Genomic DNA, 54,886 nt, shown 5'->3' with positions numbered 1-54,886 from the left:
CATCCTGGCTGTCTGTTGGGAGTACCGGCGGCGGATCGGCGCCGTCGTCGCGGGGCTGCCGACGAGCGTCGATGCCCGGCGGTTCGCGCTCAACGTCATCATCGCAACGGTTCCGGCCGTCGCGCTCGGCCTCATGTTCGAAGCACAGATCAAGGCCGTCCTGTTCGAGCCGATGCCCGTCGCACTGGCGCTCGTGGTGGGCGGTGCCGTGATTCTCTGGGTGCAAGCGCGCGAGCGCGGGAAGCGCGTCCACGGCACGGCCGCGCGTATCGGCTCGCTCGATCAGCTGAGCCCCTTCGACGCGCTCAAGGTCGGCCTGGCGCAGTGCTGCGCGTTGATTCCCGGCGTTTCCCGCTCCGGGTCGACGATCGTCGGGGCGATGCTGCTCGGTGTCGAACGGCGTGTCGCGACTGAGTTCTCGTTTTTTCTCGCCATCCCGGTGATCGTCGGCGCGTCGTGCTACGAGATCGTCAAGCATGGCCACGGCGCGATTGCGGGTGCAGCCGGCCTATTCAGCGTGGGGACCGCCGCCGCTTTCGTCAGCGCGTTCGCCTGCGTGCGCTGGCTGTTGCGGTATCTCGCCACTCACGATTTCACCGTCTTCGCCTGGTACCGGATCGCGTTCGGCATGCTCGTGCTCGTCGTCGGCTACGGCTACGACGTCCGGTGGGCGGGTTGACCTTTCAGGTTTCGCGCCGTTTGAAGACCAAGTCCCACACACCGTGGCCGAGGCGCAGGCCGCGCGATTCGAATTTCGTGACGGGCCGATAGGCGGGGCGCGGCGCGTAATCGCGGGCCGTGTTCTCGAGCATGGGCTCCGCGCTCAATACTTCCAGCATCTGCTCGGCGTAGTTCTGCCAGTCCGTGGCGCAGTGCAGATAGGCGCCCGGTTTCATCCGCGAGGCGAGCAAGGCGACGAACGGCGGCTGAATGAGCCGGCGTTTGTGATGGCGCGCCTTGTGCCAAGGATCGGGGAAAAAGACGTGCACGCCGTCGAGCGTTTGCGCGCCGATCATCCGCTCGACGACTTCCACCGCATCATGCTGGACGATGCGGATATTCGACAGGTCGCGCTCTCCGATGAGCTTGAGCAGGGCACCGACGCCGGGCTCATGCACTTCGACGCCGACGAAATCGTCATCCACGCGTTGCGCCGCGATGTCGGCCGTCGTCGCGCCCATGCCGAAGCCGATTTCAAGGATGCGCGGTGCGCGGCGTCCGAAGACCGCGTCCCAGTCCGTGGATCCGTCCGAGTACGGCACGACGAAGCGGGGGCCGAGCTCGTCGAGCGCTCGGCGCTGGCCCGTCGATACGCGGCCGGCGCGTGTGACGAAGCTGCGGATACGGCGAAGGTACGGTGTTTGCTCTGCTGAAGGCGCCGTCTCGTCCGAATGCGTGGCGGCTGCCGTTTCGGCTGGCGTCGCGGTGTCGGCGGCAGGGCGGGGCGTGCCGGACGGCTGGCCCGCTTCGTTGGGATCGTGAGTCATCGTAATAAGAGCTGATCGAGGTACGCCCGACTCGGGCGGTCCCGTTGCGCGACGTGCGCGAGATTTTAGACGAGAGCGGGTGGTTGCGGAACTCGCTTCGGCGAACTGCTCACCGGGCGATCAATCGGAGACGATCACATGGACGAAAGTCGGATATTCGAGATCGAATTCGTTCGTTCGACCGACCCGTACGTCCAGCAGCAATCGCTCGATCGTTTTGAGCATTCGCTCGTGTTGAGTGGCTTCGTGTGCGGATGATTCGCTAAGCAGTTCGGTCAGCGCACCGCGTGCGTCGACCAGCAGCGCTACCGCACTCCTGCGGGACATGAAATGGCGTTCCATTGCCAAGGAGAGAAAACGACCGAAACGCGGAAAGACGTGCAATTGTCGCGCGAATTGTGTGATCGCGCATGGACATGCGCACGAAAGCCGGTTCCAGCATGGCGGAAAGAGGCGGTGCAATGGCCGTAGCTCGAGCCGATCGATTCTTAATATCTGTCACACGCGAATAGCGCCCGTCGCTACTTGAGTTGTCAGGGGCCGGATGGGCGGTTGGGAGGCGAGCATGCGAACATGGCAGCACGAACCGCGTGCAGGCCTGCGCGGCTATGGATACTGGCTTCGGCAGACCTGTGCGTGGCTCATCATTGCGGGCGGCTGCGTATCGTGCGGCGGAGGGTCGGGGGGCGGCAGCAATGCCGCGGCGTCGAGTGGAGCCGGTGGTGCCGGTGGTGCCGGTGGTGCCGCCGGCGCGGCAGGATCGGGATCGACCGGGAGCGGCGGCGGTGCGTCGGCGATGGCGACGGACGTGCTCATGCATCACAACGACCTTGCCCGCACCGGGCAGATGCTGGCCGAAACGACGCTGACGCCGGCCAACGTTCGAGCGGCGACGTTTGGCAAGGTCGGCTTTTTGCCGGCCGACGGCAAAGTGGACGGGCAGCCGCTCTTCGTCACACAGCTCTCGATCGGCGGCTCATTGCATAACGTCGTCTACGTCGTAACCGAGCACGACAGCGTCTACGCTTACGACGCGAGTACGTTTGGTCTGCTCTGGCAGGATTCCCTCATCCGCGGCGGCGAGACCCCGAGCGACGACCATGGCTGCCAGGACTTCACGCCTGAGATCGGCATCACGTCCACGCCCGTCATCGAACGTAGCCGAGGTCCAAACGGCGTCATCTACGTGGTGGCGATGACGAAGGACGGCAGCGGCGGCTATCACCATCGCCTGCATGCGCTCGATCTTGCGACGGGAGCCGAGATGCTGGGCGGGCCTACTGAAATCACTGCGAGTGCTCCTGGCGGCGGGTCCGGCAGCGCGAACGGCGTCATCACGTTCGATCCCTCGCTGCAGACGGAGCGTGCGGCGCTGACGCTCGTTGGCGGCAATATCTATATGGGTTGGACATCGCATTGCATGTCGGGGAATTACCACGGCTGGATCATGGCCTATAACGCGGCCACGCTCGCGCAGACCGGCGCGATGCTCGTCACGCCGAACGGCAGCGGCGGGTCCGTGTGGATGGCTGGCTCGGGCATTGCCGCCGATGGCACGTCCATTTATGTGCCGGATGGGAATGGGACCTTCGATACGACGCTCAATGCGCAGGGGATGCCGGCCAGCGGAGATTTCGGCAACACACTCATGAAGCTGCCGATCGGTTCGTTGACCGTGACCGACTATTTCACGATGACGGATACCGTGACCGAATCGAACGCCGATAACGATTTCGGCTCGGGCGGCGCGATGGTGCTGCCGGATCAGACGGCGGCCGGGGGCGCCGTCAAGCACCTCGTTGTGGCGGCCGGGAAGAACAACAGCATTTACGTTATCGATCGCGATTCGATGGGCAAGTGGAATGCCGCTAGCGACAACATCTGGCAGGAGATTCCGCCGGGTACGCTTGGCGGTGGCATATGGGGCTCGCCGGCGTATTACAACGGCGTCGTGTATTACGGTGGCTTCAACGACAACTTGAAAGCGCTGCCGGTCACGAACGCGTTTCTCGCGACGACGCCGTCATCGAAGAGCCCCACGACTTTCCCTTACCCCGGCGCGACGCCGGCCATCTCGGCGAACGGTGCGACGAACGGCATTGTTTGGGCGGCCGAAAACGGGACGACGGGCGTGCTACACGCTTATGATGCGGCGAATCTCGGGAACGAGCTCTACAACAGCAACCAGGCCGGCGCGCGCGATCAGTGGGGCGCCGGGAACAAGTTCATCACGCCGATGATTGCGCTTGGACATGTGTACGTGGGCGCGACGAACGGCGTAGCGGTATTTGGGTTGTTGCAGTGAGCGCACGCGATGAAAGGCCCGTTGTCCGAGAGGCATAGTTGCGGACGCCGGACAGTCTGGTGACAATGGGCCCTCGAGAACAACATCAATCTAAAGAGGGCCTATGGAAACTGAAATCGCATTCCCGAGCTCGCTTGCTTTGGCACGACGGCACGCTGACCAAATACGGCGCATCGTCAGCGCGCACGAGTGCAGCGACCCGAAAGTCATAGACTACGACGATCCTGATTACGAACTCACGTTGCTCGTCACTGGGACGGAACGGACGTCCCTATTCCACTTGGGTGGAATTATGGTCGATATCGAAGAGCAACTGGGTATCCAGGCATTCATCGTCGAACTCGGTGGCTTCGAAGAGACGGTAGCGAGGACGGGTTATCGACACCGAGTGTTCGACCTATGAGTCGGTCCGGTACAGGTAGATGTGAGGATGTGAACAGCGGTTTTCGCGGCAACGCGCGCGAAAACCGCTTATCGGACGAGCGCTAGCAAGCGGTCTGTTTGACCGTCTTCTCGTTTGTAAGACCGAACACAGGCCGCAAGCGGGTGCCGACGACGCTGCCAAGGAAGGCACAGATTGCCCAGAGCCATCCGTGCAGGCTGCCCGAAACGATGCCGCTGAAATAAGCGCCGATGTTGCAGCCGAATGAGAGTCGAGCGCCGTAACCGAGCAACAAGCCACCGATAACGGCTGCGGCCAGCGAACGCGGCGGCACGCGCCAGCCCGGCTGGAAGCGGCCTGCCAGAGCGGAAGCTGCAAGCGCGCCGATCATGATCGCGATGTCCATGATCGTCGTGACATCGAACGACAGCGGCGCGGCGAGCGCCTTGGCCTGGTGCTGCCAGTACGACCAGTTCGCGACGTCGACGCCCAGCGCCGCGGCGCCCTTCGCGCCCCAGAGCGCGAATGCGGAGGTAATGCCCCAGGGCCGGCCGGCGAGCGCGAGCGTGGCGAAGTTCAGGACGGCCAATGCGATCGCACCGACCCACATCGGCCACGGGCCGACAAGCCAAGCCGGACCCTTATCGCTTCCAGCCGCATGGCCAGGCTGCAGGGTGCCATGTCGACGCTTCTCGGCAATGACCGTCAGCCACGCGACTGCACCGAAGAGCGCGAGGTTGATCGCGATCGCCGGGCCTACGCCGAACGTCGTGATGAACGAAAACGGCTTGGGCGCCGGCAGCGCCGCCCACCACGCGAAATGCTGCGTGCCGATCAACGAACCGACCACGAAGAAGAACAGCGTGACGATCATGCGCGTATTGCCGCCGCCTATCGCGAAGAGCGTTCCCGATGCACAACCGCCGCCGAGCTGCATGCCGAGGCCGAAGAGGAACGATCCGACGATGACGGACGTACCCGCCGGCAACACGTGGCCCGCCACCGGATGCCCGAACAACGTTCCTGAGGACAAGGCGGGGAAGAACAGCACCACGCCGAGGGCAAGCATGGCCATTTGCGCGCGTAGCCCGGCTCCGCGGCGATCGGAAATGAACCTGCGCCACGCGGACGTGAAGCCGAACGATGCGTGATAGAGCGAGACGCCAAGCAGGCCACCCACGATCCAAAGGGCGGCTTGGCGACCGCTGACGGTCGAATCGAGATAGATCAGGCCCGCGAGAAACGCGAGCGATGCGATGCCGAGCGCACCCGTGTGAATGCTGGGGCGCGCTGTGCGACTTGCGACAGAAATGTCGGACATGGCGAGGCTGGATGTTTGGAAAACGGACAGGTTCGGGATCGGCGTCCCAAATGAATTATCTGTCTAGGGCGAAAACATGTATAGGAGAGTTTAGTTATAAAGATATGCGTCGCGAGGCCGGGGCTGTGCCGGTGAGCGAGCGTTTGGTGGGGAGGGGCGACTCGGATTGGAGCGGGCGATGGGAATCGAACCCACGTCTCCAGCTTGGGAAGCTGGGGTAATGGCCATTATACGACGCCCGCAGAGCCGATGATTCTACAGGGTTTTGGGTGGGTTGGGGAGGGGGATGTTGCGGTTGCGGGCATCGCAACTGGCATGGCTTGATCGTGAAGTGGTGCTTTTTGACCGCGGCGATCGCGGTTTCATCCAGAAGAATGAAGATCCTCGATCGCGCGGCGAACGTCGCGTAATGCCCTGCTGGTTGATTTTGAGAACGATCAGTTCTAATATATCCGCCATGACTACCTTCGACAGTTCCCAAAATCGCACTCGTTTCCCTTCTGATCGTTCCGGGGAACGCGGCCGACCACGGGAATTCGATGTCGATCAGGCGATCGACGCTGCTGCCCGCGTCTTTTGGGAGCATGGCTATCACGCGACGCCTGTCGACGCGCTGTGCGAAGCGACAGGCGTGTTCCGCGGCAGTCTGTACCGGACGTTTGGCGACAAGCACGGCTTGCTTGTCGCGGCGTTCGATCGCTATGCGGAAGGTGCAGTCGCGCGACTGAAGGAGCGCCTGGCCGCCGACATGCCACCAGCTGACGCATTGCGCGCGGCGCTGCTGCATTACACATTGGTCAGCGCGAATCTACTGGATCGGTACGGCTGCCTGATCACCAATGCGGCCATCGAGTTGCTACCGGGCGACCAGGCCATGCGTTCCCATATCGAATCGACGTTGCACCGCATCGCGACGCAGTTCAGTCTCGCGATCGCGCGCGGCCAGCAGGCTGGCCAATTCGATGCAAGCCTGGATGCAGAGGAAGTCGGACGGTTCCTGCTGTGCATTGTTCAGGGGATGCGAGTGCTCGGCAAGACCGACATGGATAAATCCGCGCTCACGTCGATTGTCGAGATGACGATGCGAGCTCTGGTCTGAGACGAGCGTTTCCATCGGCACGCCGGTGATTTTATGGGGGACGGCAAACGTCAGCATTTTTTTCTCAATTTTGAGAACGATCAGTCATGAAATCAAACTCCGCTTCGTCTGCATCGTCGAAAAGTTACTGGAAGGGCGTCGCGTTTTGCCTGACGGGTACGGCGCTGATGGGGGCAATGTTTCCCGTAATGACCGCCGCGTTGACGCACGTCGATCCATTCACGTTTACGTCGCTGCGCTATCTGATAGCTGGGATCGCCTTCGCGATGCTACTGCGGCATCGCGAAGGCGCTGGCGCGTTTGCAGCCGACGGCCACTCGCTCGGGACTGCATGGTTGCTCGGATCTGTCGGCTTTTGCGGCTTCGGCTCGTTCGTGTTTCTCGGGCAGCAACTTGCCGGGCCGGACGGCGCGCTCGATGCGTCGATCATGATGGCAACGCAACCGATGATGGGCTTGCTGCTTAGCTCGTGGCTACGACGCAGCCCACCGCCAGTGCTCTCGCTTGTGTTCGTTGCGGCATCGTTCTCAGGCGTCTCGCTGGTGATTACGAACGGTGATCTGCTGGCCGCCATTCACGGACCCCAGCACTACGCTGCCAGCGGGCTGATCGTGATCGGAGCGTTTTGTTGGGTGGTATATACGTTCGGCTCCGCGCGGTTCGCACGCTGGTCAGCATTGAAGTACACAACGATGACGACCTGGCTCGGGCTTACTACGATCGTCACTGTCAACGCGATCTTGATTGCGCTGCACGTGGTGCCCACGCCGACGTTGTCGACGCTGCGCTCCATCGCGCCGCATCTACTCTACATGGGGCCCGTCGCTGGGTTCGGCGCGATCTTGTTCTGGGTCTCCGGGAACCGGATCCTCGGTCCGATGAACGGCGTGCTTTTCATGGATGTAGTGCCGATCACTGCATTCGTCGTGTCCGCCCTGACCGGACTAGTACCGATGTCGGTTCAGATCGTGGGGGCAACGTTAACCGCTGTTGCGCTAATCATGAACAACGTATATTTGCGCCGCCGCTCGTTGAGGATCGCGGCGTCGGCCGCGGCATGACGGGCTGCTTCCGGGTAGCGAGAACGTCGCGCTTATTTGCCCTGAAGCAGCATACCGAGGGGTTTGAGCGGGCCTACCGGGAGGAACTCGAAGTCGAGGAAGCCAGCGGCCGCGAGCGGCATTTCGCCCACGATAGCCTTGGCTTCGTCGACGGATTCCGCACTCATCAGGAATACCACACCCGGTTTTTCGTCGATGCCCGCATTGATGCCCGACTGGGTGGTCGTTCCCGCATTGGCGACTTCGACGCCCGAGCTCCTCCTTCCGGCGCTGCAGCGGCCAGACGTCAAGCAGGGCGTTATGGAGCTCGGGAGGTGGCATGAGCAGGGCGCCAGGATCGCCACTTCGTGTATCGGCACGTTCCTATTGGCCGAAACGGGCCTTCTCGATCATCCCGAGGCGACTACGACCTGGTGGCTTGCGCCGCTGTTCCGGCAACGCTTCCCCAAGGTGCGGCTCGAAGAGTCGCGAATGTTGGTGCCGACCGAAAAAGGGCGGCGAGTTCGTCTACATCCTCTCAGTAGAGATAAAGTCCGAACGGAGAAAACGTGGCGTGAGAACGCGCGTGAATAGTGGTGTTGCTTAACGCCGGACCGTGATCGAAACCCCGACCTTCCAGAAACAAGCCGAGCGCATTTGGTCAGACGCCGAGCGTCTCGACTTCATCGGTTGGATCGCGGCCAATCCGGATGCGGGGGATGTGATTCCGGGTGCCGATGGCGCTCGAAAGGTTCGCTGGAAGCGTGCGGGCACCGGCAAGTCCGGTGGTGCGCGTGTAATCTACTTCAACCTTACCGATGAGGAAATCGTGTTGCTTGTGGCGGTCTATGCCAAGGCCGAGCGTGAGAACATGCTTCCCAAGGACATCCGAAAGGTGGTGTGATGGACATCGAGAAAATTGCCAAGGCGGTCGAGGCAGACGCCGGTGAGCCGCTGCCGGATCTGCGCCAAGCGCTTGAGGAAGCCAAGGCGCGCGTCGGTCGAGTGACGACGCCCGAGCAGATGATTGTGCGGCAAGCGCGCGAGGCGGCTGGCATGACTCAGCCAGCGTTTGCGGAGCGAATTGGTACGCCAGTGGCCCCGCTGCGCGACTGGGAGCAGGGCCGCTTTGCGCCATCGGGTGCTGTGCTGTGTTTGCTACGCCTGATAATGAAGCATCCCGAGCTGACGGCCGAACTTGCTGCGTAAAGCGAGCAGAGCCTGTCGCTCAACATAGCCATTTCAGTGGGGATGGCAAGCGGCGGAATCTGGCCTGTGGCATCGAAACTGGCATGGCTCAAAGGTGGAGCTGCCTCGGCAACGTATGAGCCGGCGCGCTCGTCGCGTTCATCAAGCGTGTACCTTCAGCCCTTCCGCCACCATCGCTTCGCGCACCGCAGGGCGTCGACCCACGCGTTCGAGGTAGGCGCGCAGAGCGGCGAAGTCCGAGAGATCCACATCGACCAATTTTGACCAGCTGACGACCGTAAACAGATAGGCGTCGGCCACCGTAAACGACTCACCCATCAGAAACGGGCTCCCGGCCGCCAAATGCCGGTCTACGAAGCCAAGCCGCTCGGCAATCTTGCCGCGCGCCACCGTCTGAGCTTGCTCGCCGTACTCGGCATGGAACAGCCAAGGGCTGTACATCTTATGCAGCTCGGTGCCGATGAAATTGAGCCACGATTGCAATCGTGTACGCGCCAGGGTGCCCGCAGCCGGGGCAAGCCCGCATTCCGGTTTCTCATCGGCCAGGTATTGCACGATGGCCGGGCCCTCCGTCAGCAATTGGCCGTCATCGAGCTCGAGCACAGGCACATAGCCGTTCGGATTGACGGCTGAAAAGTCAGTGCCCGATGCCGTGGTGTGCGGCGTTTTACCGAGATTGACGCGCACCAGTTCGAGCGCGATGCCAGCTTCGGCGGCAACGATATGCGGCGACAGCGAACATGCGCCGGCGGAGTAATAGAGCTTCATCAATGGCCTCTTGAAGGGAATGACCAAAATGGACAGCGGACCCAGCATACGATGTGCGTTGGTGCAACGTCCATTGCGAAATTGCCATCTTCATTTGCATCCGTGCAAGCGATCGTCTAACGTTGCGGCATGAACGATTGGAACGACTTGCGTCTCGTGCTAGCCGTGCATCGCGCGGCAAATTTGACGGTCGCCGCGGCTCGGCTGAACGTGGCTCACTCAACCGCGTTTCGTCGGCTGAAGGCGCTCGAGACGCGCCTTGGCGTGCGGCTTTTCGAGCGGCTGTCGGGCGGTGTCTATCAGGCCACCGAGGCGGGGCAGCGGATGGCCGCCGCCGCCGAGCGGATGGAAGACGAAGCGCTGGCGCTCGATCGGGATCTGACGGGCCGCGACCATCGGGTTTCCGGGCGGCTGCGCGTGACGTCTTCGGAGACACTCGCGTATAGCCGGCTCACGCGGCACTTAGCCGGATTTCGGCAGGCACACCCGGGCGTCGCGGTGGACTTGTTCATCGACAATCGCGTGCTCGACCTTTCGCGCCGCGAAGCCGATGTCGCGTTGCGCCCGGTTCGGCCAAGACAGGGCGATTTGTGGGGGCGCCGGCTCGCGCGGATCGCATGGGGGCTCTATGCCACACCCGACTATTTGGCTGCGCGCGAAAGTCCGTCGGCGACTGCAAACGCCCTAGCGCACCATGCGGTGATCGGATGGGAGGAAGGGGCGACGGGCATTCAAGCCGCCCAGTGGCTGTCGCAAGCGGTGCCCGAGGATGCTCTCGTTTATCGGACCAACAGCCTTGTGAACCAACTCGTTGCGGCGCGCGCCGGAATCGGGCTCGCGTTACTGCCGTGCTATCTGGGCGATAGCGAGGACGGCGTCGTGCGCGCGACACCGGAGCCGGTGCCGGATCTGGAGGGTGAGCTCTGGATCGTGGCGCATGCCGATCTGAAAGGTACCGCACGGGTCAGGGCATTCTTCGATGTGGTCGGCGATGGCCTTTCGCGCGAACGTCCATTGTTCGAGGGCCTTCGGGAAATTTAGTACCGTAGTTTCCACAAATCCCATGCGGGTATAGCGTCTTACGCGCGATTGATGGACGTTCATAGAATCGGGGATGCTGCGATGTCTACGATCATCTACCTCGGCCCGCGTCTCCATGAATTCCCATCGTCTTTTCCATTTCGTCGTCACGCTGTACGAAAAACATCGCGCGGAAGCTCTTGGCGACCTGCTAGGAATTTCGCCGATGGCGGTACGTGTGTTGGACATTGCCCTGAGCCTTCCAGGCAGCCGGATCGAGGACGTTGAACACTTGCTGACAACGAGCCGAGCAAAATTGGTGAGCGCAGTGTTCGAACTAAGCGGTCGAGGACTGCTCAGGTATATCGACCCGTCTGTCGGATTCGAGGACATTCGCCTCTATGCGGAAAGCGCAGCAGCATCGATACAAGAGGCCGATTGGTTCAGTGAACCCACGCCCGCGTTGGACGCATATCGCCTGGTGCTGCAGGATGAAATCCGTCGGTGGGCATCCGGCTCCGGGGAAGCGGCGTCGAAAGCTCTCCTGGGCGCGTTGGCGGAGGCTGATAGTGGGGACGACCGAACCGGGCCATTGAGTTTGGCCCGCTGACGCGACGCTTACCTGCGGGCCCACAGCGAACATCGGAAAAACTTTATACCGAGTTAGTTCGAGCATTTGTTCGCGTCATCCAGCGAATTTACCGGGCGCCATCAACGCCAGATGAAATCGCTGTGCGAACGGGTCCCCGTCGCGCTATTTCCAGCGTCCAGCAAGCACGGCTAGGCGTAATGTGCTCATCGTGAGCGACCATACCGGAAATCGCCCAATCGAGTGCCATGCAAGCCTCTACCGACATCACGACTACCTACGCGAAGCGCTTCGAAGCGGTGCTCGCCTATATCGATGGGAACCTCGACGGAGACTTGTCGGTAGAGGCCTTGAGCCGCGTCGCGAACTTCTCGAAGTTCCATTTTCATCGACAGTTCGTCGCATACGTCGGTGTACCGGTCGCGCGCTATGTGCAACTGATTCGCTTGCGCCAGGCAGCCCGCCGTTTAGCGTCGCGCGCACCATGCTCGGTGTTCGATGCCGCGCTCGACGCGGGCTTTGACAGCCCCGAAGCGTTCAGCCGAGCGTTCAAGCGCGCGTTCGGCATTGCGCCGAGCGCATTCCGGCAGCGACCGAACTGGCATATTTGGAGTGCGACCTTCGTTGTCCCTTACGTTTCAAGGAAACTGACCATGCAAGTACAAATCGTCGATTTTTCCGAAGTCCATGTCGCCGCACTCGAACACAGTGGGCCACCCGGACTCCTCAACGAAAGCGTGCGCAAGTTCATCGACTGGCGCAAGCAAAGCGGGCAAGCCCCTGTGGCGTCGAGCAGGACCTTCGGCATCCCGCACGGCAACCCGGACACGATGCCGGAGGACGAATTCCGCTTCGACATCTGCGCGGAGATCGACGAGCCGGTCAAGCCGAACGGGTACGGAGTTCGCGAATTCGTTATTCAGGGCGGTCGGTGCGCGGTGGTTCGGCATTCGGGATCGACCGACCATATCGGCGAGACCATCTACCCGATCTATCGAGACTGGCTACCGGCAAGCGGGGAAGAACTGCGGGACCACCCGTTGTTCTTTCACTACCTGAGTGTTTATCCGGAGACCCCGCAGGACGAGTGGCAGACCGACATCTACATCCCGCTGGTCTGAAGTTGCTTTCTGGTCCCGCTGCGAAATTGCTGGCTTTTTCCGCGCACAAGCAGCCTCACCTCTCTGAATGTCAGGTTACCCCTCCCGGCGCGCCGAACTTCCATGACTGCCGGGAGGGACCTGTCCACCACACGTTAAGCCCCCGTAGCGCTATGCCTGTTGTCGCCGTCCCCGATGGTTTTTTATCGCTGATTGTTAGTCGGAATGGGCACCTCAAAGATATCGAACCGTGCGTGGCCGAGGCTAGTGTGGATTGCCGCGCGTCGCTACCGTAGTTCCCGCAATTCTGATAGGCATTGCCGTAGCTCCCGGGCCGCGTCATTACGCACGGCTCGGCTTCCTCGTAGAATGGTCCGTCTTCGCCCGTTCTGCCTCAGATCTATATTTTGTTGCTCGCTCGACATCGCCGCGCCGTTCGATTGATACTCACTGCCTTCGCGCTCTGGCTCGTGAGTTCGTTGATCATCGTTGGTGCGCTGATAGCCTCAGAGATGAATCGCCTGCGGCGCGAATTCGTCGTTCAAAGTGCCGCGACTTACGAAATCATCCGCCAGCGACTCGATCAGAACGAGGCCGTTATGGCCGGCATCGATTCGCTCCTGCATACGTTTCCGGGCGTCGAGTCCCGAGGGCTGCGCGACTACGCACACCGGATGCTGGTCCGCTATCCGCACATTTACATGATCGAGTTGCAGCCGCGCGTCGAGCGCGCGGAGCTGCCTGCATTCGAGGCATGGGCGAAAGCCAAAATCTCCCGCGGATACGTCGTCAAAGACTACGGCTATGGCGACGTGCGCCAATGGCGTCCGGTAGCCGAGCGCCCCGTCTATTACCCGATCACGTTCATGGAGCCGCAGACGAAGGCCGCGCTGCCTGTCCTCGGGCTGGACGTGTATGCCGACGACAAATTTAAAGCGGCCATCGACGAGACGATTCGGACAGGCCAGCCTTCGCTGTCCACGCCGTTCGACCTTTACGAAGGCGGCCGGGCCTATCTGATCTTCAAGGTCGTCTATGCGCAAACGCCGCAAGATCAGGCCTCGAGGCCGCGACTGGCAACGCGCGTCGTATCGATGCTGATCCATACCGGCAAGTTTCTGAGCGAAAGCGAGGAGCCGTCGCCGTTGGTGTCGATGCACATCTACGAGCAGGGATATGGCTACGATCAGCCTGAAGGCCTGATCGATCGCGTGGATGCCAAGCCTGTTGCCTCATGGCTCGGGCGATTGCTGCCCGAGTTCACGTACCGCGAAATACTACCGAGCCAGATACAGCCCTTCATATTCGAGACCCGACGGCAGCTCGGGGCGGAAGCCATCCCCGTTTTGTCGGTTGCGCTGGCATTGATTGGTACGTTTGTCATCGCCTTGCTCGCACTCGTCGTGTACCAGCAGCAAGTCGTGAGCAGGCGCATTGCACGAGAGAACCAGCGACGCGCGGACCGGCGCGAAGCGCAGGTTCAGGTTGCTCGCCTGCATACGATTGGAGAAATGGCGTCAGGAATTGCTCATGAGTTGAATCAGCCGCTTGCGGCGATCCTCAGCTACAACCAGGCGTGCGTACGCATGTTGCGTGAATCAGACCCGGATCTCGCGGCAATCGAAGGCGCAATGAAATCGATGACGGATCAGGCAAAGCGGGCGGCCGACATCATCGTGCGATTGCGAGCCTTCGTCAGCAAGCATCCGGCTCAAGTGCTCCCGCTGGATATGCGGCAGGTCGTTCGGAATGCGCTATCGCTGGCCGAGCCGTGGTTGAGGCAGGGTTCGGTGGTGGTCAACCTCGATATGGCGACCGACCTTCCCGAAGTGCTCGCCGATAGCGTGCAGATCGAACAGGTCGCGCTCAACTTGATCCGCAACGCGGTCGAGGCGATGGAGTCGACGCCTGTCGACAATCGTGTGCTGACGCTGGGTCTGAAATGCGACGAGCGCGTGGTGACGCTATTCGTGCGTGATACAGGGCCGGGCGTCTCGGAAGAGATGCGCAAGACGCTGTTCCATCCGTTCAGGACGAGCAAGGCTGATGGCATGGGGCTCGGCCTGACCATCTGCCAATCGATTGCGGAAACATACGGGGGAAGCGTGATCGAGAATCCTTCGATTCCATTCGGCGCGGAATTTCAACTGAGCTTGCCGATCAACCAACGGAGGAGTGCGTCATGACATCTGCCGACGAAACCATCGTCTATCTCGTCGATGACGACGCGGCGGTGCGAGACGCCTTGGCGCTGCTGATTCAATCGATCGGGCTCAAGGTCAAGACCTACGGAGACCCGGCGGCGTTTCTCGCGGAACTCTCAGGCAACGAGATCGGGTGCCTGGTACTCGACATCCGAATGCCCGCACTCAATGGGTTTGCCGTTCAGGAGCGATTGGATGCGATGGGGTGCGGCCTGCCCATTATCATGATCACGGGGCATGGCGACATGGCGCAATGTCGCCGCGCTTTTCGGGCGGGCGCCGTGGATTTCCTGACCAAGCCGATCGACGAGACCGCCTTGATCGAAAGTTTGCAGACGGCCATTCATCGCGGGCGCGAACAACAAGGCATGAGGCGGCAGATCAACGATGCCCGTGCCCGCATGAGTCGGTTGACGCCGCGCGAACGGGCCGTGTTCGATCTGGTCTGCGAAGGCTTGCAGAATAAGGTGATTGCCGACCGCCTGCATCTATCGCAGCGGACGGTGGAGGCCTATCGCGCATCCATGTTCGAAAAGCTCGAAGCGGGTTCGGTCGCTGATCTCGTCCGATTGCGAATGATTGGTGGCTACGCCCCGTAGCTGCGCAGCCGCTCGAGGTCGATCACCGTTACTCCGCCGTATTCCAGCACCACCACGCCGTCTTTCTCCAATGCCTTGAGCGACTGATTGGCAACTTGTCGCGTCATGCCCGAGAGCAGACCGAGTTCTTCCTGCGTGATTTCCAGATGGTTGCCCGCGCCGGGGTAGAGCACCGGGTTGAACAGCGAGGCGATGCAGCGCGCCAACCGCGGCGTGGCATCGAGCAGCCGGTCGTATTCGAGCAGGGCCATGAAATGACCGAGCCGCTCGTTGAGCTGGCGGACGAGGAAGTGGTTGAACGCCACGCTGTTTTCGACGAGCCACATGAAGGTCGCGCGGTCCATGAAGGCCATGCGCGTATCGCGCAGCGCGACGATGTCGTAGCGGCGCGGCTCGTTCTTGAGCACGGTGCCTTCGCCGAACCAGCCGCCGGCCGGCACGCCGGTAAATGTGATGCCGCGCCCCTCGGGCGATACGGTGCCGACTTTTATGAGCCCCGTCACCACACCCGTCCAGCTCTCCAGTATCGTGTTCTTCGGGCAGATGCAGGTGCCGCGTGCATACGTCTTCTCGACGATGCCGGCGCAGGCGCGATCGGCCTCCTCGCCGGGCAGCTCGATCGACCACGCGGCGATGTGGGCGAGGCGCGCGCGGCTGATGCCGGGGCGCGTGTGCGAACCGTGATCAGCCACGCTGGATTCCGATCGGTAGCGAGCTCACGCGCCGCACTTCGGGCGTATCCAGCCAATCGGTCTCCAGGCATTGCAGGAAAAGCGCGGTGGCGTCTTCGCCCCAGAACAGTTCGCCCTTATGCGCGAGGGTGGGCACACCGAACACGCCGAGCGCGATCGCCTCGTCGGTGTGATGGCGCAGGGCGTCTTTCACGGCGGGCTGCTCGACGGCTGTTCTGCCCTCCGGAAAGCCGACGGCATCGCACAGCGCGGCAAACCCCTCTGGCGAAGCGACGTCGTGCCCATCTCGCCAGATATGCCGGAACACCGCACGGACGGCGTCGAGCGAGCCGCCCGTCGCGATCGTCAACCGCAGCGCCTTGATCGGGTTGAACGGATGCGCGGGCGGCATGCGGAAGGCAATGCCGAGCTGTTGGGCGCGAAAAAGCGCATGCCGGTACGTGAAGGCGCGCTTGCTGCCGATCTCGGCGGGGCCCTTCTGGCCACAGTGGTTCAGGATCGCGCCCAGCACCACGGGGCGTGGACGGATGGCGATGCCTGCCGGCAGCTTGTCGAATTGCTCCAACTGCAGGTAGGCGAACGGTGAGACGACATCGAAAAACCAATCGACGGTATCGGGCATGAACGTTCCTCAGGCGGTACGAGCTTGCAGCAGCGGCGACAGCGCAAACGGCGCCGCGGTCATGGCGCGGATGTCGTCCAGTGTCGCATGCGAGACGATCTCGCGCAGCACCAGTCCCATCTCCGTCACGTCGAAGACGGCGTGCTCGGTGACGATCACCTTCACGCAGCCCTTGCCCGTCAGCGGCAGGGTGCAGCGAGGCAGAATCTTCGAGTTGCCATGCTTGTCGGTATGCGCCAGCGCCGCGATCACCTTGGGCGTGCCGTAGCACAGGTCCATCGCCCCGCCGATGCCCGGCCACCACTTGCCGCCGCGATTGCAGGCCCAGTTCGCGAGATTGCCTAGCGCATCCACCTGCAAGGCGCCGAGGATCGTGACGTCGATATAGCCGTTGCGCATGGCACCGAGGGAGGTGGCAAGGTCCATGATCGCCGCGCCGGGCGCCAACGTGATCGGTTCGCAGCCCGCATTGGTGAGGTCGCTATCGATCGCATCGAGCGCCGGTCGGCCGCCGAAGCCGAACGCGCCGTTCTCGGTATGGAAGATGACGCCGGCGTCCGCGTCGAGGTAGTTAGCCGTCAGCGTGGGAATCCCCAGGCCGAGGTTCACGACTTCGCCGGCGCGCAATTCTTGCGCGCAGCGGGCGGCGATGCGTTGCTTGGGGTGATCGGGCAGGGCGGGCATGGCGGTCTCCTTGGCGTCCAGGGTCAGGCAACGGCGGGGGCCGCGGCCGGCAGGCGGCCCAGCTTGGTCCAGTGCCGCTTGTAGAGCGTGTGCTGATCCTCCAATGACAACCCTTGCACGACCGCGTCGACGAACACGCCCGGGCAGCCGACGCGCTCGGGCGGAATCGCGCCCACCTCCACGATCTCGTTCACCTCTACGATGGTGTACTCGCCGGCCATGGCGATGTCGCGCTGGTTCTGCAGCGCCGTGCCGCGAAACTCGACGTTGCCGAATGTGTCGGCGCGCCAGCCCTTGATGATCGACACGTCGGCGCGCAATGGCGGCTCGATGAAGCAGGTGAGGCCGTCCACGGCGATCGTCGGCTTGGGACCGCCACGCGCGGGGAACATGCCCGGCTGATCGAGAATGCCGACGCCCACCGGCACGAGCACACCTCCCAGACCCATCGCGCCCGCGCGCACTTTCTCGGCCCACGTGCCCATCGGAAAGAATTCGGCCACGCGGAGACTGTCGCTCAAGTACGCTTGCGTCGACTCATCGGTGGTGCCGACGTGCGTGCCGATGAATTCGGCGAGCTGCCCTGAAGCAAACAGCCGGGCCTTCAGAAAGCCGCCGCGCAGCCCCGGCGTATTGCTGATCAGCGTGAGCTCCCCGACGCCGCTGGCGAGCAGCGCCTCGATGCAGCACGCCGGCTCGCCGGCGCCGACGAACTCGCCCAGCATCAGACGACTGCCGCCGCGGACGTGAGCCACGGCCTCGTCCACGGAAATAACCTTGTTGGCGTAGCGCATCGCGTCTCCTTTTTCTCGTTGCGGGCGGCGGGGGGGGCGAGGGGGCTCGGCCCAGCTTGCTGCGCAGTGTAGGAGCGGCAATCGCGCGGCGATGTCTTCTGAATGACATTTGCCTTCAACCGCCCGCGTGGCTGATGATGCCTACCCAACCCCGAGCCGGGGACGGTAGGCGTTCGCGCGCATCGCGCCGCTGGCCTTGGTTCGGTCTACCAACAACAGTCGAACCAGGAACCCACGTTGATCTACTCGATACTCTCCATTTTCATCGGCGCCGGCTTAGGCGCATTGCTGCGCTGGGTCTTGAGTCTCAGCCTGAACGCCGTATTCCCGACGGTGCCGCTCGGAACGCTTGCATCGAACATGATCGGCGGATATCTGATCGGCGTGGCGATTGTTTTTTTCACGGCCAAAGCCGGCATCCCGCCCGAATGGCGGCTCTTCGTCATCACGGGATTCATGGGCGGGCTGACGACGTTCTCGACGTTTTCGGCCGAGGTTGTCACACTGTTGTCTCAAGGTCAGATCGGATGGGCTGTCGCCGCATCGGCGATGCACATGCTCGGATCGTTCACGTTGACGGCGCTCGGTATGTGGACGGCGCGCATATGGCTAGTCGCGGCCTGACGATCGGCTGAAATTGCGCTGCCCTCGCTGATGCGGGGACGGCCGCCGCTGGCGGGAGACCATCATGGACGACCATGTGCTTTTGCGCTTCTACGTTCACGAGAACCATCGACTGCACTGGAAGCCGCTGTGGGAGTGGTTGCTCGACGAAGCGAATCAGATGGGCGTCACAGGCGGATCGGCTTTTCGGGCGATGGCGGGTTTCGGCAAGCACCGGGTCCTGCACGAAGACCGTTTTTTCGAGCTACAAGGCTCGCTCGCGGTCGAAGTGGAGTTCGTCGTGACGGAGGCCGAGGCGCAGCGGCTGATCGAGCGCGTCGCGCAGGAGAAAGCGCGCGCGATCTACGCGATCATACCGGCGCGCTTCGGCGTCATCGGTGGCGGCGAATCGGTCTAAAACCCGAACGGCCGCGACCTTAAATGCTGAAGAACGTCAGCGAGACGGCCACGCGCGTCACGATCATCAGCAACACCTGAACGATGACGAACAGCAGGATCGGCGAAAGGTCGATGCCGCCGAAATGCGGAAGGACGCGGCGCAGCGGATCGAGAAACGGCGCCGTCAGCTGATAGAGGATCGGCATGGCGGGCGAGTGCGGATTGAGCCACGACAGCAGCGCCATCAGGATCGTCAGCCAGATCAGCAGGTTCAGTGCCCATTTGACGAGCGTGAGCAGCGCGACCACCGCAACGATGGGCGCGAGCCCGAGCGGATCGACGCCCGAAATGAACACCATCAGCGCCACATAGACGACCGCGGCGATCAAGGCGGCGACGAGGCTGGCCCAATCGATCCCGCGCGTGGTCTTGAAGACGTGCCTGAGCGGCAGCACGAGCCAGTTCGTCGCCTGCATCACGGCGTGCGCCACGGGGTTATAAGGCGGCATCCGAACCGCGAGCATCCACGCGCGCAAGAGGAGCGCTGCGCCGAACAGGGTAAATACCGTATTGAGTAGAAAGCGGGCGATATCGCCGAACATCTTGGGTCCTTATTCTTGCGTTTTCGTCGAATTGTCGTGGCGGCAAGGCCAATTTGCGTCGGTGTGCGTCCGGTTCGCGTCCCATTCGCGCCGGGCGCTGGCCGTCACCATATCACGGGTTAATTCAGGCTTGCATCTCGGGCGGGCGATTGTGCCTACGGGCCGGCCTTGCGCGAAACCACACATCTGTTCGCGATCGTACCGATCCCCCCGCCGCGAACGTCTAAAAAGACGACATCGGTAAGACGAAGCCGCGGGTTCGGCGAGCGAACGCGGCAATCGTCCTCAACGACAAAAGCGGGAAAAAGTCATCTCGGGAAACTCCGGGTGGGCTGACCGGGCCAGCCGACGCGTTCCACGGACCGTGCGGCGGCGAGGCGCGGCGGCGACACTGCGAAGAAGCGCGTTGAAGAAATCGACGGCGAAGATTGGTAAAAAAGTGCACGAGAAGCGTGGCATTTGTGCCATGAATGAATCCGTTCGACGGAAAAAGTGACGTTTCGGCGCCGGGTCGACGCGAAGGCGAGTCGCCTTTGCCGACGCCGTGGTTGCAGCGCAACACGGGGGTTCATGCTGATACTCGCCGGTTGCAGTCAAGGGTCGTATGTAGGGGAGGCGCGCCATTCGACAGGAAACTGGCACGCTCCATGCAGTATAGGCGCCGGTCGGGTTGCCCGATGGCTTGTGCGATCGTCGGATCGCGCGGCACCCAGTAGGTGGATGAAGGTACGGATGAAGTCGCAATTTCGTTCCTCGGATAGTTCCTGTGTGCAATCACCTGTGGAGGTAGCGATGAACGTCTTTTCCTATCGCAAGCACCTGAGGTTTCTCAGCCGCTCTCAACGTCGGCTCTGGTGGGACCAGCGCAAACGCCTGACCCCGCGCGTCAAGATCGGGGAAGCCTATGTGCCGCCCAGCATCACGCGCGAATTCACCTACGTGAAGGTCGGATGACGTGCGCGAGAGACGGCTCTCGATCCGATCAGCCCGCGGCGCACGGCCGTACCGTGATATTGCGCAGCCCGCGCCCATCGGCAGGAGCGCGTCGCCAGCGCCCTGCCTGCGCCGATCATTTTGTAATGAAACATTACCGATCGTTTGGGCGATGACGCCGGGCGATCGGTAAAAGCCGATCGTTCGCCTCCCACTCGACTTCCTGCCGCGCAGACCGCACTGCGCGCATCCGCCCCCGATTGCATTTTGAAACACATGAAAACGGCGGCGACGCCCCTTTTTCTATACATTAGAGACGGTAAGGCGCCGTGCGGCGGCCGATCGTCGATCGCCGCCGTATGCGTGCGCTGCTAGGGGAAACAAATGAAAAAGCTCGTCTCGTTGCTGGCTGTCGCTGCGCTCGGCGCGGGGTTCGCCGCGACGGCGCAGGCGCATGTCTCGATCGGGGTCGGCATCGGCGTGCCGGTGGCGCCCGCGTATCCTGTGTATGCTCCGCCGCCGCCTGTCTATTACGCGCCTCCGCCACCCGTCTACTATGCGCCTCCGCCACCTGTGGTCTACGCGCCTCCGCCCGGCGTGTATGTCGGCGGCTATTGGGGACGTCCCTATTGGCGGCATCATCGCCATTGGCGTGAGTGGTAAGGCATCAAGCGGGACCTGATAAAGTACCGCGCACTGCGGCAAACGCCGCTCTCGACCGGCGCATCGCGGCCTCCAAAGCCGCGCTGCGCCGTTTTCATTCCGGTCCGTCAGGCGCCTTGCATCACCAGGCTGCGGTATCCGTCGACGATGACGCTATAGGATAGATAAGCGAACAGCACGGCCGAAGCGATATGGCAGGCGCGCAGCAGCCCGGCGCCGGCGCGCTTGCGGCCTTGGCTCGCGAGCGCGCAAAGAAAAAGCGTCCAGCAAAGTCCACCGAGAAAGAAGCCGCCGAGAAAGATCGACGCGGCGCGCGCATCAGTCGCGCCGGCTTTCGCGATGAGCGCGCCGCCCACGGCCGCGAACCAGACGATCGCCGAGGGCGACGATATGGCGAGCATCACGCCGCGCGCGAACTCACGCGAGGACCTTCCCGTCGATACTCCGGCGAGCGTTGGTTGATCGGGTGCCGCGACTGAAGGCGGGGCCTTCGAGAAAAGCGCTTCGCGCGCCATCTTCCACGTCAGATAGAGCAACATTGCGCCCCCGCCGACCCATACGAGCCAGCGTACCGCGTCGAAGCGCAGCAGTGCCGCCATGCCGGCAAGGGCGAGCACCGCGTACGCGAGATCGCCGAAACACGAGCCGAGCCCGAGCCAGAACCCGGGCTTGAAGCCGCGCGAGAGCGTCAGCGACAAGATCGCGACATTCACGAGCCCGATGTCGAGACAAAGGGAGAGTGAAAGAAAAAAACCGTTCGACAACATGGAGGCGGAATGCATGCGTGCGCTATCGGCTATCTGCTGCTATCTGTTCGATCGTAGGTTGTGAACGCGGTGACGCGACGAGATCGGCTCGACCCTGTTCGACTCTCGCCGCAGGTGCGTCAACGGCCGAAGCCCAACTGTTCCCAAAGCGAATCGATGCGCGCTTTCACGGCCGGGTCCATCTCGATCGGACGGCCCCATTCGCGATCGGTTTCGCCAGGCCACTTGTTCGTCGCGTCGAGCCCCATCTTCGACCCAAGGCCCGATACGGGCGACGCGAAATCGAGATAGTCGATCGGCGTGTTCTCGACGAGCACGGTATCGCGCGCAGGATCGATGCGCGTCGTGATGGCCCACACCACCTCTTTCCAATCGCGGACGTTCACGTCTTCGTCGACCACGACGATGAACTTCGTATACATGAACTGACGCAGAAAGCTCCAGACGCCGAACATCACGCGCTTTGCATGACCCGGATAGCTCTTCTTCATTTGCACGATCGCCATCCGGTAGCTGCATCCCTCGGGCGGCAGATAAAAGTCCGTGATCTCGGGAAATTGCTTTTGCAGAATCGGCACCAGCACTTCGTTGAGCGCGACGCCGAGCATCGCGGGCTCGTCAGGCGGCTTGCCGGTGTAGGTGGAGTGGTAGACGGCGTCGCGGCGCATGGTGATCCGTTCGACCGTGAAGACGGGGAACCAGTCCTGCTCGTTGTAGTAGCCCGTGTGATCGCCGTACGGTCCTTCCAGCGCATGCTCGTACCGAGCGGTCGCGCTTTGATGCGGCCGTGGAGGCGCGCCGGGCGGCGTGGCCGGCGGCTCGTCGGTTTGCGGATGGATGAACCCTTCAAGAACGATCTCCGCCCGCGCCGGCACCTGCAACGTATCGACGCCGGGCGTCAGGCATTTGGCGAGCTCCGTGCGTCCGCCTCGCAAGAGTCCCGCGAACTGGTATTCGGAGAGGGTATCCGGCACGGGCGTGACGGCACCGAGTATCGTCGCCGGATCGGCGCCGAGCACGACCGCCACGGGATAAGGCTTGCCCGGGTTTTTCAGAGCGAACTCGCGGAAATCGAGCGCTCCGCCGCGGTGCGCGAGCCAACGCATGATGAGCTTGTTGCGGCCGATCAACTGCTGGCGGTAGATCCCGAGGTTCTGCCGCGTCTTGTTCGGCCCACGCGTGACCGTGAGGCCCCACGTGACGAGCGGGGCGGCATCGCCGGGCCAGCAGGTTTGTATCGGCAGCTTGGCGAGATCGACGTCGTTCCCTTCGAGCACGACCTCCTGGCAGGGCGGGGCGCTGACCGTCTTCGGCGCCATGTCCCAGACTGCCTTCGCGAGCGTGAGAAGCTTGCCCGCGTCGCGCAGCCCGCGCGGCGGCTCCGGTTCCTTCAGCGCCGACAGCAGTCGGCCGACGTCGCGCAACGAGTGCAGCGCCGCGTCGTCGCTGGCGGCCGCCGTCTCGTCGATGCCCATGCCGAGCGCGATCCGGCGCGTCGTGCCGAACAGATTGCCGAGGACCGGAAACGCGTAGCCGGGCGGGGCATCGAAGAGCAGGGCGGGCCCGCCGGCGCGCAGCACGCGATCGCAGAGCTCAGTCATCTCGAGCACCGGCGAGACGGGCTGGCGGATGCGGCGCAGTTCGCCGGCTTCCTCGAGGCGACCGGTGAAGTCGCGCAAGTCTTTGTATTTCATGGTCTTACGATTTTTGCGCCGCATCGGCGGCGCGGTGAAGCGTCGGTTTCGGACGGTCGATGACCGGCGCTGAGTGGCCTGCGATTTTACTCGCGGCGGGGACTGATCGCATGTTCCTACCCTGATCGACCCACCCGGTAAAAGTCGCCGAAACGCGCGTGGAGCGTAGTTTTCGGCCGATTCTGGCCAGACTTTAATTACTTTTTGTCATAGATTTTCGTTTTTGTAGCATTGACGATCTATAAAACCCTGCTAGAATCCGTCCGCATTGGCTGCAGGGCCAAGCGGTTCGAGTTCACTTTCCCCCGGTCATAGACGCAACGCGCGTCACCGTACGCCGCCCCTGCACGGCGTTACACGGTCCGATTAGTTGGTTGCCATTGCCAGCGCCTCGTTGTGGCCGCTGGCGTTTTTTGCGTGAGAGCCACCCGCGTGCACGCCGCACGGCGCGCCGCCGGTCCTTTTGCTCCGACGTGGCTCTCCACACGGTCGGTGTCGTAACCAACGACACTTCGCCGTATCCCGGCGTCGCCCCGGTCCCAACCAAGGCCCGCGACGCCTTGGCTTGCAACACGAGCGCTCGATGCTCGGCTTCATCGCTCGGCAAGCCATGCTCAATGGGAGAACTGAATGAATGCTTGGTTATCGTGGCGTCCCGATGCGCGTTTAGCGCTTGCCGTTCGCGCTGCGCTGCACCGCGGGACGCGTGTCAGCCACCTTCTGCTCAGCATCGTCGGCGCTTGCGCCATCGCGATCGCGCTCATGCTCTGGCTGTTGCCGACCGTGCGCGGCACGCTCGCGGCCCAGCTCATGCCCGTGCTGAGCGCTGCCGTCGAGGCCGGCCCGGCGCGGCTCCTGAGCGGGCACCCGCTGCCGCCCTTCGCGCCCGCGAACGCGGTTGCCAGCGAAGATTCGGTCGCGGCGGCCGAGCCCGGTTTCGACAACACGCGCTATGACGGCGCGTTCGACGGTAGCGGCGCGAGCGGGCTGCCCGTGAGCGGACCCGGCGCGCTCGACGGTCGTTCGGCCGCGAGTCTCGATTTCCTCGCAAAGATGGTCTCGTCGCAGCGTGTCGCCCCCGACGCGCGCGACGACCGCGTGCTTGTCTCCGTCCGTGAGCAGGCCCTCGTCGCGTCGTACATCGCGCGGCGCTATCACGTCGCCCAAGAGCCGGTCAGCGATCTCGTGAAGGCGGCCTTCGAAACGGGGCGCCAAGTCGGTCTCGACCCGCTCCTGCTGCTTGCCGTGATGGCGATCGAATCGGGGTTCAATCCCTACGCTGAAAGTGGTGTCGGCGCGCGCGGTCTGATGCAGGTGATGTCGAAGGTTCACTCCGATAAGTTTCAGTATTTCGGCGGTCAATCCGCTGCACTTCAGCCGCTCGCGAACATCACGGTCGGGGCGCTCGTGCTGAAAGACTGCATCGCGCGCGGCGGCTCGCTCCCCGACGGACTTCGTCTCTATGTAGGATCGACATCGAGCGACGACGGCGGCTACGGCGCCAAGGTGATGGCCGAGCGCTCGCGCCTGCGCGACGTCGCGCGTGGCCGGCAGGTGCCCGTGAACGCGCCGCAGGCGCCGACGCATCCCGTCGTCGCGTCGACGTCGAAGCGCGTGCAAGTCGCGATGAATGGCGGCCATCCCGCTGCCGCTGCCGGGGCGGCGAAGGCGAACTCCCCGGCGGCGCCCACGTCGTCGCAATCCGACGATACGAGCGCGAGCGCGCCGCATGTCAATTCGGCCGAGCTTGCGTCGTAAGTAAGGGCTCCGCTTTCTGGCTGGCGCGCGCAAGCGCTCGGCTCCTCCGCTCTCGCGCGCCTCTCGGCGCGCGTTCGCTTTCCCACTCGAATGGCCGGCGGCACTTGCGCCGAACTCAGCGCCCGAAGAGCCGCCCGAGCCGCGCGACGGCTTCTTCCAGCAGCGGGTAGGCGGTGGCGTATGAAATGCGAATGTGGTTGCGTGGCGCGTAGCTGCCAAAATCGAGACCTGGCACGAGCGCAACGCCCGCATCGTGAAGGATGGCTTTCGTCAGCGCCGCGCTGTCGCCGGCTGCCGGATGCGGGGCGCCGCGGCAGTCCGCATAGACATAGAACGCCCCATCAGGCATGACGGGCACCGACAAGCCGATTTGCCGCAGTGCCGGCACGAGGTAGTCGCGGCGGCGCTTGAACTCGAGTCGACGCGCTTCATAGATCTCGATCGTCTCGGGCTCGAAGCAGGCGAGCGCGGCGTGCTGCGCGAGCGCGGAAGCGCAGATGAAAAGGTTCTGGGCGAGCTTCTCGAATGCCCCGATCATCGCGGGCGGGACGACGAGCCAGCCGAGCCGCCAGCCGGTCATGTTGAAGTATTTCGAGAAGCTGTTGACCGTGACGACGTCGTCGCCGAAAGAGAGCGCCGAAACGGGGCGCGCGTCATACCAGAGCCCCTGGTAGATTTCATCGACGATCGTAAAGCCGCCGCGTGCTCGCACGGCTTTGACGATGCGCTCGAGTTCGGCCGGCGCGATCGAAGTGCCGGTCGGATTCGACGGCGAGGCGAGCAGTACGCCGCGCGTGCGGGGCCCCCAGTGCCGCGAAATGTCGTCCGCGGTGAGCTGGAAGCGCGCATGCGGCCCGCTCGGCACGAGCACCGGCTTGCCCTCGGTAGCCGCGACGAAGTGCCGATTGCACGGGTAGGACGGATCGGGCATCAGCACCTCGTCGTCGCGATCGACGAGTGCCGCACAGGCGAGCAGCAATGCCGCCGACGCGCCCGCCGTCACGACGATCCGAGCCGGATCGATCGAGAGCCCATAGACGCTCGCATAGTGCGCCGCGATGGCTTCGCGCAGCGCCGTGATGCCGAGCGCGCCCGTGTATTGCGTGACTCCACGCCGCAACGCCTCGGTGGCGGCCGCAATGACGGGCTCGGGCGCCGTGAAATCGGGTTCGCCGATTCCCATGTGGATGATCCGGCGCCCCGTGCGTTCGAGCAGCGCGGCCTCCTTGGCCAGCTCCATCACGTAGAAGGGGGCGATCGCGTCGATTCGGGAAGCGAGTTTCGGAGACGCGAGCCGGGCTTCGTGTGGGAGAGCCGCGCCGACTCCTCCCATGAGGTCCTCCGGCGAGGCGGGCGATTCCACTGCGTTCATGATGAAATCAACTGCGCTGGCCGCGTCCCACCTGCGTTTCCGCGGGGCGCAGCTTCAGCGCCAGCTTGTCGAGCACGCCGTTCACGTACTTGTAGCCGTCCGCGCCGCCAAACGTCTTGGCGAGCTCGACGGCTTCGTTGATGACGACACGGTACGGAATGTCGAGATGGCTTTTGAACTCGTACGCGGCCACGAGCAGCACCGCGCGCTCGACGGGCGAGAGCTGATCGATCGGCCGGTCGAGGCACGGCGCGAGATCGGCGGACAGCGTCGCCGACTCGCGGATGACGCCGTGCAGGATCGCGTCGAGGTGCTCCGTGTCCGCCTTGTCGAAGCCTTGCGCGTCGCGCAGCTGCGCGTCGATTTCGCCTGCGGGCGCACCCGACAGCAGCCACTGATACAGCCCCTGCATGGCCAGTTCACGGGAGCGGCGGCGGGCGCTCTTCATGCCTCGTCCTCTTCTTCCTCGTCTTCATCTTCTTCGTCGTCGCCGCTCAGCTGTTCGAGCGCGACCGAAAGGTTCGCCATTTCCACGGCGACACGCGCGGCATCGCGGCCCTTCTCGGCCATGCGCGCGACGGCTTGCTCGTCGGTATCGGTCGTGAGCACACCGTTGGCGACGGGAATGCCGAAATCGAGCGCGATGCGCGAAATGCCGTTGCCGCTTTCGTTCGAAACCAGCTCGAAGTGGTAGGTCTCGCCGCGAACGACGGCGCCGAGCGCGATCAGCGCGTCGAACTGCCCGCTCTCGGCGAGCTTTTGCAGCGCGAGCGGAATTTCGAGCGCGCCGGGGACGGTGACGAGCAGGACATCCTCGCCGGCCACGCCGAGCCGTTCGAGCTCTTCGACGCAGGCGTCGGCGAGCCCGTTGCAAACCGGCTCGTTAAAGCGCGACTGGACGATGCCGACACGCAGGCCGTCGCCGTCGAGGTTCGGTTGATATTGTCCGATTTCCATGAAGAAGTCCGTTGAATAAGGGGAGAGGGCACGTGCCAGCGCGGCGGACGTGAGCGTATCGACGGCAGATTATGCGCTTTGCGCCGTGGCGGCGCCCGGCATGGACACGAAGCCGGTGACTTCGAGGCCATAGCCCGACATGCTGCCGAGCCGGCGCGGATTCGACAACACCTGCATCTTGCCGACGCCGAGCTCGCGCAAGATCTGCGCGCCGACGCCGTAGGTCTTGAAGTCGACCGGGCGGCGCTTGAGCTGCTCGGCTTTTTCCTTCTCGTCGAACGCCTTGAAGACGTCGATCAGATGCTCTTTCGTATCACCGCAGTTCAGCAAGACGACGACGCCGAGATCGCGCGCCGCGATTTCCTTCATGGCGGCATCGAGCGTCCACGAGTGCGTCGAAGTGCCCACTTCGAGCAGGTCGAGCACCGAAAGCGGCTCGTGCACGCGCACGGGCGTCTCGCGATCGGGCGAGGGCGTGCCGCGCACCAGCGCGAGATGCGGCGAGCCGCTCGGCTGGTCCAGGTAGAGCACCGCGCGAAACGCGCCATGCGCCGTTTCCATCGTGCGTTCGCAGACACGCGAGACGATCGACTCAGTCCGACTGCGGTAATGAATCAGATCGGCGATCGTGCCCACCTTGAGGCCATGCTGCTGCGCGAACTCGACGAGATCCGGCAGCCGGGCCATCGTCCCGTCGTCCTTGATGACCTCGCAGATGACGGCGGCCGGCGTGAGCCCGGCCAGCGCGGCGAGGTCGCAGCCGGCCTCCGTATGCCCGGCGCGCACGAGCACGCCGCCCGGCTGCGCCATGATCGGGAACACGTGACCGGGTTGCACGACGTCCTCCGGACGCGCGTCGCGCGCGACGGCCGCCGAGACGGTGCGGGCGCGGTCGGCAGCGGAGATGCCCGTCGTCACGCCTTCGGCGGCTTCGATGCTGACGGTGAACGCGGTGCCGTACTGCGTGCCGTTTCTGTACGTCATGAGCGGCAAGTTAAGCTGCTTGCAGCGTTCCTGCGTCAGCGTCAAACAAATGAGGCCGCGGCCGTAGCGCGCCATGAAGTTGATCGCTTCCGGGGTGACGAAGTCGGCGGCCAGGACGAGGTCGCCCTCGTTTTCGCGATCTTCTTCGTCGACGAGGATCACCATGCGGCCGGCCTTCAGTTCGGCGATGATCTCGGGCGTGGAGGCGAGGGACATATCGATGGGCTCGATCAGGGAAAGGGGGGTATTTTAACCCGCCCGAAGCGCGCCTCGCGCACGCTTCTCGCAACGCGTGCTAGCGGGCGTGCAAGGGCGCCCGTGGCGAAGCCGTTTCCTCGAGCCGGCGGAATACGAGCGCGGAAACCAATGTGATGAGTCCGACGCTCACGAAGCTGATGCGAAACGCGAGCACGGGCGATCCCCACTGCTCGGAGAACCATTCGACGAGGCCACCGCCGATCGACACACCGAGCCCCATCGCGAGCATCTGCACCATCGAGAAGAGGCTGTTGCCGCTGCTTGCGTCGCGGCTCGAGAGGCCCTTCAGCGTGACGCTGTTCATCGCCGCGAACTGCATCGAGTTCGAAGCGCCGAAGACGGCGAGAACGACGATGTCGACGACGATCGGCACGCCGTGCGAGACGAGCGCGAACGCGACGATCGATCCGCCGACGATCAACGTGTTGACGAAGAGGAACGCATCGTAGCCGTAGCGCTTGATGAGCGGGGCGATCCAGCGCTTCGCGACCGTTCCGGCCAATGCGGCCGGCAGCATCATGAGGCCCGAATGCAGCGGCGTGTAGCCGAGCTCCAGCTGCAGCAGCAGCGGCAGCAGAAATGGCACGGCGCTCGAGCCGACGCGGCAGACGAGGTTCCCTACGAGCCCGACGCTGAAATTGGGCTCGCGAAACAGCGCGAGCTCGAAGAGCGGATCGCGGCGCCGCTTCGCGTAAGGGATGTAAGCGAGCGCGGCTGCGACGGCGAGCGCGAACAGCAGCGGGGCCAGGACAGCGCGGTGTGCCTGCGAGGGCGGCTCCACCGCAAGCGAGAACGCGACCATCGCGACCGAGAGCAACGCGCAGCCGATCCAGTCGAATGGCCGAGCCCCCGCCGGCATCGCGTCGGACGGAAGAAAGCGATGCACGGCGACGAGGCCGACGGCGCCGATCGGCACATTGATGAGGAAGATCCAATGCCACGAGGCCGATTGCGCGAGCCAGCCGCCGAGCGTCGGGCCGAGGATCGGTCCCACCTGTCCCGCGATTGAGACGAAGGCGAGCGCCGCGACATAGGCTTCGCCCGGAATGCTGCGCAGTACCGCGAGCCGGCCGATCGGCAGCAGCATCGAGCCGCCGATGCCTTGCAGCACGCGCGCGATGACGAGCTCGGGAAGTGTGTGTGCGCTCGCGCAGCAGATCGAGCCGATCACGAAAACGAGGATCGCCGAAAAATAGACGCGGCGCGTCCCGAAGGTATCGGCAAGCCACCCGGAGGCCGGCGTGAGCATGGCCATTGTCAGCGTATAGGCGACGACGATCGGACGCGTGGCGAGCGGCGCTTCGTGCAGGCTTTGAGCGATCGATGGGAGGGCCGTGTTGACGATGGTCGTATCGAGCGACTGCATGAAAAAGCCGCCCGCGACGATCCAGAGCAACGCGGTTTCGGACAGGCCTTGGGTGTTTCGACTCATTTGGGCGTTGGGGCTCGGCGGGGACCACTAAATGATAGGGACAGCCTCGTCGATCGGGAACCACCCTCAAGATGTTGACTGTTATCGGCGTTGCCGATAACAATCGCCCATGCTCAATCCCCTCTGGCTCAAGACTTTCGTCACCGTCGCGCGCTGCCGCAGCTTCAGCGAGGCGGGGCGGCACCTGGTGCTCACGCAATCGAGCGTCAGCGAGCACATTCGGCGCCTCGAGCAGCATCTCGGGCGCAGGCTCTTCGTCCGGGATACGCATTCGGTCGCCCTGACGGCCGATGGCGAAGCGATGCTGGCCCACGCGGGCGTCATCCTGCAGTCAATCGCGAAGGCGGAGACGCAGTTTCGCAGCTCCAAGCTGAAAGGGCGCGTGCGGCTCGGCTCGTCCGACGACGTCGCGCTCGGGCCGTTGCCGACCGTGCTCGCCGCGTTTCGCGACGCCCATCCCGACGTCGAGCTCGAGATCACGATCGGGATGACGGGCCGGCTTTACGAGCTGCTCGACGCGGGTGCGATCGATTTGCTGATCGGCAAGCGTCGTCTGGGCGACCGCCGCGGGGTGCCGCTTTTCACGGGGCGGCTCGAATGGCTGGCTCGAACGGGAACGCTAGTCGATCCCGGCGAGCCGCTGCCATTGATTCTCGTTGCCGAGCCGAGTGTGACGCGTGCCGTCGTGCTCGACGCCCTCGCGCAAGCCGGCGTGCCATGGCAAATCGTCTGCACGAGCAGCAGCCATGCCGGCTGCGTCGCGGCGGCGCGTGCCGGACTCGGCGTGACCGTGCGCGCCGAATATCTGGCGGCCCGCGGTCTCGCGCCGCCCGTCAATCGCGCGAGCTTGCCCGCGCTGCCCGATGTCGAATTCATCGCGCTGGCCGCAAGGCGGCTCTCGCGGCCGGCTGCCACGCTCTTGCAGCTATTGCACGAAAGCGATTTGCGCGGCGCCTGGGTGGGCGAGTGAGTGCTCACCTGTAAAGACGAAGCGCAACCGAGCCCTCAATAACGCGGAATCGGCTAGACGATTTCCGTTTTAGACGGGTGGCCGGTGCCATCATTGACTGCCCGCGGGCGGCGACGAACGGAGCATCATCGTGCAGCGATTGTGCCGAACGGGCTGCCGTGGTTTGATGCGAGAGCGTCAGCACCCCAAAACCCGCCTATTGACCATACGAAAACAATCCGTTGGCAGCGGCAAGGGCGGCAACATGAAGGAGACAACTCATGGAGACGTCGGCAAGCCTCAACGACTTACAAAGGTCCACGCTCGCCATTGTGCTGGCCGGGGGGCGAGGCACACGCCTCGGCCCGCTGACCGACAAACGCGTCAAGCCGGCCGTTCATTTCGGCGGCAAGTACCGCATCGTCGACTTCGCCTTGTCGAACTGCCTCAACTCCGGCATACGCCGGATTGCGGTCGTCACCCAGTACAAGGCGCATTCGCTCTTGCGTCATCTGCAGCGCGGCTGGGGGTTTTTGCGCGGCGAGTTCGGCGAGTTCATCGATATGTGGCCCGCGCAGCAGCGCGTGGACGGGGCGCATTGGTATCGCGGAACGGCCGATGCCGTCTATCAGAACCTCGACATCATTCGCTCGATCAAGCCGAGGTTCGTGGTCGTGCTGGCCGGCGACCACGTCTACAAGATGGATTACGCACGCATGCTGCTCGATCATGTCCAGACCGGAGCTGAATGCTCCGTCGGCTGTATCGAGGTGCCGCGACGGGAAGCGACCGCCTTCGGCGTGATGGCCGTGGACGAGCGCCGCAACGTCACAGGCTTCGTCGAGAAGCCGGCCGACCCTCCCGCGGTGCCGGACAAACCGGACGTGGCGCTCGCCAGCATGGGCATCTACCTGTTCAACGCGGACTATCTGTACGCGCTGCTCGACGAGAACATCGCCAATATCCGCAGCGAGCACGACTTCGGCAAGGACATCATTCCGCTCGTCGTCTCGCGCAAGCGAGCGATTGCCCATCCGTTCCAGATGTCGTGCGTCTCGTCGGATCCGAAAGCGGCGCCGTACTGGCGCGACGTCGGCACGATCGACGCCTATTGGGCGGCCAACCTCGATTTGGCATCGACCGTGCCGACGCTCGATCTCTACGATCGCAATTGGCCGATCTGGACCAACCAGGAGCAGTTGCCGCCGGCCAAGTTCGTGCGCGATCTCAACGGTCAACAAGGTGTCGCAACCAACCTGCTAGTGTGTGGCGGTTGCGTCATTTCGGGTTCGCAGATCTCGCGCTCGGTCCTCTCGTCGTCGGTGCGCGTCGAGTCGTTCTGCAATCTGAGCGAGACCGTGCTGCTGCCGCAGGTCACGGTCCGACGCAGTTGCCGGCTGCAGCGCGTGGTCATCGACCGCGGCTGCACCATTCCGGAGGGAACCGTGATCGGCGAAGATCCAGCCGCGGATGCGGCGCGCTTTTACCGCACCGACGATGGCGTCGTGCTCGTCACCGCCGCCAGTCTTGCAAAGGGTTCGCAACGATGATCGACGACGCTCGCGCCGATAGTGCTTCACTGCTCCGTCCCGCAACGGTATCGCCTTTCGAATGGAGGGCGGCATGACCATCCGCGTGCTCCATATAGCCGCCGAGCTGTATCCGCTGCTCAAGACGGGCGGGCTGGCGGACGTTCTCGGGGCGCTGCCGCTCGCACAGGTGGAGCTCGGTGCCGATGCCCGCGTGCTGTTGCCGGGCTTTCCGTCCGTCATCGACGGACTGGCGGACCTGCGCGAGGTCGCGCGTTTGCCCGCGGCATTCGGCGTCGACGACGCCTCGATCCAATTCGGGACACTGCGAGACGCCGACGGAGGCGTCGCGGGTCTCGGCGTTTATGTCGTACGTGCCGATCGTTTTTATCGGCGCGACGGCAATCCGTATGTCGACGAGGCGCACCGGCCCTACGACGACAACATGCTGCGTTTTGCGTTGTTGGGCTGGAGCGCCGCGCAGCTGGCAGGCTCGGCGGACCCGGCGTGGTCTCCGGCGGTCGTTCACGCTCACGACTGGCACGCGGCGCTGGCGCCGGCCTACGTGCAGGCCGCGCACGAGACGAGCGGCGCGCCCCGTTTGCCGAGCGTCGTGACTGTGCACAACCTCGCCTATCAAGGATTGTTCCCCGCGCACGAATGGAGCTCGCTTCGCTTGCCCGATCGCTATTTCGGTATCGACGGGCTTGAGTTCCACGGCCAGATCTCGTTCCTGAAGGGGGGACTTTATTTTGCCGATCGCATCACGACCGTGAGCCCGAGCTACGCTCGCGAGATCCAGACCGCCTCGCAGGGCGCCGGGCTGGACGGACTGCTCAGGCACCGCGCGCGGGACTTGACCGGAATCTTGAACGGCGTCGATTACGCGGTCTGGAATCCGCGCAGCGATCGCTCCATCGTGGCGACGTACAGCCCGACGCGACTCCACCCCAAATCGAAAAACAAAGCGGAGTTGCAGGCACGCCTCGGCCTGAAGGCCGATTCGGATGCGCTACTCTTCGGCGTCGTCAGCCGGCTGACCGAGCAGAAGGGCTTCGACCTCTTGCTCGAAGCGGTACCGGAAATCGTGAGCCGTGGGGGCCAGCTCGCGGTCCTCGGCACGGGCGATCCGGCGCTCGAGGCGGGTATGCGGCGCGCGGTGCAGGCGCATCCCGAGGCCGTCGGCATCCATGTCGGCTTCGACGAGGCACTCGCGCATCTCGTCATCGCGGGCAGCGACGTGGTGATGGTGCCCTCTCGCTTCGAGCCGTGCGGACTGACCCAGCTCTATGCGCTCGCATACGGATCGCTTCCGCTCGTTCACCGCGTCGGCGGCCTGACCGATACCGTATCCGATGCGTCGCTGGAGAACCTCGCCGATCAAGCGGCAACGGGTTTCGTGTTCGAGCGATTCGAGCATGACGCGCTCGTTGCCGCGATCCGCCGAGCGTTCGCCTTGCGCGCCCGGCGGACGGACTGGCGACGCGCTCAGCAATGCGCGATGCAGCAGAACTTCAGCTGGCAGAGCGCCGCGGAGCGTTACCTCGCGCTCTATCAACAGATCGTGCCGCAACGCTGACGTCGTCGTAGCTCGGCCGCCAGGATTGCTGCTTCAGTGACCCAGGCCGGTCTTGGCGATCTGCTGCTCGACGAATTGGGCGAAGAGCGCATGCAGACGCGTCGTCGGGTGGAGATCGTCGGCGAACATGTAGGTCTGGTCGGCATTGGGTGTCGCGTACGTATGCGGCGAGCACAGTAACGAGGTTTGATCCGGCGTTTTCGATGGATCGCAGGCGACGCTCGTGTTCGAAACGGTGAAGCCGTTCGCCTGAAAGTTCGCGAAGATCTGATTGATCCAGGTATAGGAATCGATCTGGATCACCTTGCCTTGCAGACCATCGGCTTGCAACGCAGCGTTCAAGCTATCGTTGAAGAGTTGCGACAGCTGGGTCAGGTTGGCGCCGGCGTCGGGCGAGGCGAGGCCCTTCGGCGATAGTCCGACATTCGGCACGTTGATCACCACGACATGCGTCGCGCCGTTCTGCACGATCTGCCCGACGACTTGCGCGAGCGTGGTTGCCGCCGTCTGCACGATCTGGGTCGCGGCCGGCGGCGTCCCCGCGCGAAGCACGTCGTTCGAGCCCGCCCAGACGAGCACCAGCTGATCGCCGTTGAAGCCGGCGTGCGTGCTCAAATAGCTCGAGACTTGCTGAGTGACGGGCATTTCGATGTTCCCGATGACATCGGAGAGGAAATCGTAGAGGTTGGCCGGCGTGGCCACCGTCGCGCCGCCTTCGGCATAGCCCAACCCGCCCTGTGCACTCAGCTTGTGAGTGAAGTCGATCGTAAACGCGGCGTTCAGCGTGTCGCCGTAGTATTGCGCGACGTCCTGACTCCAGACTTGCCCGGGGTTGGTCGTGAAACGTCCGCCGCCCACCGTGCTCGCGATCGGCGCAAAGGTACCGACGTCCGACAAGCTGTCGCCGAACGAGACGACTTGCAGATGAATGCCGCCCGCGGGAGTCGCCGCGCCGTTGCCGCCGCCACCGCCGCCGTCGGTGACCGAGATCCTTCCGTGTCCACCGCATGCCGCCAGCAAGGAAATCAGCGCGGCAAGAATTACAGCGCGTACGTTGTCATTGATTCTTCGCATAGCTCCTCCCTCGGCGACTCGAGCATGCGGCAGCGCTCACGTGGCGGACCTGTCGCACGCTCGCGCGGGATATGCGCCGAAGCCGGCAGCTTCATGAAGCAAGAAGGATGCGCTATCGATGGGCGCAGACGTTTCCGCCATTCGTCCCTACGTGATTTATGGATTCCCGCTTCGGCATGCGAGTTGCCTCACATGAGGGTTGAGCCGCGTGGACTAGCGGCATGCCGCGCCGCCAGTGGGGCCACATCGTCCCGAGCCGACAGGCATCAAAGTCAAGCATTACACGGTCGCGGGCGACTATGAGAACCTCGGTGACGTCTCGACCTTGGCGGATCCGCGTGTCGTCGAGGATCTGGTCAAGGAGCGAAAAGCGCATTGAACGGTGCCGCCGATGAGCGAGCGCCGCTCCTGGCTCGAGGCCTTCCCTCCGGCGGCTTTCGCGATGGTGATGGCCACGGGGATCGTGTCGATCGCGGCACGGTTGCTCGGCTATGGCATCGCAGGGTGGGCGCTGCTGGGTGTCAATGCGGTCGCCTATCCTGCGTTTCTGTCGATCGCGGTCTGCCGGTTCGTGCTTTATCCGCACGCGATACGCGTCGATATCGGCGATCACGGGCGGGGCCCCGGATTTCTCGCGCTGGTGGCCGGCACGGCCGTGTTCGGGAGCCAGATCGCCGCTTACGACCTCGTTCCCGCCGCGGTGCCCTGGCTCCTCGGCCTTGCAATCGTGCTCTGGGTCGTGATCGTCTACGCGTTTCTGGCCGCGATGACGATCGGACAGCGCAAACCGGGCTTGCAAACCGGCTTCGACGGCACTTGGTTGCTGCTGGTCGTCGCCACCGAGGCTATTGCGATCCTGGCCACGTTCGAGGCGCGGCTCGCGAGCCGCCCGGCGCCGCTCGCTTTCCTTTCTCTCGCGGCATGGCTGCTCGGGTGCGCCCTCTACGTGATGCTGATCACGCTGATCTTCTATCGCTGGTGTTTCGTGCCGATGAGTGCCGCGGAAATGACGGAACCGTGGTGGATCAACATGGGCGCCATGGCGATTGCCGCGTTCGCGGGAAGCCGCCTCATTCTGCTCGATCGCGAGTCGATCGCGCTGCCGCTGCATGCGCAAGCGATTCTGTACGTCTTGACCACGGCATGCTGGGCCATGGCGACGTTCTGGATCCCGTTGCTCGTCATCTTGTTCATCGCCAAGCACGGTGTCCAGGGCGATCCGATTCACTACACATCGGCGGAATGGTCGATGGTGTTTCCGTTGGGGATGTACACCGCCGCGACGTACAGCTACGCACATGTCGCGTCGGCGCCGTTCCTGAACGAAGTACCGCGCGTGACGATCGCGGTTGCCTTCGTGGCCTGGGTCCTCGCCTCGATCGGCATGTTGCATACCGCCTTTCATTACTTCCTGCCAAAAGACGAGACTCAGACCTGACGCTTGTTTCGGGCTCGGAGGAACGATTCCAAATACATCACAATGTGATATAAAATACCGGAAAGACGTATCCTGCCGCGAACATCGGCGGGAGCGTTCGAAGCCAGGCAAGTAGGGGAGGGGGACACATCATGATGGTCACGTTCAAATCGTCCGCGGCGCCGGACGTGCTCATGCTCAGGGATCTCGCACAGTATCTGCTGGGACTCGTCGGGAAGCGCCTCGATGCGCGCGGGGTCATCTTGCACGACGAATTGCCCGTTGCCATCCGCCGGCTCGAAACGGCGATTGCCGACGAAGAGAGGACCGAACGTGTACTCGAAGCATTCCAGCATTCTCACGGAGGCCAGCAAGGGCCCGCCGGAAACGGCCTCTCGCGGCGGGCGTGGCCGTTTCTCGACATGATGCGAGAAGCCCAGAAGCAAAGTGCCGACATCATTTGGGGACTGTAGGCATCCGCTGAGTACGGATCGTCCGACGTGGACGTAAGGCGGTCATCGGACGAGGCGCACCAGGGAGCGGCACCGCACGGCTTTGCCTCAGGTGCTCAGCGATGGCCCGGCGGAGTATTGCTCGTCCGTCACCGGTTCCAGCCACTCGACGTTCTTGCCATCGAGTGCCTCCTGGATGGCGATGTGAGTCATCGACGTCGTCGGCGAAGCGCCATGCCAATGCTTATGACCCGGCGGGCACCAAATCACGTCCCCCGCACGAATCTCCACGATGGCTTCGCCTTCGCACTGGGTCCAGCCGCAGCCGGCCGTCACGAGCAGCGTCTGGCCGAGCGGATGGGTGTGCCAGTTCGTGCGCGCACCGGGCTCGAAGGTCACGCTGGCGCACGACACGCGAGAGGGCGGTGGCGGCGCATTCAGGGGATCGATGCGTACCGTGCCGGTAAACCATTCGGCGGGGCCTTTGATCGACGGCTGTGAGCCTGGTCTCTTCAGTTGCATCGTCCACTTCCTTTTAGTTGCTCGGGGACGAAAAAAGCTCTTTGAATTTCGCTACAGCGGACATCGCATTGGGCCAGCCTGTGTAGAACGCCAGATGGGTGACGAGTTCGATGAGTTCTTCTCGAGTGACCCCGTTCTCGACGGCGCGCGGAAAATGGAAGTTCATTTGCTCGGTCTTGCCGAGCGCGATCAGCGCCGCGCACGTTACGAGGCTGCGATCCCGCTTGGACAATTGCGGGCGTTCCCAGACATCGCCGAATAGCACGTCGTCGCTCAGTTCCGCCAGCTTGGGCGCCACGCTGCCGAACGACTGCCGCGCGGCGGTAGGTTTGGTGGACATGCAGGTCTCCCTTCTCGAGGCAGTGAATGACATGACCACATTGTCAGGACGATTAGGGCGCCCGACTAGACTGTGAAACGTACAAGCACTTATGAGCGGAAATCATCAATGCCGCGCGAGAACATCACCGGCTTGCTGGCCGGCACCTAAGTTGCCCGACGCAGTAGGCCGCCGGTCAAGGACCACCCGAGGTTGACGCCGAGACTGGCCAGAACGATGAGCGCGACGCCCAGACCCTGCAGCGGAGTGAGCGCGCGGCCGTACACCAGCCAGTCGACAATGACGGCAGTCAACGGATAGATGAACTGCAGCACGGCGATCACCGATACCGGCAGCCGAGGCACGGCGCCATAGATCAGCGCGTACGTCACGCCGGTATGCAAGATTCCCAATCCTGCCAGCCAGCCCCATTGGTGGAGCTCGACATGTGTCAACGCGCCGGAGGGGGCAAGCAGTGGGAGGCTGATGACGCCCACGGCACATTGAATCATCGTCAGCAGATGCGGACGCAGCGCGCCGAGCGCCTTCGCGATCAGCGTCACTCCCGCATAGAGCACCGAGGCGATCAACGTGAAAGCGATGCCCGTGAGATAAGCCGAATCCGCTGATAATGTTCTCCAACCGATGCCGGCCGCCAGCGCCAAACCGAAGAAGGCGATGACGATCCATGCCACTCGCGACGCGCCGACGCGCTCGCGAAAGAGCAGGGCGCCCAGCAGCACGACCCAAAACGGCTGGACATGGAACACCACCGTTGCTACCCCTATGCCGACACGCTCCAGGGCGCCGAAGAAGAACACCCACTGCGACACCATCAGTACGCCGGATAGCAGCGCCAGGCCCAGCAATCGGCGGCTGAAACGTTGGCTACGAAAGTAGCCTTTCCAGGCACAGTAGCAGGCCATCCCGGCCAGCCCGAAGACGCAGCGGTAGAACACCGTCGTGACCGGATCCAGCCCGGCCTCTTCGATGAACACCCCCATCGTTCCCATCAGCACAGCGGCGGCGGAGAAATTGAATACGCCTTGACGAGAAGCGGAGAGGTGCGGCATCGAGGTCGACATGAGGGCTCCTTGAGCGGAGTGTCAGTATCTCGAGCTTGATTCTTCAACTCAAACGAATAAAACTTAAGCAATTCATCAGTTGCGTTTATTAGTCATGCCGCCCGACCTCGACTCCGACGTACTCAAGACGTTCATAGCGGTTGCCGAGCTTGGCAGCTTCACCAAGGCCGCGCAGGTCGTATTTCGCTCGCAAGCCGCGGTCAGCATGCAGATCAAGCGGTTGGAAAACACGATGGGCAAACCGCTTTTCATTCGCGATACGCGCAATCTGTCGCTGACCCACGCCGGCGAAATCCTGCTGGAATACGCCCGCCGCATTCGCTCGCTGCAGGAGGCAGCCTGGGCCGCCGTGGCTCGACCTGAGATTTCGGGCCACGTGATCCTGGGCGGACCGGACGACTACATTTCTTCGCTGCTCCCACCGGTGCTGCGGCGCTTTTCGGCGATGTATCCGGCGGTGGATATCACGGTGATTTGCGCGCAGAGCACTGCGCTCGCCCCCATGCTCGCAGACAACCGGATCGACCTCGCTTTTGTCACGCGCGATCGCAGTCTCCATCTGAACGGCGATTTCATCCGCCGCGAGCCCATGTCATGGGTCGGCAAGCCCGATGAAACGCGGCTTTGGCAGACTCGCCCATTGCCGGTTGCCTTGTATGAAGCGGGTTGCACGGCCCGCGCGAATACGGTCGCCGCGCTCGATCGTGCATCTTTACCGTACCGTGCCGCTTACAGCAGCCCCAGCATGTTGGGACTCGTCGCGGTGGTGGATGCCGGGCTGGCCGTGTCCGCGCTGGCCCGCTGCAGCATTCCTGATCGGCTGAGCGTAGTGGCAGGGCGGTACGGGTTGCCGGAAATCGAGCCGCTGGACATCGTGGTCGCCCGCAGCGCGCAGTCCAACCGCCCGACGTGCGATTACCTCGCCGCCCAGATGCAGCAGGACCTCAGCAGGCCGGTGGATGATGAGCCGTTGTCTGCTTCCGTGGCACATGGCTGAGACGTTGCTTTCGAGGGCTCTTCCAGCGGTGCGGCAAGACCTCTTACAGGCGGAAGTACCGGACCGGGAACATTGCCAGCCCCAAGACGGCCCCCTGGATCGCCAGGACGGTCAACATGCCTTGCTACTTCACGGCCACCGCTTCGTATTGGTGAGGTTGCCAACCCCCGCCGAGTGCCTTGAACGCGGCAACCGCCGCGCGTGCCGATTCCGTTTGAGCTTGCGCGCGCTCGTCGGAGGCGCGCAGCAAGTTGTCATCGGCCTGCAACACCTCGATCAGGCTGACGACGCCTTTCTGATAGGCGGCAAACGAGGCCGTTCGAGCGCGGCTGAGCGAGTTCACTCCCTGCGCGAGCACTGCGGCCTGTTCCTCCCGTTTCACGAGTGCCGAAAAAGCGTTCTCAACGTCCTCAGTCGCGTGAAGCGCGGCGAGTCGATACGCCGCCAACAGTTCCGCCTGCTGTCCCTTGGCTTCATCGATCTGCGCATTGATGCGGCCGAAGTCGAACAGACGCCACCGTACGCCCAGCACACCAGCGGCCTGATTGGCGCCGCTACTGAATAGATTGCCGCTAGCCACCGACGTGGCGCTCCCGAGCAATCCACTTAGCGACACCTTCGGGTAATACTCGGCAATGGCCACGCCGATGCGTGCGTTCGATGCCGCAAGGCGACGCTCGGCCACGATCAGGTCGGGCCGGCGCCTGAGCAACTCACCCGGCGATCCGGTGGCCTCGATCCGTGGGGCGGTCGGGATGTCTCCCGCTTCGGCCAGCTCGGCCCGATGCGTCCCCGGCTGCGTGCCCAGCATCACGTCCAATGCGTTCATTGCCGCATCCAAGCCCGTCTCGAGGACCGGGACCGATGCCTGAACCTGAGCGAGGGCGCCTTCGGCCTGGCTCACTTGAAGATCGGCTGCCAACCCTTTGCTATACAGAAGCTTGATCGTCGAAACCAGATCCTGCTGCGTGCGCACCTGATTGCGAGCAACCTGCAGACGCGCTTGCAAGCCGCGAATGGTGATGTAAATATCGGCCGTTTGCGCGGCCACGGCCAATCGCGTCGCCGCGGCGCCCGCTTCCGACGCCTGATATTCGGCGAGCGCGGCTTGTCGTCCGCGACGCAGGCCGCCGAATAGGTCGAGCTCCCAGCTTGCGTTGAAATTGGCCTCGTAGTCGTTGCCGTAGCGATCGAAGCCGGGCGTCGAATTCAAGACGCGTCCCAACGGCGTTTCGACGGACTGATAGACCCTGGCCGCTTGGCCGCTCACATTGCCGGACGGCAGCAGCGCGGCGTTGGCTGCCCCCAGTCCCGCGCGCGCCTGAGCGACGCGCGCGGCCGCCTGCGCAAGGTCCAGGTTCTGTTCCAACGCAAGTGTCACGTACCGTGTCAATTGCGGATCGCCAAAGCCTGCCCACCATGTGGCGAGGTCCGCGGAGGCGCTCGCATGCCGTTGGTCGACCGCAGCTTGGCCCTCGAACCGTTGCGGCATGGCGATATCAGGCCGGACGTAATCCGGGCCGACCGCGCAGCCTGCCAGTAGGCTGGCTGCGATCAACGCTGAGAGAAGATGTTTGGGCGGGGGCATGGCGTTCTTCCAACGAGGGAGGTGATGGGTGACTATAATACCAAATAGTCACTAGTTGTCCATAAGGAAGAGTGGCGGTAAGCTTGAGCCATGAAAACAGCCGCTAGTTATCCAGTCTCGGGCCGCGGCCCGGCCGACCACGAGGTGCGCGATCAGATCGTTGCCGCCGCCACCGAGCATTTCAGCCGATACGGCTATGAGAAAACAACGGTCTCCGACCTCGCCAAGGCCATCGGTTTTTCCAAGGCCTACATCTATAAGTTCTTCGAGTCGAAGCAAGCCATCGGCGAAATGATCTGCGCAAACTGTCTGCACCAGATTGAAACCGACGTTCGTGCGGCCGTCGAGCAGGCCGGGCTGCCGCCTGAAAAACTGCGGCGGATGTTCAAGGTTTCGACGGAAGCGAGCCTCCGGCTGTTTTTCCGGGACCGCAAGCTTTACGACATCGCCGCATCGGCGGCCACGGAACACTGGCAGTCCGTACAAGCGTACGAGGCACGCGTGCAAAAGCTGTTGCAGGACGTCCTCCAGGAAGGTCGACAAAGCGGAGAGTTCGAGCGCAAGACGCCGCTGGACGAAACGGCGACGGCGATCTATCTGGTGATGCGGCCCTATCTCAATCCGCTTCTGCTGCAGTACAGCCTCGATACCACCGACGTCGCACCGACGCAGTTGGCGAATCTGGTGCTGCGCAGTCTGTCCCCATAAATGAATTTGATTGTGACTATTGACTAAAACGGTCACTAGAATGACAATGAAAGCCCCGATCACTTCGTCAATGGGACTTTCATGCTCCGGCGTCGCCTCGCTCACTCCGCAGTCGTCACTGCCCTGCCCCTTGCGCTAGCCGCTTGCGGCGCAAAGGCACCGTCCGATCCGCGCACCGAGGCGCCGCTGGTGCGGACCGCCATCGTTCAGGGCGCGATCCCCGCATCCCGTTCATTCACCGGAACCGTCGCCGCGCGAGTGCAGAGCGATCTTGGTTTCCGCGTTTCCGGCAAGGTGCTGGAGCGGCTCGTGGATGCCGGCCAGACCGTCAAACGCGGTCAGCCGCTGATGCGCCTCGATCCCATCGACCTGAAGCTTGCCGCGCAGGCGCGGCAAGACGCGGTCACCGCCGCTCGAGCGCGGGCGCAGCAGACCGCGCAGGATGAGGAGCGTTACCGCGATCTGCGCGGCACCGGCGCGATATCGGCCTCCGCGTATGACCAAGTCAAAGCGGCGGCCGATGCCGCCAAAGCGCAGCTCAGTGCGGCCGAGGCCGACGCCGACGTTGCGCGCAACGCGACTCGGTATGCGGAGCTCGTGGCGGACGGCGATGGCGTCGTGATGGAAACGTTGGCCGAGCCGGGCCAGGTCGTCAGCGCGGGGCAGCCCGTCGTGCGCCTGGCCCACGCCGGGCGCCGCGAGGCCGTGATCGAACTGCCCGAAACCCTGCGCCCGGCCATCGGTTCGGTCGCGCAAGCGACGCTATTCGGCAACAGCGGCGCCAGTGAAGCGGCCACGCTGCGTCAGCTCTCGGATGCGGCGGATCCGCGTACGCGCACCTTCGAAGCGCGGTATGTGCTGCAAGGCGCGTTGGCCAACGCCCCGTTGGGCGCAACCGTCACCATCCAGATTCCGGACGCGCGTTCGGCGGCCGAAGGTGGCTTGCAGGTGCCGATTGGCGCGCTGCTCGACGCGGGCAAAGGGCCCGGCGTGTGGGTCGTCAACGGCGAGCCGGCCAAGGTCGCGTGGCGGCCGGTCACGGTCGAGCATTTGGACGACGACAGCGTGCGCGTGGCCGGTCAATTGAAGCAAGGCGAGCGCGTCGTCGCGCTAGGTGCACAGTTGCTGCGCGAAGGCGAGCAGGTCCGCTTGGCAAATCAAGCCGTCGCCGTGGCTTCCGAGGGAGGCCGTCCGTGAGCGAAGGTCGATTCAACCTGTCGGCGCTCGCCGTGCGTGAGCGCTCCATCACCTTGTTCTTGATCTGCCTGATCTCTCTGGCCGGGCTCCTTTCGTTCTTCAAGCTTGGCCGGGCGGAAGACCCCGCGTTCACGGTCAAGGTGATGACCATCATCACCGCATGGCCGGGCGCCACCGCTCAGGAAATGCACGATCAGGTCGCCGAGAAGATCGAAAAGCGCATGCAGGAGCTGCGTTGGTACGACCGAACCGAAACCTACACGCGCCCTGGCTTGGCCTTCACGACATTGACGCTGCTCGATAGCACGCCGCCGTCGGAAGTGCAGGAGGAGTTTTACCAAGCTCGGAAAAAGATCGGCGACGAGGCGGCCAACCTTCCCGCCGGCGTGATTGGGCCGATGGTCAACGACGAATACGCGGATGTCACTTTCGCATTGTTTGCGCTGAAGGCCAAGGGTGAGCCGCAGCGTTTGCTCGTGCGCGATGCCGAGAGGCTCCGCCAACAGTTGCTGCACGTGCCGGGCGTGAAGAAGGTCAACATCATCGGCGAGCAGGCCGAACGCATCTACGTGCAGTTCTCCCACGACCGACTCGCCACGCTGGGCGTGAGCCCACAAGATATATTCGCCGCGCTCAATGGCCAGAACGCGCTGACGCCGGCCGGCTCCGTCGAGACGAAGGGACCGGAAGTGTTCATTCGTCTGGACGGCGCGTTCGACAAGCTGCAGAACATCCGCGACACGCCCATCGTGGCGCAAGGCCGCACGCTGAAGCTCTCGGATATCGCCACCGTTACGCGCGGATATGAAGATCCGGCCACGTTCATGATCCGCAACAACGGCGAGCCTGCGCTGCTGTTGGGCATCGTCATGCGCGAAGGTTGGAACGGGCTCGAGCTCGGCAAGGCGTTGGACAGTGAAGTCCGCGCGGTCAATGCCGAGCTGCCGCTGGGCATGAGCTTGACGAAGGTCACCGATCAAGCCGTCAACATTCACTCGGCCGTCGACGAGTTCATGCTGAAGTTTTTTGCCGCTTTGCTGGTGGTCATGCTCGTGAGTTTCGTGAGCATGGGCTGGCGCGCGGGCCTGGTGGTCGCGGCGGCTGTGCCATTGACGTTGGCCGTCGTGTTCGTGGTGATGGCCGCGACGGGCAAGAACTTCGACCGCATCACACTCGGATCGCTGATCCTGGCGCTGGGCTTACTCGTGGACGACGCCATCATCGCCATCGAAATGATGGTGGTGAAGATGGAGGAAGGCTACAGCCGCGTGGCCGCCTCCGCCTATGCCTGGAGCCATACGGCCGCGCCGATGCTCTCGGGCACGCTCGTGACGGCGGTCGGCTTCATGCCGAACGGCTTCGCCCGGTCCACCGCCGGCGAATACACGAGCAACATGTTCTGGATCGTCGGCATCGCGCTGATCGCATCGTGGCTCGTCGCGGTGATTTTTACACCGTACCTGGGTGTGAAGATGCTGCCGGACTACAAGAAGATCGAAGGCGGTCACGACGCGATCTATGACACGCCGCGCTACAACCGCTTCCGTCAGTTGCTCACGCGTGTCATCGCGCGCAAATGGCTGGTCGCGGGTTCAGTCGTCGGGCTTTTCGTCCTGGCCATTCTCGGAATGGGCGTGGTCAAAAAGCAGTTCTTCCCGATCTCGGACCGTCCTGAAGTGCTTGTCGAAGTGCAGATGCCCTATGGCACATCCATTTCCCAAACCAGCGCCGCGACCGAGAAGGTGGAGGCGTGGCTGGCTAAACAGAAGGAAGCCAAGATCGTCACGGCTTACGTCGGGCAAGGTGCGCCGCGCTTTTACCTGGCCATGGGGCCGGAACTGCCCGATCCGTCGTTTGCCAAGATCGTAGTGCGCACGGACAGTCAGGATGAGCGCGACGCATTGAAACAGCGGCTGCGCCAAGCCATCGCGGGCGGTCTTGCTTCTGAAGCGCGGGTGCGGGTCACGCAACTCGTATTCGGTCCGTATTCGCCGTTCCCGGTCGCCTACCGCATTACTGGCCCCGACCCGGACAAGCTTCGCGGCATTGCGGGCGAAGTCGAGCAGGTGATGCATGCGAGCCCGATGATGCGCACGGTCAACTCCGATTGGGGCACGCGCACGCCTACGCTGCATTTCACCTTGCAGCAGGACCGGTTGGAGGCGCTCGGGCTGACGTCCAGTGCCGTGGCCCAACAACTGCAATTCTTGCTGACGGGTGTCCCCGTCACACAGGTGCGTGAGGACATCCGAACCGTACAGGTGGTGGCGCGCTCGGCCGGCGACGTTCGGCTCGACCCGGCGAAGATCGGCGACTTCACGCTAGCTGGCGCGGGCGGACAACGCATCCCGCTCTCGCAGGTGGGCAAGGTCGAGGTGCGCATGGAGGAGCCGATCATGCGTTGGCGCGATCGCGTGCCGACGATCACGGTGCGGGGCGATATCGCCGACAACCTGCAGCCTCCTGATGTATCGACGGCAATCACCAAGCAGCTTCAGCCCATCATGGCGAAGCTGCCTGGCGGCTACCGCATCGAGCAGGCGGGCTCCATCGAGGAATCGGCCAAAGCGACGACAGCCATGTTGCCGCTCTTCCCGATCATGCTGGCGGTGACGCTGATCATCATCATCTTCCAGGTGCGCTCGATCTCCGCGATGGTGATGGTGTTCCTGACGAGCCCGCTGGGCTTGATCGGCGTGGTGCCGACGCTGATCCTGTTCCGTCAGCCTTTCGGCATCAATGCGCTGGTCGGGCTCATTGCGCTGTCGGGCATCCTCATGCGCAACACGCTGATTCTCATCGGGCAGATCCACCAGAACGAGCGCGCGGGATTGGATCCATTTCATGCGGTGGTCGAGGCCACGGTTCAGCGTGCCCGCCCGGTCATCCTGACGGCCATGGCGGCGATCCTGGCCTTCATTCCGCTGACCCATTCGGTGTTCTGGGGAACGCTCGCTTACACGCTGATCGGCGGCACGCTTGCAGGGACGGTTTTGACGCTGATGTTCCTGCCGGCCATGTATTCCATCTGGTTCAAGATCCGGCCCGGCAGTAGTGCCGGCTTGCGCAAAGGCCGGCACGAGCAGACGCTGCCCTCGGAACAGAGCCTGCCGGATCCGCTGGATGCAGGTACTTGAAAACATCAATCCATTGACTCGTATCAAGGGGAACCGCTATGTCGAATTCCACTGTTGTCGTTGTGACCGGTGTGTCATCGGGTATTGGACGCGCTGCAGCCGAGAAGTTTGCCAAGCGGGGTTGCCGCGTATTTGGAACGGTGCGCAGCATCGCCAAGGCCGCTCCATTGCCTGGTGTCGAACTCGTCGAGATGGACGTTCGCGACGACGCTTCCGTCAAGACCGGAATTCAATCCATCATCGATCGAGCCAAGCGAATCGACGTGCTTGTCAACAATGCGGGAATGAGCCTGACGGGCGCGGTGGAAGAAACGGCGACAGCCGAGGCCGCGTCTCTATTCGATACCAATGTCTTGAGCATCCTGCGCACGGCGCAGGCGGTACTTCCTCACATGCGAGCACGGCGCAGCGGAAGGATCGTCAATGTCAGTTCCGTGCTCGGTTTTCTCCCGGCCCCCTACATGGGGCTGTATTCGGCATCCAAGCATGCCGTCGAGGGGCTGACCGAATCGCTGGACCATGAGGTGCGTCAGTTCGGTATCCGCGCGACACTGGTCGAGCCATCGTTTACCAGGACCAATCTGGACATCAACGCGCCTCAAGCAAGCTCAAAGATCGCCGACTATGATCGCGAGCGTGCACTTGCTTCAAACGCTGTCGTGGGCAGTGTCAAAAGCGCACCCGAGCCCGGCGGCGTGGCAAACGCGATCGTCGAAGCGGCGCTCGGCACTTGGCGCATGCGTCGCACGCCGGCAGGGCAGGCATCGCTCTTGAGCAAATTGCGGCGTTTCATGCCGGCCGGCCCCGTCGATGCAAGCTTGAGAAAATCGTTCGGACTGGGTTGAAACGCTCGCATGCAGGAACAGGTTTACCCGGCAACGCGTGTGTTGCCGGGCCGACGCATCGCATGCAGCGTCACACCGTCACGACAATCTTCCCGAACTGCTGATTGGACTCGAGGTAGCGGTGCGCGTCCACGATCTGATCGAGGGTGAACGTTCGATCGATCGTCGGCCTCAGCTTACCCGACGTCAGCCCGTCGAGAATAAAGCGCTTCGCTTTTTCGAGTCGTTCGGCGTCTCCCACGATTTCCTTGTACTGGTAGCCGTGCACCGTCAGCATCTTCGCCAACACCGGGAAGAGCGGGAACGGCGTGGGCTCCGCACTGAGTGCGAGCACCTGTTGAGCTTGCTCGGCGAAGGGACTGTCCGTCAATTTCACCCCGGCCGCGGTAACAGGTAGTTGGCCTGAGACGAACACGAAGCCGTTCGCGACCGTCACGTGGCTATAGTGGCCGCCAGGTGATGACAAGCCGGGCACCGGAGGATGAACGGATGCATTCGAACGAGTTTCACCAGCCATGAAAGCGACCCCATTCGGTAAGGTGCCCGCTCAATTCCAAGGCATGGTATTGAGGGAATTGCGCGCCGGTTGCGCAGGCGTGATTCGGCAGGATACGTAGTCGGGTTCCGACAGGAAAGCGGAGTGCGACGTCGCCCCGATCCGCCGTATGTTCAGGGCGAGCCCGGGCCAGAATGCCGTGCTCCTGATTAGCACCGATCAGCATGTAACCGTCGAGCGGAGTGCCATCGAGAGCGCAGGGCAATCCGTAGCCGAAATCGTGCGATTGCTTTGACGTCCCGCGATCACGACTCATTGCCATCCACCCCGCATCCACGATCACCCAGCCCTTGTCCTGCTGATGGCCGATGACCGTCGTGAGCACGCTGAGCGCGATGTCCTCGATCGCACACACGCCGATATTGTGCATGACGAGATCGAAAAACGCATAAACGCCCGCGCGAACTTCGGTGACGCCATCAAGGTTCGTTGCGGCCAGCGCAGTAGGCGTCGACCCGATGCTGACGGTTTCACACGCAATGCCTGTCGACCGCAGGCGTTGTGCCGCACCCACGCAGCCGGCGCGTTCCTGCTCGGCGAGTGCCGTTAGCGCTTCTCGCGTGTTGAGTTCGTAGCTCGAGCCCGCATGCGTCATGACGCCACCGACCTTGACTGCACCCGCCTGCAAAATCCGGCCAATGTCGAGCAGCGCATCGTCTTCGGGCTTGATGCCGGAGCGATGACCGTCGGTGTCGATCTCGATCCACACTTCGAGCGGATCGCGCTGCGTTCGAGCGAACTCGACGATTGCAGTAGCCGCACTGGCATTGTCGACGGTGATCTTGAGGTCGCATCCGCGCTTTCTGAGCGCCGCCGCGCGCCAGAGCTTCGACGGAGCGATACTGACGGCGTAAAGAATATCGGTGATCCCCGCGGCGAAGAAGTTCTCGGCTTCTTTCAGCGTGGAAACGGTAATCCCGCGCGCGCCGGCCGAGAGTTGCGCCCTAACGACATTGAGGCACTTCGAAGTCTTCACGTGTGGCCGGAATTTCACGCCGAGGGCATCCATTCGCTTCTGCATCGACGCGATGTTTCGCTGCATCCGGGATACGTCGATGATCGCCGCGGGTGTGTCCAGCAAGTCGAGCGTCATAGGTTCGAGTGTCATTGTTGAATTCCGGCGCCGAAGTGGCTCGTCCACGCTACGAGCGCATCGAGTGTGGGCGATTCGATCTCGGGTGCCTGCGCGCCGGAGACCAGCGGCAAGCCAATTCGGTTGTGCCAGTACGTCCGCAACCCGACCGCGGCGGTACCGAACATGTCGTAACTGGAGCCCGCGACGAACGCGGCCTCTTTAGGCGAGACGTTCAATCGCTCAAGCGCAAGGTGGTAGGGGCGAGGATCGGGCTTGTAGGTACCGGCTTCTTCCGCGGTGACTACGGCGTCCCATTGCACGCGCAAAAGCGCAGCCGCTCGTTTTCCGAGCCGATTAGAGCAATTCGTGACGACGGCGAGCTTGCAATGTGGCTGCAGTTGCTGCAGCACAGTCAAGGCTTCCTCCCAGGGAGCGAGCTCGAGCCAGTTCGCCTCGAGCGCATCCGGCGCGAACGAAGCAAGGCCAACCCGTTTCGCGGCCTGTCTCACCAGCGCTTCGTATTCAATGTATCTACCACAGCCATAGGTAAGCCGTAGATACTCGGCACGCCAGGCTCGGCCGCCATCGTCGGAGCCCGCGCAACGATTCCAAAGTGACCACGAATCGAGCAGTGCGGTTAGCAGATCGAAGAGGACCGCTTTTGGATAGTGGGGAGGAGGCGAGGAGTCTGCCACGACGATAGCCTTGATGATCGGAATCCAGAGGTGGATTCGATTATAGGTTTTGACGACTCACCGTCAGTTAAGGCGGATTAACTCAATCATTAAGCGCTTTTTAACTTCGAGTAGCTCGAACCCGGAGCGTCTATCTACCCGGGCCAACGCCGTCTTTGGCCGCGGATAACGAGCTCTCAGGTTCGCCAAGGCGGGACCGGCCTGAAGCGAGCTTGCAGGTACTGCATGAAATCGCGCGTTCTTCTCGGCAAGCCGGCGCGGTTGTGCGTCAATGCAATGACATTGGCGTCCGGCGCCTTCCATCCGGGCAGCAGTCTGACCAGCGAGCCTCGCCGAATGTCGTCCGCGACATCCCATTCGGAACGAAGGATGATGCCTCTGCCCTCGCATGCCCAGCGGCGAATCACGTCGCCATCGTTACAGCTCAGCTTCGAGGCTACCCGGACGCTGCGACTGGTTTTACCCTTGCTGAAATGCCAAAGCGAGACATCTTCCTTGTTCTCGCGAAGGATGATGCACGGCAATCGGGCAAGGTCGTCGGGCGCATCGGGAGAGCCGAAGCGTTTGACGAAAGCAGGGGATGCGCACAAGAATCGCCCGTTCGGCGCAATCGCATGGCCCACGAGATTGGATGCACGCAACTCGCCGATGTGTACCACGACATCGAATCGGTCGGCCGTTTCGGTCAGCGGCTCATCCGACAGCGTCAGCGCGACATCGACGGCCGGGTTTTCCCGCTGAAATTCAGCGACGGCCGAGGCCACATAGCGGCGACCGAAACCGAGCGGTGCGTTGACCTTCAATGGGCCAACCAAGCCTCCGTGAAGGACTTGCAGGTCCTCCAGCAAGGTGTCGAATTGTTGAACCAACTCGGATCCGCGCAGGCACAGGAGCGTGCCTTCCTCCGTGAAGGTCAGCTTGCGCGCGGTCCTGTCGACCAACCGTGTGCCGAGCTTCTTTTCGAGCTGCTGCAGGCGCTGAGACACCGCAGACGGTGTGAGGCCAAGCTTGCGGGCGGCAGCGATGAGACTGCCGTTCTGCTGAATCGTCAGGAGGAAACGGACATCGGCGGATTCGGTCATTTCACGTGGTTCAAAACCATCCGCCAAACACGGGGTCGGGCGGGAGCTGCGCCGGGGCGATGCGATCGAAGCGGCGTAGCGGGCCCACCGCGCGGGTTAGCAATCCCGACAGATGGTTTCCTTGGACATCGACTGGAAGTGATGCGTATTATGACCCCACATAAGCGTGCCCGCCATGTTGCTCATTCGCAAGCGCCCTATCGGCGTCGCTGTCGCCAGCATCCCTTTCAGGTTCCAACCACGAGGTACAGCAATCCCATCGGGGCCGTGGAGCCGTTCGGCACGGCCGGCCGCAGCGGCACACCCCAGGTCGCGCGCAAATTGACGTAGCGTGAGAACTGGAATCGCAGACCCACGCCGAGACTCACGAGCAGGCCGTTGTTTGGTTCGGAGGGCTCGTTGATCCGGTTCCATGCATGTCCCGCGTCGACGAATACGAACGGCTGCAAAGCGGCACTGCTTGCGCCGAACACGAAGGGCGGCGCGCGCAGTTCGGTTTGCACGTTCCAGCCGCGGTCGCCGAGCACGACGTATGGGTCGTACCCGCGTACACTCGCTTCGCCGCCAAGGGCGAGCGCTTCGCTGGGCAGCAGCGTATCGGGCGTCCATTGCACGATGCCGTGCGCCCACCACGTGAAGCCTGCGCCGATCTGCATATCGCGCTGGCCCGACAGCTGCAGGTACGAATAGCGTGAGGTCGCGCCCGAACGGGCCGCCTCGAACGCGGCATCGCTGTCGCTGCCGTCGAGGTGGCCGGGGCTGAACACGAGGATCGCGTTCCCGCTCGTCGTGCCTGACGCGTCGCCACGATTCACGCTCCACGCGACGGAGAATTGGTGGATGTGCGTGTTCGAGTTGAACACCTGGAAGCCACCGAATTCTAGGTCGTTGTTCGAACGCTTGAAGTCGTAGCCGAACTGGAGCTGCTGTTGCCAATGGCCGAGCGACGGGAGCCGCCAATCGTAGCGTGCGCTCAACTGTGCCGAGATGCCGGTCTGGCCGAAGTTGTCCGGCATCCGCGGCGTGCTCTGCGCATACATACCGAACAATTCGACGCGATCGAACCACGGTAACGGCGCGCTGTAGCTCACTGCGTGCGCGACGAGCCGAGGACGGTCCGGCCGGCCCTCGATGTCCGGATTGCCGCCGAACACGTCGCTGCTCGCGGTGACTTGGTAGTTGATCTGCTGATCGAGCCCAAACAGATTTCCGTAATCGATTCCCGCGAAAAAGCGGTCGCGGCCCAGTTGCGGGACGCCTCCGTTGTCGTAGCCCGCACTGACTCGCAACGGGAAGCGGTCCTGGGTCTGAAGGACGACGTCGGTCGAATCCGTACCCGAGCCCGGCTTGTAGATCACGTCCACGGTGCGGTATGGGTTCGCATTCAGTATCGCGAGCCCCAACGCGACGTCGCCCTCACGAATCGTCCCACCCGGCGTCAACGGCATTTCCCGGGTCAGCAATGTGTCGGAGAAATAGCGGTTGCCGCGCGCCGTGACCTCGCCGACATGGAAGCGCGCAACGACGATTGTGACGTCGCCGGCCGTGACGTCCTGCTCGGGCGTAAAGACATCGACGAGCGGCTCGCCGGCATCTCGATAGCGCTGAACGGTAGCGCGGCGTATCTCGGCGAGGCGCGCAAACGTCAATGGCTTGCCGATGTCCGCGGCAAAACGCTCGAGAAACGACGCGTCGAGCAAGGGAAGACGCGTCGCCGTGATCGTGCCGCCGGCGACTTGGTTGGACGCGTGGCCGTCCGTCGTCACGGTGGCAGCGTCGTCGACGAACGTGAGGCTGCGCAGCCTCTCGACGGCAATCCGCTGCGAGCCGTCCGCGGCGGCAGGCGGCACTGGTGGCGAGGTCGGGCGCGCGGCGGCGGGCGGAGCGGACGGCTGCACGTCGCGATATGCCTGGGCCCAGGCCGGCACGGAGTCGATGACGAGGGACGCGGCGAGCGCCAACAGCACGCGCATCGCGCGCCGTTGCGGCGCGCGTGCGGAATCGCGAACGGCGCAGCCGCGTCTCGCGCTCAAGGCTCAAGCTGCCATCGCAGGACAGGGTGACTGTAACCGGTTGGCATTGCCCAAGCACCGGTCGAACTGAAATCCCAACCGGAAAAGCTCGCGGGGGCGGTCATCTGCTCGGTCGTCAGGCCGTTCGCGGACGGAATCGCGGTGCCGTATCCGACGCCGATCGTGGCGGTCGTCGTGTCCTTGTTCCAGTACACATCGCTCGCGATCTTGCCTTGGTTCTGCACTGCGATGCCATACGGCGTCGCCGCAGGCTGCCCTTGTATGCCACTACTGGATACCGCACCCGTTGCGAACGACTGGCTGATCGTCCCACTGTTGGTGTACACGAGCGCCGCGCCAGTAATGCACCCATACGTACCGCATGCTTCCCCTACTGTGCCCGTCGCATAAGATTGAGTGATTGTCCCACTGTTGGTGCCGACGAGACCACCTGGGCTTCCGGCGACGGATCCGAGCACGCCGCCCACTTCCGACACCGGCCCTGAGGCGTACGACTGAGCGATTGTGCCGTCATTCTCGCCAACGAGGCCGCCAGCCGGCCCGCCGGCTTGGGTCCCAGCGCTGCTCGATGAGCGGAGAATTGTGCCGTGGTTCACGCCCACGAGTCCGCCGGCTGTCGTGCCACCGAAGTAATACACTTGCTCGCGGACGTTACCGGACGTGTTGACGCGCACAATGGTCCCGTCGTTCTCGCCGGCCAAAATCCCCACGATGCCGTGTCTTGAGTTGTTGGTGTCGAGTGACGTCGCGCTGCCATTGACGTTCAAATCACGCACCACGGCATTTTTGCCCAGGGACGCGAACATAGCTACCGTCTGGCTGCCTGTCCCTTGCATTGTCAGCGAACTAATCGTGTGGCCCTGTCCGTCGAACTGTCCCGTGAACGATGTGTTGCCCCCGCCGAGCGGGATGTATGAGCCGTCGCTCGTCGCGCTGGCGTCGATGTCTCTGCCGAGCGCGTAGTTGCCAGCGAGATCGGTCGCCACGTTCTTCAGGTCCGCCAACGAATTGACGAGCTCGTACCCCGTGATCTGTGTCACAAGGCCACTATAGGTCGGAGTAATCCATGTCGTATTGGACCGCAACGTGCCCGGCGCGTAGCTGCCGTTCATGTCGTGGAGCAGGCTCACGGTCCCCGTGCTATTCGACCAGTCGACGGTACCGTAATTGAGCACGCTGCCGCCATTGTCGATGCCAGTGGCATCCGCACGCAGCGTCAGGTTACCGCTGCCCTGGTTCTTGATCGTGATGCCCTTGATGACATTCACCGTGTGATACGCGCCCAAGCTGAGGGACGCGGCGCCGCTCCAGCCGATGTTCGACGCTACGTTGATGTCACCGGTTTGGCCAGAGGCGCCCGTCGTCTGCAGGTTGACCGACGTGCCGGCGTTCAAGCTGCGTGAGAGCGATATCGCGGCGAAATTGTCGATCTTGATGGTTGGCGTCGTGATGTTCCAGACGCCGGCCAACACAGTCGGCATGTATTGGAAGACCATGTTGCCTGCGTTGGTGTCGACCGTGCCGCCGCTGCCATCGACGTTCTTTGCCGAGGTCGGACCGGAGAGTGTCACGGAGCCGGTTTCGGCGACGAGCCAGATGTGGCCATCACGCGTGCCGGTTCCCGTCGCGCGGATCGCTTCGTGGTTGCCCGTCAGCGCGAAGACATTGCCGTCCGCCGCTTGCAGGCTGACTTGCGCAGCGTAGATTGCG

The 54,886-nt window shown here is 63.2% G+C and carries 56 protein-coding genes, 1 tRNA gene and 1 pseudogene (1 of these 58 cut by a window edge); 29 read left to right on the top strand and 29 right to left on the bottom strand.

The genetic code is table 11. From position 1 onward, the window contains the following. Window positions 1–679 carry the 3' portion of an undecaprenyl-diphosphate phosphatase gene (locus tag B0G57_RS27925; RefSeq protein ID WP_018442133.1) on the top strand. The gene continues 164 nt to the left of window position 1, outside the view, so 679 of the gene's 843 nt are visible here — the last part of the coding sequence; its start codon lies off the left edge, out of view; the stop codon is at window positions 677–679. Window positions 680–683: 4 nt separating this feature from the next. Here B0G57_RS27925 and trmB read toward each other — a convergent pair whose 3' ends face one another. Together trmB and B0G57_RS27915 are read right to left on the bottom strand one after the other, a co-directional pair. Further along, the gene (gene trmB, locus B0G57_RS27920; RefSeq protein WP_018442134.1) at window positions 684–1,487 is read right to left on the bottom strand and encodes a tRNA (guanosine(46)-N7)-methyltransferase TrmB; all 804 of its coding nucleotides are present in this window, start codon (window positions 1,485–1,487) and stop codon (window positions 684–686) included. 120 nt (window positions 1,488–1,607) lie between these two features. Then, complete coding sequence (locus B0G57_RS27915) at window positions 1,608–1,814, bottom strand: hypothetical protein (protein ID WP_020566358.1); 207 nt, start codon at window positions 1,812–1,814, stop codon at window positions 1,608–1,610. 238 nt (window positions 1,815–2,052) lie between these two features. Here B0G57_RS27915 and B0G57_RS27910 point away from each other — a divergent pair, with 238 nt between their 5' ends. Further along, entirely contained in the window at window positions 2,053–3,792 is a 1,740-nt protein-coding gene (locus tag B0G57_RS27910) for a PQQ-binding-like beta-propeller repeat protein (RefSeq protein ID WP_026229942.1), read from the top strand. Between the two features lie 103 nt (window positions 3,793–3,895). Next, entirely contained in the window at window positions 3,896–4,195 is a 300-nt protein-coding gene (locus tag B0G57_RS27905) for a hypothetical protein (RefSeq protein WP_018442137.1), read from the top strand. Window positions 4,196–4,277: 82 nt separating this feature from the next. On the opposite strand, the gene B0G57_RS27900 is transcribed toward B0G57_RS27905, so the two are convergent. Then, window positions 4,278–5,495 (bottom strand): YeeE/YedE family protein, encoded by a 1,218-nt coding sequence (locus tag B0G57_RS27900; protein WP_018442138.1) that lies wholly within the window; start codon window positions 5,493–5,495, stop codon window positions 4,278–4,280. A 167-nt stretch (window positions 5,496–5,662) separates the two neighbouring features. Then, window positions 5,663–5,737, bottom strand: a tRNA-Gly gene (locus B0G57_RS27895). A 44-nt stretch (window positions 5,738–5,781) separates the two neighbouring features. Between B0G57_RS27895 and B0G57_RS27890 the strand changes: the two genes are divergently transcribed. Next, window positions 5,782–6,594 (top strand): TetR/AcrR family transcriptional regulator, encoded by an 813-nt coding sequence (locus B0G57_RS27890; protein WP_317615657.1) that lies wholly within the window; start codon window positions 5,782–5,784, stop codon window positions 6,592–6,594. Between the two features lie 86 nt (window positions 6,595–6,680). Further along, on the top strand, window positions 6,681–7,655 hold the full coding sequence (locus B0G57_RS27885) for a DMT family transporter (RefSeq protein WP_018442141.1): 975 nt from the start codon (window positions 6,681–6,683) through the stop codon (window positions 7,653–7,655). A 32-nt stretch (window positions 7,656–7,687) separates the two neighbouring features. Here B0G57_RS27885 and B0G57_RS27880 read toward each other — a convergent pair whose 3' ends face one another. Next, window positions 7,688–7,945, bottom strand: a complete 258-nt coding sequence (locus B0G57_RS27880) for a hypothetical protein (RefSeq protein ID WP_104489607.1) — start codon at window positions 7,943–7,945, stop codon at window positions 7,688–7,690. Between B0G57_RS27880 and B0G57_RS32460 the strand changes: the two are divergent. From B0G57_RS32460 to B0G57_RS27865, 3 genes and pseudogenes are all read left to right on the top strand, one after another. Beyond that, a pseudogene (locus tag B0G57_RS32460) lies at window positions 7,860–8,150 on the top strand (AraC family transcriptional regulator); the annotation flags it as partial. The gene B0G57_RS27880 and the pseudogene B0G57_RS32460 overlap by 86 nt on opposite strands. Window positions 8,151–8,250: 100 nt before the next feature. Then, complete coding sequence (locus B0G57_RS27870) at window positions 8,251–8,538, top strand: hypothetical protein (protein WP_018442144.1); 288 nt, start codon at window positions 8,251–8,253, stop codon at window positions 8,536–8,538. Then, a complete protein-coding gene (locus tag B0G57_RS27865; protein ID WP_018442145.1) occupies window positions 8,538–8,843 on the top strand; it encodes a helix-turn-helix domain-containing protein in 306 nt (101 codons plus the stop codon). The genes B0G57_RS27870 and B0G57_RS27865 overlap by 1 nt, the downstream gene beginning before the upstream one ends. A gap of 141 nt (window positions 8,844–8,984) precedes the next feature. On the opposite strand, the gene gstA is transcribed toward B0G57_RS27865, so the two are convergent. Continuing rightward, window positions 8,985–9,611 (bottom strand): glutathione transferase GstA, encoded by a 627-nt coding sequence (gene gstA, locus B0G57_RS27860; RefSeq protein WP_026229944.1) that lies wholly within the window; start codon window positions 9,609–9,611, stop codon window positions 8,985–8,987. 129 nt (window positions 9,612–9,740) lie between these two features. Here gstA and B0G57_RS27855 point away from each other — a divergent pair, with 129 nt between their 5' ends. From B0G57_RS27855 to B0G57_RS27835, 5 genes are all read left to right on the top strand, one after another. Then, a complete protein-coding gene (locus B0G57_RS27855; RefSeq protein ID WP_018442147.1) occupies window positions 9,741–10,652 on the top strand; it encodes a LysR family transcriptional regulator in 912 nt (303 codons plus the stop codon). Window positions 10,653–10,767: 115 nt separating this feature from the next. Then, window positions 10,768–11,241: a hypothetical protein gene (locus tag B0G57_RS27850; RefSeq protein ID WP_018442148.1), complete on the top strand. Its 474-nt coding sequence runs from the start codon at window positions 10,768–10,770 to the stop codon at window positions 11,239–11,241. A 227-nt stretch (window positions 11,242–11,468) separates the two neighbouring features. Continuing rightward, on the top strand, window positions 11,469–12,341 hold the full coding sequence (locus tag B0G57_RS27845) for an AraC family transcriptional regulator (protein ID WP_018442149.1): 873 nt from the start codon (window positions 11,469–11,471) through the stop codon (window positions 12,339–12,341). A gap of 449 nt (window positions 12,342–12,790) precedes the next feature. Then, window positions 12,791–14,506 (top strand): CHASE domain-containing protein, encoded by a 1,716-nt coding sequence (locus B0G57_RS27840; RefSeq protein WP_146013342.1) that lies wholly within the window; start codon window positions 12,791–12,793, stop codon window positions 14,504–14,506. Continuing rightward, window positions 14,503–15,123, top strand: coding sequence for a response regulator transcription factor (locus B0G57_RS27835; RefSeq protein WP_018442151.1), 621 nt, complete (start codon window positions 14,503–14,505; stop codon window positions 15,121–15,123). The genes B0G57_RS27840 and B0G57_RS27835 overlap by 4 nt, the downstream gene beginning before the upstream one ends. Here B0G57_RS27835 and B0G57_RS27830 read toward each other — a convergent pair. From B0G57_RS27830 to B0G57_RS27815, 4 genes are read right to left on the bottom strand one after another with little or no spacing between them, the layout of a single operon-like run. Next, window positions 15,111–15,815 carry a Crp/Fnr family transcriptional regulator gene (locus tag B0G57_RS27830; protein WP_018442152.1) on the bottom strand — a complete coding sequence of 235 codons (705 nt, stop codon included), beginning with the start codon at window positions 15,813–15,815 and terminating at the stop codon, window positions 15,111–15,113. The two genes, B0G57_RS27835 and B0G57_RS27830, sit on opposite strands and share 13 nt — an antisense overlap. Beyond that, window positions 15,808–16,437 (bottom strand): 2-hydroxychromene-2-carboxylate isomerase, encoded by a 630-nt coding sequence (locus tag B0G57_RS27825; protein WP_018442153.1) that lies wholly within the window; start codon window positions 16,435–16,437, stop codon window positions 15,808–15,810. The genes B0G57_RS27830 and B0G57_RS27825 overlap by 8 nt, the downstream gene beginning before the upstream one ends. A 9-nt stretch (window positions 16,438–16,446) precedes the next feature. Next, window positions 16,447–17,121, bottom strand: a complete 675-nt coding sequence (locus B0G57_RS27820; RefSeq protein ID WP_018442154.1) for a 3-oxoacid CoA-transferase subunit B — start codon at window positions 17,119–17,121, stop codon at window positions 16,447–16,449. Between the two features lie 23 nt (window positions 17,122–17,144). Next, on the bottom strand, window positions 17,145–17,915 hold the full coding sequence (locus B0G57_RS27815) for a CoA transferase subunit A (RefSeq protein WP_018442155.1): 771 nt from the start codon (window positions 17,913–17,915) through the stop codon (window positions 17,145–17,147). 237 nt (window positions 17,916–18,152) lie between these two features. Between B0G57_RS27815 and crcB the strand changes: the two genes are divergently transcribed. Together crcB and B0G57_RS27805 are read left to right on the top strand one after the other, a co-directional pair. Continuing rightward, window positions 18,153–18,539: a fluoride efflux transporter CrcB gene (gene crcB, locus B0G57_RS27810; protein ID WP_018442156.1), complete on the top strand. Its 387-nt coding sequence runs from the start codon at window positions 18,153–18,155 to the stop codon at window positions 18,537–18,539. A 64-nt stretch (window positions 18,540–18,603) separates the two neighbouring features. Beyond that, complete coding sequence (locus B0G57_RS27805) at window positions 18,604–18,936, top strand: DUF190 domain-containing protein (RefSeq protein WP_018442157.1); 333 nt, start codon at window positions 18,604–18,606, stop codon at window positions 18,934–18,936. Between the two features lie 19 nt (window positions 18,937–18,955). On the opposite strand, the gene B0G57_RS27800 is transcribed toward B0G57_RS27805, so the two are convergent. Next, window positions 18,956–19,519, bottom strand: coding sequence for a YggT family protein (locus B0G57_RS27800; protein WP_018442158.1), 564 nt, complete (start codon window positions 19,517–19,519; stop codon window positions 18,956–18,958). Window positions 19,520–20,311: 792 nt separating this feature from the next. On the opposite strand from B0G57_RS27800, the gene B0G57_RS31475 reads away from it, so the two are divergent. Both B0G57_RS31475 and B0G57_RS27795 read left to right on the top strand, forming a co-directional pair. Continuing rightward, complete coding sequence (locus tag B0G57_RS31475; RefSeq protein WP_018442160.1) at window positions 20,312–20,473, top strand: hypothetical protein; 162 nt, start codon at window positions 20,312–20,314, stop codon at window positions 20,471–20,473. Window positions 20,474–20,836: 363 nt separating this feature from the next. Then, a complete protein-coding gene (locus B0G57_RS27795; RefSeq protein WP_018442161.1) occupies window positions 20,837–21,115 on the top strand; it encodes a hypothetical protein in 279 nt (92 codons plus the stop codon). A gap of 107 nt (window positions 21,116–21,222) precedes the next feature. Here the strand turns inward: B0G57_RS27795 and B0G57_RS27790 are convergent, their stop codons facing one another. After that, window positions 21,223–21,897, bottom strand: a complete 675-nt coding sequence (locus B0G57_RS27790; protein ID WP_018442162.1) for a LysE family translocator — start codon at window positions 21,895–21,897, stop codon at window positions 21,223–21,225. Between the two features lie 104 nt (window positions 21,898–22,001). After that, window positions 22,002–23,576, bottom strand: a complete 1,575-nt coding sequence (locus B0G57_RS27785) for a UbiD family decarboxylase (RefSeq protein ID WP_026229946.1) — start codon at window positions 23,574–23,576, stop codon at window positions 22,002–22,004. Between the two features lie 630 nt (window positions 23,577–24,206). Between B0G57_RS27785 and B0G57_RS27780 the strand changes: the two genes are divergently transcribed. Then, complete coding sequence (locus tag B0G57_RS27780; protein WP_018442164.1) at window positions 24,207–25,334, top strand: lytic transglycosylase domain-containing protein; 1,128 nt, start codon at window positions 24,207–24,209, stop codon at window positions 25,332–25,334. A 115-nt stretch (window positions 25,335–25,449) separates the two neighbouring features. Here B0G57_RS27780 and B0G57_RS27775 read toward each other — a convergent pair whose 3' ends face one another. The 5 genes from B0G57_RS27775 to mdtD form a co-directional block, all read right to left on the bottom strand. Next, entirely contained in the window at window positions 25,450–26,667 is a 1,218-nt protein-coding gene (locus B0G57_RS27775) for a pyridoxal phosphate-dependent aminotransferase (RefSeq protein ID WP_051090080.1), read from the bottom strand. Window positions 26,668–26,713: 46 nt separating this feature from the next. After that, window positions 26,714–27,154, bottom strand: coding sequence for a transcription antitermination factor NusB (nusB, locus tag B0G57_RS27770; protein WP_018442166.1), 441 nt, complete (start codon window positions 27,152–27,154; stop codon window positions 26,714–26,716). Further along, window positions 27,151–27,663 (bottom strand): 6,7-dimethyl-8-ribityllumazine synthase, encoded by a 513-nt coding sequence (ribH, locus tag B0G57_RS27765; RefSeq protein ID WP_018442167.1) that lies wholly within the window; start codon window positions 27,661–27,663, stop codon window positions 27,151–27,153. Before ribH ends, nusB begins: the two co-directional genes overlap by 4 nt. 69 nt (window positions 27,664–27,732) lie before the next feature. Further along, window positions 27,733–28,863, bottom strand: coding sequence for a bifunctional 3,4-dihydroxy-2-butanone-4-phosphate synthase/GTP cyclohydrolase II (gene ribBA, locus B0G57_RS27760; RefSeq protein ID WP_018442168.1), 1,131 nt, complete (start codon window positions 28,861–28,863; stop codon window positions 27,733–27,735). A gap of 79 nt (window positions 28,864–28,942) precedes the next feature. After that, entirely contained in the window at window positions 28,943–30,337 is a 1,395-nt protein-coding gene (gene mdtD, locus B0G57_RS27755) for a multidrug transporter subunit MdtD (RefSeq protein WP_018442169.1), read from the bottom strand. A gap of 109 nt (window positions 30,338–30,446) precedes the next feature. On the opposite strand from mdtD, the gene B0G57_RS27750 reads away from it, so the two are divergent. From B0G57_RS27750 to glgA, 3 genes are all read left to right on the top strand, one after another. Next, window positions 30,447–31,307: a LysR substrate-binding domain-containing protein gene (locus B0G57_RS27750; protein ID WP_018442170.1), complete on the top strand. Its 861-nt coding sequence runs from the start codon at window positions 30,447–30,449 to the stop codon at window positions 31,305–31,307. A 260-nt stretch (window positions 31,308–31,567) separates the two neighbouring features. Beyond that, window positions 31,568–32,836, top strand: coding sequence for a glucose-1-phosphate adenylyltransferase (glgC, locus tag B0G57_RS27745; RefSeq protein WP_018442171.1), 1,269 nt, complete (start codon window positions 31,568–31,570; stop codon window positions 32,834–32,836). A 73-nt stretch (window positions 32,837–32,909) separates the two neighbouring features. Next, window positions 32,910–34,394 (top strand): glycogen synthase GlgA, encoded by a 1,485-nt coding sequence (glgA, locus tag B0G57_RS27740; RefSeq protein ID WP_026229947.1) that lies wholly within the window; start codon window positions 32,910–32,912, stop codon window positions 34,392–34,394. 33 nt (window positions 34,395–34,427) lie between these two features. Here glgA and B0G57_RS27735 read toward each other — a convergent pair whose 3' ends face one another. Beyond that, the gene (locus tag B0G57_RS27735; RefSeq protein ID WP_018442173.1) at window positions 34,428–35,468 is read right to left on the bottom strand and encodes an SGNH/GDSL hydrolase family protein; all 1,041 of its coding nucleotides are present in this window, start codon (window positions 35,466–35,468) and stop codon (window positions 34,428–34,430) included. A 235-nt stretch (window positions 35,469–35,703) separates the two neighbouring features. Here B0G57_RS27735 and B0G57_RS31210 point away from each other — a divergent pair, with 235 nt between their 5' ends. The 3 genes from B0G57_RS31210 (at window position 35,704) to B0G57_RS27725 (ending at window position 37,358) form a co-directional block, all read left to right on the top strand. Beyond that, window positions 35,704–35,847, top strand: a complete 144-nt coding sequence (locus B0G57_RS31210) for a hypothetical protein (RefSeq protein ID WP_018442174.1) — start codon at window positions 35,704–35,706, stop codon at window positions 35,845–35,847. A gap of 12 nt (window positions 35,848–35,859) precedes the next feature. After that, window positions 35,860–36,906, top strand: a complete 1,047-nt coding sequence (locus B0G57_RS27730; RefSeq protein WP_018442175.1) for a tellurite resistance/C4-dicarboxylate transporter family protein — start codon at window positions 35,860–35,862, stop codon at window positions 36,904–36,906. Window positions 36,907–37,037: 131 nt separating this feature from the next. Beyond that, window positions 37,038–37,358: a DUF1840 domain-containing protein gene (locus B0G57_RS27725; protein WP_018442176.1), complete on the top strand. Its 321-nt coding sequence runs from the start codon at window positions 37,038–37,040 to the stop codon at window positions 37,356–37,358. Between the two features lie 87 nt (window positions 37,359–37,445). On the opposite strand, the gene B0G57_RS27720 is transcribed toward B0G57_RS27725, so the two are convergent. From B0G57_RS27720 to B0G57_RS27710, 3 genes are all read right to left on the bottom strand, one after another. Next, window positions 37,446–37,859 carry a (R)-mandelonitrile lyase gene (locus B0G57_RS27720; protein WP_018442177.1) on the bottom strand — a complete coding sequence of 138 codons (414 nt, stop codon included), beginning with the start codon at window positions 37,857–37,859 and terminating at the stop codon, window positions 37,446–37,448. Between the two features lie 13 nt (window positions 37,860–37,872). Continuing rightward, complete coding sequence (locus tag B0G57_RS27715) at window positions 37,873–38,199, bottom strand: carboxymuconolactone decarboxylase family protein (RefSeq protein ID WP_018442178.1); 327 nt, start codon at window positions 38,197–38,199, stop codon at window positions 37,873–37,875. A gap of 146 nt (window positions 38,200–38,345) precedes the next feature. Beyond that, a complete protein-coding gene (locus tag B0G57_RS27710; RefSeq protein WP_018442179.1) occupies window positions 38,346–39,263 on the bottom strand; it encodes a DMT family transporter in 918 nt (305 codons plus the stop codon). 94 nt (window positions 39,264–39,357) lie between these two features. Here B0G57_RS27710 and B0G57_RS27705 point away from each other — a divergent pair, with 94 nt between their 5' ends. Continuing rightward, a complete protein-coding gene (locus B0G57_RS27705; protein ID WP_018442180.1) occupies window positions 39,358–40,260 on the top strand; it encodes a LysR family transcriptional regulator in 903 nt (300 codons plus the stop codon). Window positions 40,261–40,384: 124 nt separating this feature from the next. On the opposite strand, the gene B0G57_RS27700 is transcribed toward B0G57_RS27705, so the two are convergent. After that, window positions 40,385–41,848: an efflux transporter outer membrane subunit gene (locus B0G57_RS27700; RefSeq protein WP_020566362.1), complete on the bottom strand. Its 1,464-nt coding sequence runs from the start codon at window positions 41,846–41,848 to the stop codon at window positions 40,385–40,387. 90 nt (window positions 41,849–41,938) lie between these two features. Between B0G57_RS27700 and B0G57_RS27695 the strand changes: the two genes are divergently transcribed. From B0G57_RS27695 to B0G57_RS27680, 4 genes are all read left to right on the top strand, one after another. Further along, window positions 41,939–42,556 carry a TetR/AcrR family transcriptional regulator gene (locus B0G57_RS27695; protein ID WP_018442182.1) on the top strand — a complete coding sequence of 206 codons (618 nt, stop codon included), beginning with the start codon at window positions 41,939–41,941 and terminating at the stop codon, window positions 42,554–42,556. A gap of 81 nt (window positions 42,557–42,637) precedes the next feature. Beyond that, entirely contained in the window at window positions 42,638–43,753 is a 1,116-nt protein-coding gene (locus B0G57_RS27690) for an efflux RND transporter periplasmic adaptor subunit (protein WP_018442183.1), read from the top strand. Continuing rightward, a complete protein-coding gene (locus tag B0G57_RS27685; protein ID WP_018442184.1) occupies window positions 43,750–46,890 on the top strand; it encodes an efflux RND transporter permease subunit in 3,141 nt (1,046 codons plus the stop codon). The genes B0G57_RS27690 and B0G57_RS27685 overlap by 4 nt, the downstream gene beginning before the upstream one ends. Window positions 46,891–46,928: 38 nt before the next feature. Further along, window positions 46,929–47,735, top strand: coding sequence for an oxidoreductase (locus B0G57_RS27680; RefSeq protein ID WP_018442185.1), 807 nt, complete (start codon window positions 46,929–46,931; stop codon window positions 47,733–47,735). 70 nt (window positions 47,736–47,805) lie between these two features. Here B0G57_RS27680 and B0G57_RS27675 read toward each other — a convergent pair whose 3' ends face one another. From B0G57_RS27675 to B0G57_RS31205, 6 genes are all read right to left on the bottom strand, one after another. Then, window positions 47,806–48,252, bottom strand: a complete 447-nt coding sequence (locus tag B0G57_RS27675; protein WP_020566364.1) for a zinc-binding dehydrogenase — start codon at window positions 48,250–48,252, stop codon at window positions 47,806–47,808. Then, on the bottom strand, window positions 48,242–49,384 hold the full coding sequence (locus B0G57_RS27670; RefSeq protein ID WP_018442187.1) for a DSD1 family PLP-dependent enzyme: 1,143 nt from the start codon (window positions 49,382–49,384) through the stop codon (window positions 48,242–48,244). The genes B0G57_RS27675 and B0G57_RS27670 overlap by 11 nt, the downstream gene beginning before the upstream one ends. Window positions 49,385–49,395: 11 nt before the next feature. Then, window positions 49,396–50,067, bottom strand: a complete 672-nt coding sequence (locus B0G57_RS27665) for an HAD-IA family hydrolase (RefSeq protein ID WP_026229948.1) — start codon at window positions 50,065–50,067, stop codon at window positions 49,396–49,398. Window positions 50,068–50,237: 170 nt separating this feature from the next. Then, entirely contained in the window at window positions 50,238–51,143 is a 906-nt protein-coding gene (locus B0G57_RS27660; RefSeq protein WP_018442189.1) for a LysR family transcriptional regulator, read from the bottom strand. 227 nt (window positions 51,144–51,370) lie between these two features. Then, window positions 51,371–53,116, bottom strand: coding sequence for a ShlB/FhaC/HecB family hemolysin secretion/activation protein (locus tag B0G57_RS27655; RefSeq protein ID WP_035469068.1), 1,746 nt, complete (start codon window positions 53,114–53,116; stop codon window positions 51,371–51,373). Between the two features lie 56 nt (window positions 53,117–53,172). Beyond that, the coding region (locus B0G57_RS31205) for a M26 family metallopeptidase (protein WP_104489606.1) at window positions 53,173–54,886 on the bottom strand (1,714 nt) is incomplete at its 5' end.

Source organism: Trinickia symbiotica (assembly GCF_002934455.1).
Lineage (GTDB): Bacteria > Pseudomonadota > Gammaproteobacteria > Burkholderiales > Burkholderiaceae > Trinickia > Trinickia symbiotica.
The sequence above is the reverse complement of the archived record's forward strand: the minus strand, read 5'-3'. Positions and strand labels throughout refer to the sequence as shown.

Bases quoted from the DNA above. Each gene is read 5' to 3' on its own strand.
- B0G57_RS27910 (WP_026229942.1), top strand. From the start codon at position 2,053: ATGCGAACATGGCAGCACGAACCGCGTGCAGGCCTGCGCGGCTATGGA.
- B0G57_RS27865 (WP_018442145.1), top strand. From the start codon at position 8,538: ATGGACATCGAGAAAATTGCCAAGGCGGTCGAGGCAGACGCCGGTGAG.
- B0G57_RS27670 (WP_018442187.1), bottom strand. From the start codon at position 49,384: ATGACGCTCGACTTGCTGGACACACCCGCGGCGATCATCGACGTATCC.
- B0G57_RS27790 (WP_018442162.1), bottom strand. From the start codon at position 21,897: ATGCATTCCGCCTCCATGTTGTCGAACGGTTTTTTTCTTTCACTCTCC.
- glgC (WP_018442171.1), top strand. From the start codon at position 31,568: ATGGAGACGTCGGCAAGCCTCAACGACTTACAAAGGTCCACGCTCGCC.
- B0G57_RS27725 (WP_018442176.1), top strand. From the start codon at position 37,038: ATGATGGTCACGTTCAAATCGTCCGCGGCGCCGGACGTGCTCATGCTC.
- B0G57_RS27780 (WP_018442164.1), top strand. From the start codon at position 24,207: ATGAATGCTTGGTTATCGTGGCGTCCCGATGCGCGTTTAGCGCTTGCC.
- B0G57_RS27835 (WP_018442151.1), top strand. From the start codon at position 14,503: ATGACATCTGCCGACGAAACCATCGTCTATCTCGTCGATGACGACGCG.
- B0G57_RS27805 (WP_018442157.1), top strand. From the start codon at position 18,604: ATGGACGACCATGTGCTTTTGCGCTTCTACGTTCACGAGAACCATCGA.
- B0G57_RS27680 (WP_018442185.1), top strand. From the start codon at position 46,929: ATGTCGAATTCCACTGTTGTCGTTGTGACCGGTGTGTCATCGGGTATT.
- ribH (WP_018442167.1), bottom strand. From the start codon at position 27,663: ATGGAAATCGGACAATATCAACCGAACCTCGACGGCGACGGCCTGCGT.
- B0G57_RS27845 (WP_018442149.1), top strand. From the start codon at position 11,469: ATGCAAGCCTCTACCGACATCACGACTACCTACGCGAAGCGCTTCGAA.
- gstA (WP_026229944.1), bottom strand. From the start codon at position 9,611: ATGAAGCTCTATTACTCCGCCGGCGCATGTTCGCTGTCGCCGCATATC.
- B0G57_RS27715 (WP_018442178.1), bottom strand. From the start codon at position 38,199: ATGTCCACCAAACCTACCGCCGCGCGGCAGTCGTTCGGCAGCGTGGCG.
- B0G57_RS27710 (WP_018442179.1), bottom strand. From the start codon at position 39,263: ATGTCGACCTCGATGCCGCACCTCTCCGCTTCTCGTCAAGGCGTATTC.
- B0G57_RS27720 (WP_018442177.1), bottom strand. From the start codon at position 37,859: ATGCAACTGAAGAGACCAGGCTCACAGCCGTCGATCAAAGGCCCCGCC.
- B0G57_RS27800 (WP_018442158.1), bottom strand. From the start codon at position 19,519: ATGTTCGGCGATATCGCCCGCTTTCTACTCAATACGGTATTTACCCTG.
- B0G57_RS27855 (WP_018442147.1), top strand. From the start codon at position 9,741: ATGAACGATTGGAACGACTTGCGTCTCGTGCTAGCCGTGCATCGCGCG.
- B0G57_RS27850 (WP_018442148.1), top strand. From the start codon at position 10,768: ATGAATTCCCATCGTCTTTTCCATTTCGTCGTCACGCTGTACGAAAAA.
- B0G57_RS27820 (WP_018442154.1), bottom strand. From the start codon at position 17,121: ATGCCCGCCCTGCCCGATCACCCCAAGCAACGCATCGCCGCCCGCTGC.
- B0G57_RS27655 (WP_035469068.1), bottom strand. From the start codon at position 53,116: ATGCGCGTGCTGTTGGCGCTCGCCGCGTCCCTCGTCATCGACTCCGTG.
- glgA (WP_026229947.1), top strand. From the start codon at position 32,910: ATGACCATCCGCGTGCTCCATATAGCCGCCGAGCTGTATCCGCTGCTC.
- B0G57_RS27750 (WP_018442170.1), top strand. From the start codon at position 30,447: ATGCTCAATCCCCTCTGGCTCAAGACTTTCGTCACCGTCGCGCGCTGC.
- B0G57_RS27690 (WP_018442183.1), top strand. From the start codon at position 42,638: ATGCTCCGGCGTCGCCTCGCTCACTCCGCAGTCGTCACTGCCCTGCCC.
- B0G57_RS27695 (WP_018442182.1), top strand. From the start codon at position 41,939: ATGAAAACAGCCGCTAGTTATCCAGTCTCGGGCCGCGGCCCGGCCGAC.
- B0G57_RS27675 (WP_020566364.1), bottom strand. From the start codon at position 48,252: ATGGCTGGTGAAACTCGTTCGAATGCATCCGTTCATCCTCCGGTGCCC.
- B0G57_RS27730 (WP_018442175.1), top strand. From the start codon at position 35,860: ATGAGCGAGCGCCGCTCCTGGCTCGAGGCCTTCCCTCCGGCGGCTTTC.
- B0G57_RS27915 (WP_020566358.1), bottom strand. From the start codon at position 1,814: ATGTCCCGCAGGAGTGCGGTAGCGCTGCTGGTCGACGCACGCGGTGCG.
- ribBA (WP_018442168.1), bottom strand. From the start codon at position 28,863: ATGTCCCTCGCCTCCACGCCCGAGATCATCGCCGAACTGAAGGCCGGC.
- B0G57_RS27775 (WP_051090080.1), bottom strand. From the start codon at position 26,667: ATGGGAGGAGTCGGCGCGGCTCTCCCACACGAAGCCCGGCTCGCGTCT.
- nusB (WP_018442166.1), bottom strand. From the start codon at position 27,154: ATGAAGAGCGCCCGCCGCCGCTCCCGTGAACTGGCCATGCAGGGGCTG.
- B0G57_RS27900 (WP_018442138.1), bottom strand. From the start codon at position 5,495: ATGTCCGACATTTCTGTCGCAAGTCGCACAGCGCGCCCCAGCATTCAC.
- B0G57_RS27825 (WP_018442153.1), bottom strand. From the start codon at position 16,437: ATGCCCGATACCGTCGATTGGTTTTTCGATGTCGTCTCACCGTTCGCC.
- trmB (WP_018442134.1), bottom strand. From the start codon at position 1,487: ATGACTCACGATCCCAACGAAGCGGGCCAGCCGTCCGGCACGCCCCGC.
- B0G57_RS27700 (WP_020566362.1), bottom strand. From the start codon at position 41,848: ATGCCCCCGCCCAAACATCTTCTCTCAGCGTTGATCGCAGCCAGCCTA.
- B0G57_RS27705 (WP_018442180.1), top strand. From the start codon at position 39,358: ATGCCGCCCGACCTCGACTCCGACGTACTCAAGACGTTCATAGCGGTT.
- B0G57_RS27785 (WP_026229946.1), bottom strand. From the start codon at position 23,576: ATGAAATACAAAGACTTGCGCGACTTCACCGGTCGCCTCGAGGAAGCC.
- B0G57_RS27815 (WP_018442155.1), bottom strand. From the start codon at position 17,915: ATGCGCTACGCCAACAAGGTTATTTCCGTGGACGAGGCCGTGGCTCAC.
- B0G57_RS27885 (WP_018442141.1), top strand. From the start codon at position 6,681: ATGAAATCAAACTCCGCTTCGTCTGCATCGTCGAAAAGTTACTGGAAG.
- B0G57_RS27795 (WP_018442161.1), top strand. From the start codon at position 20,837: ATGAAAAAGCTCGTCTCGTTGCTGGCTGTCGCTGCGCTCGGCGCGGGG.
- B0G57_RS27890 (WP_317615657.1), top strand. From the start codon at position 5,782: ATGTTGCGGTTGCGGGCATCGCAACTGGCATGGCTTGATCGTGAAGTG.
- B0G57_RS31475 (WP_018442160.1), top strand. From the start codon at position 20,312: ATGAACGTCTTTTCCTATCGCAAGCACCTGAGGTTTCTCAGCCGCTCT.
- B0G57_RS27660 (WP_018442189.1), bottom strand. From the start codon at position 51,143: ATGACCGAATCCGCCGATGTCCGTTTCCTCCTGACGATTCAGCAGAAC.
- B0G57_RS27905 (WP_018442137.1), top strand. From the start codon at position 3,896: ATGGAAACTGAAATCGCATTCCCGAGCTCGCTTGCTTTGGCACGACGG.
- mdtD (WP_018442169.1), bottom strand. From the start codon at position 30,337: ATGAGTCGAAACACCCAAGGCCTGTCCGAAACCGCGTTGCTCTGGATC.
- B0G57_RS27735 (WP_018442173.1), bottom strand. From the start codon at position 35,468: ATGCGAAGAATCAATGACAACGTACGCGCTGTAATTCTTGCCGCGCTG.